The organism is Pseudomonas sp. GZD-209 (assembly GCF_049310485.1).
Classification (GTDB): domain Bacteria; phylum Pseudomonadota; class Gammaproteobacteria; order Pseudomonadales; family Pseudomonadaceae; genus Aquipseudomonas; species Aquipseudomonas sichuanensis.
On sequence record NZ_JBMOWQ010000011.1, the window covers coordinates 55,668 to 111,850 of the forward strand.

Below are 56,183 nucleotides of genomic sequence, written 5' to 3' on the forward strand. Positions count from 1 at the left end.
CCCGCTCCCACGATGATTCATGACGTAAGTGCTGTAGACTGCCCGCCACGATGCCCCCTCCTTCCGAGCCCGCGATGCACACAGAAACCGAACTCAAACTCCGCGCCAGCCCCGAGACCCTTGCCGCCCTGCGCGAGCACCCGCTGCTGAAAAAGCGCAACAAGTCCGGCTGGCAGACCCGCGAACTGCTCAATCAGTATTTCGACACCCCCGAGCGTGAACTGTCCGCCGCCCGGGTCGCCCTGCGCCTGCGCCGTGACGGCGAGGTAATCATCCAGACCCTCAAGTGCCGCGGCCAGAGCGTGGCCGGCCTGTCCGAGCGCAACGAGCACGAGTGGCAACTGGACAAGGTCAAGCTCGACCTGAAGAAGCTCGACGCCAGCTGCTGGCCCGAGCAACTGGCCGAGCTCGACAAAAAAACCATCAAACCGTTGTTCACCACCGACTTCACCCGCGAGTACGCGGAGATTTCCTGGGGCCGTGGCAAGGCCAAGGTGGTGATCGAGGCTGCGCTGGACCAAGGCTTCGTGATCGCCGGCAAACGCAAGGAAGCCATCTGCGAGCTGGAGCTCGAGCTGCGCGAAGGCGCGCCCGAAGCGCTGCTGGAGCTGGCCGCCGAACTGGCCGCCACGCTGCCACTGATGCCCTGTGACATCAGCAAGGCCGAACGCGGCTACCGCCTGCTCGACGAAGGCAGCTACGAGCTGGACCTGCCGAGCGCCGAGCTGGATGCCGAAATGCCGGTGGACGACGCCTTCGCCGCCCTCGCCTGGCAATTGCTGGGCAGCAGCCAGCGCCTGGCCGAGCAGTTCCGCTACACCGGCCACTGGCGCCTGCTGCAGGACTGGGTGCGCTGCCTGGCCGAACTGCGCGCACTCACTGGCAGCCTGGGTCAGGCCGCGCCGCGCGCTGCCACCCGCGAGCTGCGCGCCAGCCTCGACGCCCTGCTGGAAGACTGGCGCCCGCTGGTGCTGGCCGGCAACGAGGACGAAGACATCCGCCGCGCCGCGCCCGAGCAGTTCACCGAAGAGCTGGAAGACCCGCGCTGGGGCCAGTTCTCCCTGCAGACCGCGCGCTGGCTGAGCGCCCGTGCCTGGACCGTCGAGCGCAAAGGCCGTGGCGAACGCCAGGGCAAGGCGCAACTGGCCAGCTGGCTGCAGCACCTGCTCGGCGAGGAAGCCCGCGCCCTCAAGCTGCCGCTGTACGTACAGCGCCCGGAAGACCTGGCCGAGCAGCTGCCGCGCATCGAGTCGGTACAGGCCTGGATGCACCATGCCCGCCAGGTGCTCGACCTGCCCCAGCAGGACCGTCTGTACGGTGAGCTGAACAAACTGCATGAGCTGGCCGAGCAAGCGCTGGTCGATGAGCATAAGGACGAGCTGCTGGAAGCACGCATCGAGCAGGCCCGTGCCATCGAACAGAACCGCGCCTGGAAGTACCTGCTCAAGTCGCCCTCAGCGCGTTAAGGGCAGGCTGGTCGTGGACTTGATCTCGGACAAGGCCACGATCGAATTGACCTCCTGGATCCCCGGCACATTCGACAGCTTTTCGAAGAAGAACCGTTCGTAGGCTTCGATGTCCGGGGTGACAATACGCAGCAGGAAATCCACCGAGCCCATCAGCACGTAGCACTCCAGCACCTCGGGGAAGCCGCGGATCGCCTCGGTGAACTCGGCGAAGTTCGAGCGGCCGTGGGCATTGAGCTTCACCTCGGCGAATATCTGCGTATTCAGCCCCACCTTCTTGCGATCCAGCAGGGTCACCTGGCCGCGGATCACCCCCTCCTCTTTCAGACGCTGGATACGGCGCCAGCAGGGCGATTGCGACAGGCCAACGCGCTCGGCAACCTGCGCACTGGACAATGAAGCGTCCGCCTGCAGCACCTCGAGAATGCGCCGGTCATAGGCGTCCAGTTCGCTTTGCATGATTGATTCTCCAATACGCCATAAAACGAATCATCTAATTCGTAAAAACCGTTAATGGCCGAATCATAGCGAAAATATGCCCCGCCGAACGTGCAAGAATTTCTGCACTTTCGCGGAGACCCAGCATGAACGCACTCGAACGCCCCCTCACTTCGCCCCGCACCGACGCCTGGGCCGCCACGGCCGCGCACAGCACCGTGCACTACCACCTGCAGGCCGAAGCCGAGCCGGACACCTTGTGCCGGGTACTGAACCTGTTCGCACTGCAATTTCTTACCCCGCACAGCGTGCAGGTGAGCCAGTGCGACGACATGCTCGATGTGCAGATCGGTATCGGCGGCCTGAGCTGGCACCGCGCCGAAGTGATCGCGCAAAAGTTGCGCAACCTGGTCTGTGTCGCCGAAGTCAGCCTGCACAACCTGCCGCGCCTGGCGCACGTGGCAGTCAGCTGAAGGCCGCCGGCGGCAAGATCCGGAAATCCTTTGCCGCATCGCGGATGGGCCACCCGAGCTAGCCTTTCCAGGCCTTCGCTCACCTGGCCAGGACGCCACCATGCTCGCCAAGGATAGCCATGACCTCGACCTCAACCGCCTGCTCGACGCCCTGCTGGCCGAGCAGCGGATCACCGCCGGCGATGCCCTGCAAGCACTCGAACGGGCAAGGTCCCACCCCGCCGACCATCCCCTGGAACTGATTGCCGGCCTGGCCCTTCTAGACCCACTGCACCCAGGCCAGGCCCTCGGGCTGGATAGCCTCTGCCGCTGGCTGGCGCATCAGGCTGGCCAGCCGTTCCTGCACATCGACCCGCTACAGATCGACCTGGCACGCCTCGGCAACCTGGTCTCTGCGGCATTTGCCCAGCGCCACGGCATCCTTGCGGTGGCCATGGACGACAGCAGCATTACCGTGGCCAGCGCCCAGCCCTACCAGCGCGAGTGGGAAGCCGACCTGGCCCTGAGCCTTGGCAAGCAGGTGCGCCGGGTGCTGGCCAGCCCCAGGCAACTGCGCCAGCTGGCGACGACCTTCTATAACCTGGCCCACTCGGTGCACGGTGCCGGGCAGCAGCAATCGCCGCGCCTGGGCGAGCTGGAGCAACTGCTGGAGCTGGGCGCCAGCCATGCTCAAGCCAGTGCCGACGACGCCCACATCGTGCATATCGTCGACTGGATGCTGCAGTACGCCATCGAACAAGGCGCCAGCGATATCCACCTGGAGCCGCGCCAGGCGCAGGGCCACCTGCGCCTGCGCATCGACGGCCTGCTGCACGCGGTCTACGCCTTCCCGGCGGCGGTTGCGCTGGCCATGGTCAGCCGCCTGAAACACCTGGGGCGGATGAACGTGGCGGAGAAACGCCGGCCCCAGGATGGCCGGCTTAAAAGCCGTCTACCCGGTGGGGCGGACATCGAGTTGCGGCTCTCCACCCTACCCACGCCGTTCGGCGAGAAGCTGGTGCTGCGCCTGTTCGACCCCCGGCAACGGCATGACACCCTCGAGCGCCTGGGCTTGGGCGGCTCGCTGCTGGAACAGTGGCAGGCGCTGTTGCAACAGCGCCAGGGCATCCTGCTGGTCACCGGGCCCACCGGCTCGGGCAAAACCAGTACGCTGTATGCCAGCCTCAGACACCTGGCCACCCCCCAGGTAAACCTGTGCAGCATCGAGGACCCCATCGAACGCCTGGAGCCTGCCATCAACCAGCTGCAGGTCCAACCAGGCCTGGACCTGAACTTTGCCGACGGCGTGCGCGCCCTGCTGCGCCAGGACCCGGACATCATCATGATCGGTGAGATCCGTGACCCCGAGACCGCGCAGGTGGCCGTGCAAGCGGCGCTGACCGGGCACCTGGTGCTGTCCACCCTGCACACCAACGATGCCTGCGGTGCCATTACCCGCCTGCAGGAACTGGGTGTGGCCGACTACCTGATCAAGGCCACGCTGATCGGCGTGCTGGCCCAGCGCCTGGTGCGCACCCTGTGCCCGGCCTGCCGCGACAGCGCCCGGCAGGAGCAGCCCTGCCGCCAGTGCCGGGGCAGCGGTTTCCAGGGCCGCACAGGCTTGTTCGAGTTGCTCAGGGTCAGCGCCAGCCTGCGTGAACGGATCACCCCGGGCGCCGACCTGGCCGCCCTGCGCCGGCAGGCACAGGCCGATGGCCTGCGTGACCTGCAACGCTGCGGCCAGGACCGCGTCGAGCAGGGCCTGACCACCCTGGAGGAGGTGCTGCGGGTCTGTGGATAAGTGATAAATCCCCTGTGTGAACGGGAACTTGGCCTGGGCAGGCATGATCCAACGGGCATCTCAAACAGCCCTCAAAGACCGAGGTGATTCATCATGCGTTTCAAAACAGCCATCGCAGCCACTGTCCTGTTCGCGCTGCCCATTGGCTCCGCCATGGCCGACACGTTCTGGCGCAATATCATCTCCTCGGGTGCCACCACTGCCTCGACCTACCTGACCTTCAAGGACCACAAGCTGATCGTCGCCGCCCAGGATGACGCCGGCAGCTTCGTTGCCAGTGACGGTGCGATTCGCGGGCCGTTCCTGGAAGCTGCCATCAACCAGGTTCGCGCCGACAACCCGGGCGTGCAGGCCAGCGACATGGAACTGGCCAACGCAATCCTGGCCAAGAATGCGGTAGCCGAGTAATCCAGGGAGCTGCTTTGTAGCCCAATCGCCGGCAAGCCGGCTCCCACCCCGACCGCATCAGCCCAGGCCATGCGCAAACCTTGTGGGAGCTGGCTTGCCAGCGATGAGGCCAGTACAAGCAACACAAAATTGCTGCTTCCACAGGGCGGGGGCAATTTCAGCGATACGCCTCCACCGGCACACACGAACAGAACAGGTTCCGGTCCCCATACACGTTGTCGACTCGGTTCACCGCCGGCCAGTATTTATGCTGGCGTGCGTGAGCGCTGGGGGCGATGCCCTGCTCGATGCTGTAGGGCCGGTTCCACGGCGCCAGCACGTCGGCCAGGGTGTGCGGGGCATGCTTGAGCGGGTTGTCCTCGGCGGGCCAGTTGCCGTCCTGCACCTGCGCGATCTCGGCGCGGATCGCCAGCATCGCTTCGACAAAACGGTCCAGCTCGGCCTTCGACTCACTCTCGGTAGGTTCGACCATCAGCGTGCCCGGCACCGGGAACGACATGGTCGGGGCATGGAAGCCATAGTCCATCAGGCGCTTGGCCACATCCTCCTCGCTGATGCCGGTCAGCGCCTTGAGCGGGCGCAGGTCGAGGATGCACTCGTGGGCCACCCTCTGGTTGCGCCCGCTGTAGAGCACCGGGAAGGCATCGCGCAACTGACTGACCAGGTAGTTGGCCGACAGGATCGCCACCTCACTGGCATCGGCCAGCTGTGGCCCCATCATGGCGATGTACATCCAGCTGATCGGCAGAATGCTGGCGCTGCCCCACGGCGCGGCACTGACCGCCGTGTTGTTCGGGTCCAGCCCGGGCACCGGCACAACCGGGTGGCTGGCGACGAACGGCTTAAGGTGCGCACGGATGCCGATCGGCCCCATGCCCGGGCCACCGCCGCCATGGGGGATGCAGAAGGTCTTGTGCAAGTTCATGTGCGAGACGTCGGCACCGATGTCGGCCGGGCGCGCCAGCCCCACCTGGGCGTTGAGGTTGGCGCCATCCATGTACACCTGGCCGCCGTGCTGGTGAATCACCTCGCAGATCTCGCGGATGCCCTCCTCGTACACGCCATGGGTCGAGGGGTAGGTGATCATCAGGCAGGACAGCCGTTCGCCGGCGGCCTGGGCCTTGGCCTTGAGGTCGTCGAGGTCGACGTTGCCCTGCTCGTCGCACTCGACGATCACCACCTCCATGCCGGCCATCTGCGCCGACGCCGGGTTGGTGCCGTGGGCCGAGGACGGAATCAGGCACAGGGTGCGCTTGGGTTGGTGGCGGCTCTGGTGGTAGCGGGTGATCGCCATCAGCCCCGCGTACTCGCCCTGGGCGCCGGAGTTGGGCTGCATGCAGATGGCGTCGAAACCGGTGATGGCGCACAACCAGCTTTCCAGCTCGTCGATCATCGCCTTGTAACCCAGAACCTGGGCGGCCGGGGCGAACGGGTGCGGCAGGGCGAACTCGGGCCAGGTGATCGGGATCATCTCGCTGGTGGCGTTGAGCTTCATGGTGCAGGAGCCCAGCGGAATCATCGACTGGTTGAGCGCCAGGTCCTTGTTCTCCAGCTGCTTGAGGTAGCGCAGCATCTCGGTTTCGCTGTGGTGCAGGTTGAACACCGGGTGCTGCAGGATCGGCGTGCGCCGCACCAGGGCGCCGGGGATGCCCTCGGGCAGGGCTTGCTGGTCCAGGGTGGCGATGTCCAGGCCGTGGTCGACGCCAAGGAAGATGTCGAACAGCTTGAGCACCGTGGCTTCGTCGCAGGTTTCGTCCAGGCTCAGGCCCAGATGCCCACGGCCAAGGATGCGCAGGTTGATGCGGGCAGCCTCGGCGCTTTCGATGATCGCCGCCTGGGTGCCACCGACGTCCAGCGTGAGAGTGTCGAAGAAGTGCTGGTTGAGGCGCTTGATGCCTTTGCTTTGCAGCCCGGCGGCGAGAATGAAGGTCAGCCGGTGCACCCGCTGGGCGATGCGTTGCAGGCCCTCGGGGCCGTGGTAGACGGCGTAGCAGCTGGCAATGTTGGCCAGCAGCACCTGCGCGGTGCAGATGTTGGAGTTGGCCTTCTCGCGACGGATGTGCTGCTCGCGGGTTTGCAGGGCCATACGCAGCGCAGTATTGCCGCGGGCATCGCGGGACACCCCGATGATGCGCCCGGGCATGGCCCGCTTGTAGTCGTCACGACAGGCGAAATAGGCCGCGTGAGGGCCGCCGAAGCCCATGGGCACGCCAAACCGCTGGGTGGACCCAAGCACAACGTCGGCGCCCAGTTCGCCGGGCGGGGTGAGCACCACCAGGCTGAGGATATCCGCCGCGACGCAGGCCAGGGCCTGTTGGGCGTGCAACTGGTCGATCAGCGGGCGCAGGTCACGCACTTCGCCGTGGGTGTCGGGGTATTGCAGCAAAGCGCCGAACACCTGGTGGCTGGCGAGGTTATCCACAGAGTCGATGATCAGGTCGAAGCCGAAGCCTTCAGCGCGGGTCTTGAGCACCGACAGGGTTTGCGGATGGCAATGCTCGTCGGCGAAGAACGCGTTGCTCTTGCTGCGCGCCACGCGCTTGGCCAGGGCCATGGCCTCGGCGGCGGCAGTGGCCTCGTCCAGCAGCGAGGCGTTGGCCAGGGCCAGGCCGGTGAGGTCGATCACCATCTGCTGGTAGTTCAGCAGCGCTTCCAGGCGCCCCTGGGCGATCTCGGGCTGGTAGGGCGTGTAGGCGGTGTACCAACCCGGGTTCTCCAGCACGTTGCGCAGGATGACGGTGGGGGTGACGGTGGCGTGGTAGCCCATGCCGATCAGGCTGGTCCACAGCTGGTTCTGCGCGGCATAGCCGGCGAGCTTGGCCAGGGCGGCCTGTTCATCGAGGGCCGGCGGCAGGTCGAGCGGGCGGTTGAAGCGGATGCCGGGCGGCACGGTCTGCTCGATCAGTTCGCCGCGGCTGGCAAGGCCAAGGGCATCGAGCATGGCCTGCTGCTCCTGGGCATCGGGCCCCAGGTGGCGACTCAGGAATGAGTTGGATACTTGCAGTTGATGCAGGGACGGCGACTGGGACATGGCGACGATCTCTTCCTGGACCAGTTCTCATGGAGACTTACAAGTCTAGGAAGGGATCGGCGATGTTGCGGGAAAACTTGCGCTTGCAGTGCCAGGGCCATCGCGGGGCAAGCCCGCTCCCACGCCAGGTCGAGGACACCACCCAATCCTTGGGAGTATCCAGATTGTGGGAGCGGCGGTGCGCCGGTGCGACTTGCCCCGCGATAGGGCCCTCAGGCTTACTCGCCGATGGCAGCCTTGTAGCCCGCGGCATCCAGCAGTTTGTCCAGCTCGGACTTGTCGCTCGGCTTGAGCTTGAAGATCCACGATTCGTAGGGCTCTTCGTTGAGCAGCTCCGGGCTGTCGGCCAGCTCTTCGTTGACCGCGATCACTTCGCCACCGATCGGGGCGTAGATATCGGAGGCAGCTTTCACCGACTCGACCACGCCGGCAGCGTCGCCTGCGGCGAACACCTTGCCGACTTCGGCCAGCTCGACGAACACCACGTCACCCAGGGCTTGCTGGGCATGGTCACTGATACCAACGGTCACTGTGCCGTCGGCTTCCAGGCGGGCCCATTCATGGCTATCGGCAAAACGCAGGTCGGCGGGGATTTGGCTCATAGTCTTGTATTCCTCGATTGGGTCAGCGGTTGGCCCGCCGTTAAATTAGTCAGATCAGGATCTTGCCGTGGCGCACGAAGGTCGGTTTGACCACCCGCACCGGGTACCACTTGCCGCGGATCTCCACCTCGGCGCGTTCGCCAGTAGCAATGGGCACGCGGGCCAGGGCAATGGACTTGCTCAGCGTAGGAGAGAAACTACCACTGGTGATCTCCCCTTCGCCAATCCCGGATACACGGACCACCTGGTGGGCGCGCAGCACGCCGCGCTCTTCCAGCACCAGGCCGACCAGCTTTTCCTGCACACCTTGCTCGATTTCCGCCAGCAGGCCGGCCCGGCCGATGAATTCGCGGCTGGCCGGCTCCCAGGCAACACTCCAGCCCAGGTTGGAGGTCAGCGGGGTGTGGGCTTCGTCGATGTCCTGGCCATAGAGGTTCATGCCGGCCTCCAGGCGCAGGGTGTCGCGGGCACCCAGGCCGCTCGGGGCAATGCCGGCACCGACCAGGTCGTTGAAGAACGCCGGGGCCTGCGCGCCGGGCAGGATGATCTCCAGGCCGTCTTCGCCGGTGTAGCCGGTGCGGGCAATGAACCAGTCACCTTCGGCAACGCCTTCGAACGGGCGCAGCTCGCGGATCAGGGCCGCGCGTGCGGGGCTGAGCAGGGCTGCGACCTTCTCGCGGGCTTGCGGGCCCTGGATGGCGAGGATCGCCAGTTCCGGGCGCAGCTTGAAATTGATGGCGAAACCGACGCTGTGCGCCTGCAGCCAGGCCTGCACCTTGTCGCGGGTAGCCGCGTTGGCCACCAGGCGATAGCCGTCCTCGGTGCGGTAGGCGATCAGGTCGTCGATCACCCCACCGTCGGCGTTCAGCAGCGGGCTGTAGAGGGCCTTGCCGGGGGCGTCGAGGCGGGTCACGTCATTGGCCAGCAGATGTTGCAGCCAAGGGGTGGCGGCACAGCCATCGATGTCGATGACGGTCATGTGGGAGACATCGAAGACCCCGCAGTCACTGCGCACCTGATGGTGCTCCTCGACTTGCGAGCCGTAGTGCAGGGGCATGTCCCAACCGCCAAAATCGACCGTCTTGGCGCCGAGCGCCAGGTGCAGGTCATACAGAGGCGTACGCTGTCCCATGGGTTTCTCCTTCCGGGCGTGGCGAGGCGGCGGCAGTCGGCGATGTTCAGTCATCACCTGTTCTTGTAGGAGCCGCCGCTGCGAATGCCGCGCATTGTAGCCGCAAGCTGTCGGCCTGACACCTTTAGCGCGGTTGCCCCGGACGATGGGCCGAGCGGCGGATCAAACCGATGACCGGCAGCAGGCCGACCAGCACCAGGCTCAGCGCCGGCAACGAGGCGCGTGCCCATTCGCCTTCGCTGGTCATCTCGAACACCCGCACGGCCAGGGTGTCCCAGCCGAACGGGCGCATCAGCAGGGTGGCCGGCATTTCCTTGAGCACGTCGACGAACACCAGCAACGCAGCGCTCATGGCACCCGGCACCAGCAACGGCAGATACACCTTGAAAAACAATCTCGGCCCGGCGACCCCTAGGCTGCGGGAAGCCTCCGGCAGCGACGGGCGGATGCGCTCCAGGCTGCTTTCCAGCGGGCCGTAGGCGACGGCGATGAAGCGCACCAGGTAGGCCAGCAGCAACGCCGACAGGCTGCCCAGCAGCAGCGGTTTGCCCGCCCCGCCCAGCCATTGCGAAAACGGAATCACCAGTTGATTGTCGAGGTAACTGAACGCCAGCATGATCGACACCGCCAGCACCGAGCCCGGCAAGGCATAGCCCAGGTTCGCCAGGCCGACCCCGGCGCGGATGCCGGTGGTCGGCGCCTGGCGCCGGGCAAAGGCCAGCAGCAAGGCGGCGCAGACGGTGATCAACGCCGCCATGCCACCCAGGTAGAGGGTATGCAGCACCAGCCCGAGATAACGCTCGTCGAGGTCATGCCGGCCCCGCTGCCAGCACCACACCAGCAGTTGCAGCAGCGGGATGACGAAGGCGCAGGCGAACACCAGCAGGCACCAGCTGCTGGCGGCGAACGCCTTGATGCCCCGCAGGTGGTAGAGCGCCTGCCCCCGTGGCCGTTCGTTGCCGCTGCGGCTGGCACCGCGTGAACGCCGCTCGCCATACAGCACCAGCATCACGGCCAGCAGCAGCAGGCTGGCCAGTTGCGCCGCGCTGGACAGGCTGAAGAAGCCGTACCAGGTCTTGTAGATGGCGGTGGTGAAGGTGTCGAAGTTGAACACCGACACCGCGCCGAAATCGGCCAGTGTCTCCATCAGCGCCAGGGCGATACCCGCACCGATGGCCGGCCGCGCCATGGGCAATGCCACCCGCCAGAACGCCTGCAACGGCGACAGCCCCAGCACCCGCGCCGCCTCCATCAGGCCCTTGCCCTGGGCCATGAACGCGGTGCGCGCCAGCAGGTAGACGTAGGGGTAGAACACCAGCACCAGCACGGTGATCACCCCGCCAGTGGAGCGCACCCGGGGCAGGCGCATCGGCCCGAAGACTTCGCGCAGGGCACTCTGCACGGGGCCGGCGAAATCCAGCAGACCGACGAACACGAAGGCCAGGACATAGGCCGGGATGGCGAATGGCAGCATCAGCGCCCAATCCAGCCAGCGCCGCCCGGGGAACTCGCAGAGGCTGGTGAGCCAGGCCAGGCTCACGCCCACCACGGTCACGCCGACACCGACACCCAGCACCAGGGTCAAGGTGTTGCCCAGCAGGCGGCTCATCTGGGTGTCGAGCAGGTGCGACCAGATCTGCAGGTCGACCGTCTGCCAGGACAGCAGCAGGACGCTCAGCGGCAGCAGGACCAGCGCGGCGATGAGAAAGACCGGGGGGTACCAGCGGCGTTGGGGGGCGTGGGGCAAGGCGGGGATCTCTTCTGCAGTGACATAGCATCGGGGGGGGGGGGGGGGGGGGAAATGCGAAAAGGGGGACGGAAGTACGATGCGAGTGACGCAAGAAGCATCGCGGGACAATCCCGCTCCCACGGGTCACGTGGGAGCGGGCTTGCCCCGCGATGAATGCTCAAGAATAAGGCGTTGGACTCAGTTCCAGCCAGCCCGATCCATCAAGCGAATAGCCTCGGCCTGGCGCTTGCCGGCCACTTCCACCGGAATGCTGTCAGCCTTGAAGCTGCCCCAGGCCGCCACTTCTTCCGAAGGCTTCACCTTCGGGTTGGCCGGGAACTCCTGGTTGATGTCGGCGAACAGTTTCTGCGCTTCTTCGCCGGTCATCCACTCCACCAGCTTCTTCGCCGCTTCCGGGTGCGGTGCATGCTTGGTCAGGCCGATACCCGACAGGTTGACGTGCACGCCACGGTCGCCCTGGTTGGGCCAGAACAGCTTCACTGGCAGGTCAGGCTTCTCTTTGTGCAGGCGGCCGTAGTAGTAGGTGTTGACGATGCCCACGTCGCACTGGCCGGCGGCGATGGCATTGAGCAGTGCGGTGTCGTCGGAGAACACGTCGGTGGACAGGTTGTTGACCCAGCCTTTGACCAGCTTTTCAGTCTCAGCCTCGCCGTGGTTCTGGATCAGCGTGGCGGTCAGCGACTGGTTGTAGACCTTCTTCGCCGTACGCAGGCACAGGCGGCCTTCCCACTGCTTGTCGGCCAGGGCTTCGTAGGTGCTCAGCTCGGACGGTTTCACGCGCTCGGTGGAGTAGACGATGGTCCGCGCACGCAAGCTCAGGCCAGTCCAGTCGTGGGACGAGGCGCGGTATTGCGCGGGGATGTTCTTGTCGATGATGTCCGACTTGATCGGCTGCAGGATGCCCATCTGCTCGGCTTGCCAGAGGTTGCCGGCATCGACGGTGAGCAGCAGGTCGGCCACGCCGTTCTGGCCCTCGGCCTTGATGCGCTGCATCAGCGGCGCTTCCTTGTCGGTGATGAACTTGACCTTGACGCCGGTCTTGGCGGTGTAGGCGTCGAATACCGGCTTGATCAGCTCGTCGATGCGCGAGGAGTACACCACCACTTCGTCCGCCGCCTGGGCGGTGCCGCCGAACAGCGTGAGGGCCAGGGCGGCCAGTAGGGGTTTGCGGGGCAACATGGGGGGCACTCCTCGCTGATATGAGAGGTGCGAATGGTAGTGAATCCCATTTTCTGGCTCACCTGCCGAGCAGTTACCAGATGTTGCAAACAATCGCGGGGGGAAAACACCCCCCCAAAAATGGGGGGGGGGGAGGATTTTCCCTTGGCTTGAAAAGTTAGGGGGACGCCCCTCCCCCACGGGGTTTGGTGGGGATTGGGTTTCCCCCCGCGATTGAACCTCAGGCCCTGGCCAGCTCCGGCAGGTCCCCAGACAACCCCAGCGCCTGACGCACGAACATCGCCTTGGCCTCAGGCATCTGCTCCACCAGCTTCAAGCCGCTGTTACGCAACCAGCGCAACGGCAGCGGGTTGGCCTGGAACAATCGCTCGAAGCCCTCCATCGCCGCCATCAGCGCCAGGTTGTGCGGCATGCGCCGGCGCTCGTAGCGGCTCAATACCTTCACATCAGCCAGACGCTCGCCACGCTCGGTGGCGCGCACCAGCTCCTCGGCCAGCACCGCGGCATCGAGGAAGCCCAGGTTGACCCCCTGCCCCGCCAGCGGGTGAATGGTGTGGGCGGCATCGCCAATCAACGCCAGGCCCTCCTCCACATAACGCTTGGCATGGCGCTGGCGCAGCGGTACACACACCCGCGGGTCCGCTTCCAGCACCGCGCCCAGACGCCCCTCGAAAGCCCGCTCCAGCGCAGTGCAGAACGCCGCGTCGTCCATCGCCATGGCCTGCTCGGCCTGCTCCGGAGTGGTCGACCAGACGATCGAGCACCAGTCCTGCTTGCCATCACGATCGAGCGGCAGGAAGGCCAGCGGGCCTTCGTCGGTGAAACGCTGCCAGGCCGTGGTGCGGTGCGCTTCGCTGCAACGCACGCTGGTGACGATGGCGTGGTGCAGGTAATCCCACTCACGGGTTTCGCAACCGGCCAGGCGGCGCACCGCCGAATTGGCGCCGTCGGCGGCGATCACCAGCGGCGCTCGCAGTGTGCGGCCATCGGCGAGGGTCAGCAGCCACTCGTCACCGGAGCGGCGCAGCTGTTCCAGGCGAGCGTTGGCCAGCAGGCCGACGTCGCTGTCGTGCAGGCGCTCCAGCAGGCCATCCTGGATGACCCGGTTCTCGACAATGTGGCCGAGCACCTGAGCATGCACGCTGGCCGCCGAGAAGTGGATCTGCCCGGTGCCACTGCCATCCCAGACATGCATGTCCGAGTACGGCGAGACCCGCCGCCGGGCGATGCCGTCCCAGGCGCCAAGGCGCTCAAGGATGCGCTGGCTGGCCGCCGACAGCGCACTGACCCGCGGCTCGAACGGCGCCTCGGCATCGAAAGGCTTGACCGACAGCGGGCCGCCATCGAGCAGGAGGATTTCCAGGCCACTGTGGCGCAGGGCCAGGGCCAGGGCGCTGCCGACCATACCGGCACCGACAATCAACAGATCTGCGCGCATTTCCATGCCTTACGCCTGCCTCGCTTGCGGCTTGAGCCGCACATATAGGGTTTTGTCGACCCGCGCCACCAGCTCGCCGGCGCCATCGCGGATCTCCACCTGCAACCTGGGCAGGTATTTCTTGCCGCTGGCGGTCTGCTGGCGAATCTCGTCCAGCAGCGCGTCGTCGACGTGGAATTCGGCGTACACCGGGCCCTTGCCCGGCGAGATGAAATCGATGCTGGCGGCCTTGTCCCAGACGATGTATTCACGCCCCAGCTGCTCGATCAGCAGCAGCATGTAGAACGGGTCGACCATCGAGTACAGGCTGCCGCCGAACTGGGTACCGACGTAGTTGCGGTTCCACCGCGTCAGTTTCATGCGCACCTTGACGCTGCGCATGTCCGGGCTGATGGCCTGGACACGGATGCCGGCGCCCAGGTAGGGCGGGTAGCAGTTGAGCAGCCAGCGCAGCAGGCGGGCCTTGCGCGCGAGCTTGCGGGGATCGCTCATGGGCGGCCCCGCGGGTCAGGGCGGGTGCCGAGGCCCATGGCCTGGCGGGCGAACCAGCTTTTTGCCGGTGGCAACAGGTCGAGGCCCAGCAGGCCGAGGTTGCGCCCGGTGGTGATCAGTGGCTGGTTGCTGCCGAACACGCGGGTGACCTGGTCGGAGAAGCCGATGGTCAGCGCCTGGTCGAGCCGCTGGCGCTGCTGGTAGGCCTGCAAGGTGGCCAGGTCGCCGGGTTGTTGCGGGCCGGCCAGCAGCGCGTCGGCCAGCGACTGCACGTCACGCAGCGACAGGTTGAAGCCCTGGCCGGCAATCGGGTGCAGGCTGTGGGCGGCGTTGCCGAGCACCACCAGGTGCGGACGCACCTGCTCCTGGGCCTCGACCAGCGCCAGCGGGTACAGGTGCCTTGCGCCCACCTGACGCAAGGCGCCGAGACGGTAGCCGAAGGCGTCCTGCAGTTCACGCAGGAAGCTGCGCTCGTCAAGCTCGGCCAGGCGTCGGGCATCCATGCCCTGGCGGGTCCAGACCAGCGCACAGCGGTTTTCCGGCAACGGCAGCAACGCCATCGGGCCTTGCTCGGTAAAGCGCTCGAACGCCTGGCCGCGGTGGGCCTCGCCCGGGGTGATGTTGGCGATCAGCGCGCTCTGATCATAGGGCGTGCTGCGCACGTGGATGCCCAACTGTTCACGCAAGCCAGAGCGGCCGCCGTCGGCCAGCACTGCCAAGTCGCACTCCAGCGAAGTGTCGTCGTCCAGTTGCAGGCGGTAGCCGCCGGCGACGGCCTGCATCGCCTTGACCTCGGCCGGGCAGCGCCAGCTCACCACCTCATTGTCGATGGCTTGCCACAGGCACTGGCCGAGCCAGGCGTTCTCGACCACGTAACCCAGCGCTGGCACGCCCTCTTCGAGCGCATCCAGGCGGGTGGCGCCAAAGCGGCCACGGTCGGACACCTGGATCTGGCTGATCGGCTCGGCGCGGCGGCTGATGGCCTGCCACAAGCCCAACTGCTCGTAGATCTGCCGGGTGCCGTAGGACAGCGCCGAGGAGCGCGCGTCGTAGCTGGGTTGGAAGCTGTCGCCCGGGGCGAACGGCTCGATCAGCAGGATTTTCCAGCCGCGGGCCTTGGCCCCGGCCTGGAGCGTGAGTGCAAGGCTGGCGCCAACCAGCCCGCCACCGATGATCGCCAGGTTGACCCGGCTCATGCCACAGCCTTGCGGGCATCGAGCATCAGCGCTTCGATCTCGGCGATGGTTCTCGGTACGCCCGAGGTGAGGATTTCACAACCTTGCCTGGTGACTACCACGTCGTCTTCGATCCTTACGCCGATGCCGCGCCATTTCTTCGCGACGTTCTGGTTGTCGGCGGCAATGTAGATGCCCGGCTCGACGGTCAGGGCCATGCCCGGTTCGAGCACGCGCCACTGGCCACCGACCTTGTATTCGCCCACGTCGTGCACATCCATGCCCAGCCAGTGCCCGGCACGGTGCATGTAGAAGGCGCGGTAGGCCTCGCTGTCGATCAGGGCCTGTACCTCGCCCTTGAGCAGGCCCAGCTCCACCAGGCCCTCGGTGATCACCCGCACGGTGGCCTCGTGGGCATGGTTCCAGTGCTTGCCGGGGGCGATCACCGCGAAGGCCGCGGCCTGGGCCGCGAGCACCAGTTCGTAGATCGCCTTCTGCTCCGGCGAAAAACGCCCGCTGACCGGGAAGGTGCGGGTGATGTCGCTGGCGTAGCAGTCGATCTCGCAACCGGCGTCGATCAGCACCAGGTCACCGTCCTTGAGCGGCGCGTCGTTCTGCTGGTAATGCAGGATGCAGCTGTTGCGCCCGGCCGCGACGATCGAGCCGTAGGCCGGCATCTTCGCCCCACCTTTGCGGAACTCGTAGTCCAGCTCGGCTTCCAGGCTGTATTCGTGCAGCCCGGCGCGGCAGGCCTGCATGGCCCGTACATGGGCCCGCGCCGAGATCGCCGCGGCCTCGCGCATGACTTTCACTTCCGCCGCCGATTTATACAGGCGCATGTCGTGCAGCAGATGATCCAGGGCAACGAATTCGTTCGGTGGCTGCGCGCCCAGGCGGGCCTTGGAGCGGATCACGTTGATCCAGTCCATCAGCCGGCGGTCGAACTCGGGGTTGCTGCCCATGGCGCTGTAGACCCGCTCGCGGCCTTCGATCAGGCCAGGCAGGATCTCGTCGATATCGGTGATGGGGAAGGCATCGTCGGCACCGAAGTCGCGCATCGCGCCGTCCTGGCCGGCGCGCAAGCCATCCCACAGCTCGCGCTCAGGGTTGCGTTCACGGCAGAACAGCACGTACTCGCCATGCTCGCGGCCGGGAATCAGGGCAATCACCGCCTCGGGCTCGGGGAAGCCGCTGAGGTACTGGAAGTCGCTGTCCTGGCGATAGACGTGCTCGACGTCGCGGTTGCGGATGGCAACGGCGGCGGCGGGCAGGATGGCGATGCTGTTGGGGACCATCTGCGCCATCAGCGCCTTGCGCCGACGGGCGTACTCCGCCTTGGGTATGTGGCTCATGGGCAAACGACCCCGAATCGATCAGTGCAGCGATGGCTTGGGCGCGGGCGCGGCCGGTGCGGCCAGCTCGGTGTACAGCAGCAGCGGCGCGACACGCAGGTACTCCATGACTTCCATGTAGTCGCTCTCGCCGTCCTCGGACTCTTCCAGCGCTTCCTGGACTTGCGAGATGGCTACCAGGTCCTGGAGCACTTCCTTGGCATCGGTGGACAGGTCCTTGCCGCCGGCGTTCAAACCGAAACCGGCGATGAAGCCCTGGCACCACTGGCCCAACGCGGTGGCGCGGTCGCTCAGTGCGGCATCGTCGGAAGGCAGCAGCAGCACGATGGCGACGTCTTCGCCGGTCAGCTCGGCCTTGACCATCTCCTGCAGGCCGATCAGGGCATTGCGAACCGTGTCGCCGGGTTCGGTTTCCAGCAGTTGGGCGGCGTCGGCCAGCCAGGCATCGGCATCGAAGCCGGCACCGGCGCAGCTGCGGCCGATCAGCAGGCCATGCAGCTCGGCCGGGGTGACAGGGTGGCCATTGCTGGACAGCAGCATGGCGAAGGCGATGTAGGGCGATTGGGTATTGGGCATGGGCAGCTAGGCGCCAGACGGCGCAATGACTAGAATGAAGGCCTTGTATCCTAGCACCGGCAGGCGCGCCAAGACCATCAGCACTGGCCGCGTGGCGACTGTGCGGGCATGATCGCAAGGTGAGTCGACGATGGAGCGAATCGAGTGCAACCCATGCAAGAGAACGACCTGCAAGCGCTGATGAGCCGGTTCGAGTCGCTGATCGAGCGGGTCGAGCAACTAAAACGGCAAAACGCACTCTTAGTAGCGCAGGAAAAAACCTGGCGCGAGGAGCGCGCCCACCTCATCGAAAAGAACGAGATCGCCAAGCGCAAGATCGAATCGATGATCCTGCGCCTCAAGGCCCTGGAGCAAGACTCATGAGTTCAAGCAATAGCGTCACCGTCCAGATCCTCGACAAGGAATACTCGATCATCTGCCCGCCCGAGGAGCGCAACAACCTGGTCGGCGCCGCCCGTTACCTCGACGGCAAGATGCGCGAGATCCGCAGCAGCGGCAAAGTGATCGGCGCCGACCGCATCGCGGTCATGGCTGCCCTGAACATCACCCACGAGCTGCTGCACCGCCAGGACCGACCGGAAGCGGCCAGCAGTGGCGGCACCACCCGTGAGCAGGTGCGCGACCTGCTGGAACGGGTCGATCAGGCGCTGTCCGACGATCCGGTTAGCAAAAACGATTGAGATTGGTATACTGGCGCCACTCCCTGGGGGATGCGCCAGTCGGTTATGTCCCTGAGCCGATACGCACAACCACGGGGGTTGCACGCTGGGGCCGGTGTGCATGTCCGCCCGACGGAAAGCCTTAACGCCCCCTGCAATCTCCACCTTGAACTTTCGGGTTCAAGGGCTACACCGATAGCGGTCTTGTCGGGGAGCCTGCATTCAGAACTGCCCGCCTCCAACGGCGGGCTTTTCGTTTCTTCAGGGATCGCCCGTGCCATGACCGACACCGCGCCGCTCACCCGCCCCCAGCTTCGCCGCCTGCTGCGCAATGCGCGCCGCGCCCTCACACCCGCCCAGCAAAGCCAGGCCGCCCTTGGCCTGTACCGCCAGCTGGCGCAGGATCCGTTGTTCCGCCGCGCCCGCCACATTGCCCTGTACCTGCCCAACGACGGCGAGATCGACCCGCGCCTGCTGTTGCGCGAGGCGCACAAGCGCGGCAAGCGCGTCTACCTGCCGGTGCTGCACGCCTGGCCACGCACGCGCATGGTGTTTCAGCGCTTCGAGCAGGGCGAGAAACTAAGGCCTAATCGCTTCCGGATCTCGGAGCCGATGATCGAGCGCAAGCGCCAACGACCCGTCTGGGCGCTGGACCTGATCCTGCTGCCGCTGGTCGGTTTCGATGAAATGGGGGGGCGATTGGGTATGGGTGGTGGTTTCTATGACCGCAGCCTGGCCTATCTGGGGCGGCGCAAGGCTTGGAAAAAACCGCTGCTGCTGGGGCTGGCGCACGAATGCCAGAAGGTCGAACGCCTCACTCAGGCCAGCTGGGATGTACCGCTGCGGGGGACGGTCTCGGACCGTGACAGGTACCTGGCGCCGAGGTGATCAGGCTCGAAAATGTGGATCAGCGCTGCTGTTGCGCCGGGTCGACCGGCATCTGCTGGCTGGCGGCGTCCAGCTTGCGTTCCCACAGACCTTGCGCATAACCGGTAGTCACCACGCCCAGGCCGAAAATGAAGGCGAGGATCCAGAGCAGGTCCGGTTTACGTTGTTTCATCGAATGCCCCCCTAGGCAAACTGTGCGTGCTCGGCGCCTTTATGGGTGGCGGCCGGAGCGTCTGTCTTTAAAATCGGCGCATTTTCCGCCAACGTGAGCCCACACGCAAACGTTGACGCCAACCGGCTGTCGGTTTGATGCAACGAGTTATTTCAAACCCTTTCAGGAGCAGTATCCATGGCCTATTGGCTGATGAAATCCGAGCCCGACGAGCTCTCCATCGAAGGCTTGGCAAGGCTCGGCAGCGCCCGCTGGGATGGGGTACGCAACTACCAGGCGCGCAACTTTCTGCGGGCCATGAGCGTCGGTGACGAGTTTTTCTTCTATCACTCCAGCTGCCCGCAACCCGGCGTGGCCGGTATTGCCCGGATCAGCGCCGCCGCCTACCCGGACCCGACCGCGCTGGACCCTGCCAGCCACTATCACGACCCCAAGGCCAGCGCCGACAAGAACCCCTGGAGCGCCGTGGACGTAGAGCATGTGCAGACCTTCCGCCAGGTACTCGGCCTGGGCCTGCTCAAACAGCAGGCCGCCCTCGAAGAACTGCCGCTGGTGCAGAAGGGCAGCCGCCTGTCGGTGATGCCGGTGACCGCGGCCCAGTGGGCGGCGATCATCGCCCTGGGCCGTTGATCACTGCACGATCAGGTTGTTGAACAGCAGGTCCTCGACGATCGGCTTGCCCTCTTCGGCTTCCATCACCTGCTGCACTTGCTTGAGCGCGTCCTGGCGCAGTTTTTCCTTGGCTTCGACGTTGCTCATGTTGTCCACACCCTGCTGGGTGAACAGCGCCACCAGCTGGTTGCGGATCAGCGGCTCGTGGTGCTTGACCGCCGCGGCGGCGGCATCGCCGGTCACGCGCAGGGCAACGTCGGCCTTGAACACACGCAGCTTGGGGCTGCCGTCGAGGGCATAGTTGCCGACGAAGGGCGGGCTGAGGCTGATATAGCTCACCTTGGGCGCCCCTTCCTTGGCCTCCTCGGCCATCGCCGCGGCTGGCAGCATCAGGGCCAGCACCATCAAGATCCACGCTTTCACCAATTACGCTCCTCAATACAGTTGGCGCCAGCTTACCCAGCGCGCCGGGCAAACCCAAGCCCGGGCTTATGCCGGCACATCAGGGCGGGCCATGCTCGTTGACCCGCCAAACGGCCCTCCTACACTTATCGGCCACCACACGCAAAGGAATAGCCCTGATGAAAGCCTTGTTGTGCAAAGCCCTGGGCCCGGCGCGGGACCTTGTTCTGGAAGAGGTCGCCAGCCCCGCGCCGAAGAAGAACGAGATCCTGCTCGAGGTGCATGCCGCCGGGGTCAACTTTCCCGACACCCTGATCATCGAAGGCAAGTACCAGTTCCAGCCGCCCCTGCCGTTCTCGCCCGGTGGTGAGGCGGCCGGCGTGGTCGCAGCGGTCGGCGAGAAGGCCGGCGCGTTCAAGGTCGGTGACCGGGTCATGGCCCTGACCGGCTGGGGTGCCTTCGCCGAGCAGGTGGCGGTGCCGTTCTACAACGTGTTGCCGATCCCCGCGAGCATGGACTTCACCACCGCCGCCGCCTTCGGCATGACCTACGGCACCTCGATGCACGCGCTGACCCAGCGCGGCCAGCTCAAGGCCGGCGAGACCCTGTTGGTGCTGGGCGCCTCCGGGGGCGTGGGCCTGGCGGCGGTGGAAATCGGCAAGGCCCTGGGTGCTCGGGTGATCGCTGCCGCCAGCAGCGCCGACAAGCTGGCGGTGGCCAAGGCAGCCGGGGCCGATGAACTGATCGACTACAGCCAGGCCAGCCTGAAGGACGAGATCAAGCGCCTGACCGGCGGCCAGGGGGTGGACGTGGTCTACGACCCGGTGGGCGGCGCGCTGTTCGACCAGGCCGTGCGCGGCTTGGCATGGAACGGGCGGCTGCTGGTGGTGGGCTTTGCCAGCGGCACGATCCCGCAGCTGCCGGTGAACCTGGCGCTGCTCAAGGGCGCGGCAGTGATCGGGGTGTTCTGGGGAGCGTTCGCCCAGCGCCAGCCGGAGGACAACGCGGCCAACTTCCGCCAGCTGTTTGCCTGGCATGCCGAGGGTAAGCTGAAGCCGTTGGTATCGCAGACCTATGCATTGGCTGAAGGGGGGGCGGCGATCGAGCGGCTGGCGCAGCGCCAGGCGGTGGGCAAGTTGGTGATGGTGGCCCGATAGACCTCATCGCGGGGCAGCTCGATCTCGGCCCTTGGCGTGGGAGCGGGCTTGCCCCGCGATCAGACCTCACGCAGGTTATGGCAGCGCCTGAACCGCGCCTCCAGGTTGCGATCCGGCATCTGGTGGCTGCGCAGGGCATTGAGCGTCTGCTCCACATATTCGCGCGTGGTGCCATAGCGCCCGGTGGCGCTGGCGAGGATCTGGCTGAACAGGGTGTCTGGCAGGTTACCCGCGTAGCACGGCAGGTGCCTTTCCAGCACAAAACCCAGGGCCTGCACCTTGCTGCCGTCACCCAGGCGGCAACTGAGCCAGTGCGGGCGATAGGCCGGATAAGGCATCTCGCGTTGCCACAGGGCCATCAGCGAATCGTCCAGGTTGCTCTCGTCCAGGCGGTAGGCGAAACCGCTGCACGAACCGCCACGATCAAGGCCGAACACCAGCCCAGGGCATTCCGGGGTGCCGCGATGTTCGTGAGACCAGAGGTAAAGGCCACGGTGATAACCATGCACCCGCGCCCGCTGGCGCTCGACCGAATTGCACTCAGGGCGCCAGATTAACGAGCCATAGGCGAACAGCCACACCGGGCCACCCGTGTGCTGGGCCATTGTTTGCTGCATCGAGTGCTGCAGTTGTTCGCGGGTCAATTGCTGCCCGAAATCGAGTGACGGGGGATATGAGATTTGCCAGGACAAACTTTCAAGTGTCGACATGAGCTGCCGCCATTATTCCCTGTGAACTACCGAAAAGCGGTGTGCGCTGCCTGTACCCATGCCTTCGCGGGGCAAGCCCGCTCCCACGAGGGCTTTGCGCTCAGGCCTGATGACAAGCTAAGACAAAACGTACCAGGCACTCAAGCCTGAATGCGAAGTTTCATTCTATCTTCCGCCGAACGGAAACAGATATTGCGAGTATAGCGAAAGTTATTTTCTGCAACGGCAAGAGTTACCGCTATATATCCGACTTTAAATAGGTTGGTTATTAAACATGGCACGCCCTTGCGGCGTGCCGTGCTCTTTCAACCGCGCGGCGCGTAGGCGAACACGTCGGCGCGCATGCGATGCGGGTCCATGCCGGCTTCTACCAGGGCATCGAGGGTGGCGTAGACCATGTTCGGTGAGCCACTGGCGTACACATGCACCTGGTTGAGATCGCCGATGTCTTCGCAGACCGCTTCGTGCAACAGGCCGCAACGCCCTTCCCAACCGCACAGGTCGCTGACCACCTTGTGCAGGAACAGGTTGGGCAGGCGCTCCCACTCGGCCCAGTGCTCGATCTGGTAGAAGTCCTCGGGCCGCCGCACGCCCCAGTACAGGTGCACCGGGTGCTTGAAGCCCTGGGCGCGGCAGTGCTCGACCAGGCTGTGCATCTGGCCCATGCCGGTACCGGCGGCAATCAGCACCAACGGGCCATCGGGCAGTTCGGCCAGATGCGCATCACCGAAGGGCAGCTCGATGCGCGCCAGGCCATTGCGTCGCAACTGCTCGATCAACTGCACGGCGCTGCTTTCGCGAGCCAGCACATGCAGCTCCAGCTCACGCCCGCCATGGGGCGCAGAGGCCAGCGAGAAAGCGGCCTTGTCCGCCCCTTCACGCTCGATCATCAGGTATTGCCCTGCGTGGTAACGCGGCGGCTTGCCAGCGGGTGCGCGCAGGCGCACGCGCCAGACATCGCCACCGACGTCGACGCACTCGCTGACGGTGCAGGCCAGTTTGCGCACCGGCAGCTCGCCCAGGGCCAGCACACCGTCCCACAGCAAGACACAGTCCTCCAGCGGCTCGGCGATGCAGGTGAACAGCTCACCGTGATCGCGAATGACGCCTTCCTGGCGGATACGCCCTTCCACCAACAGCGCGGCGCAGACATGGCAGTTGCCGTTACGGCAGCTGTTCGGGCAGTCGTAGCCCAGGCGCCGCGCCGCATCCAGAATCCTTTCGCCCGGTTCCACCGCCAGCACCGCGCCGGACGGCTGCAAGGTTACCTGCATCAATCTATTCCCAACTGATCCCACAGCTCATCGATACGGCGGGTGACGGCCTCGTCCTTGACGATGACCCGGCCCCATTCGCGTGTAGTCTCGCCCGGCCATTTGTGCGTGGCATCCAGGCCCATCTTCGACCCCAGCCCCGATACCGGCGACGCGAAGTCGAGGTAATCGATGGGGGTGTTGTCGATCATCACCGTATCACGCTTGGGGTCCATGCGCGTGGTGATGGCCCAGATCACATCGTTCCAGTCGCGGGCGTTGATATCGTCGTCGGTGACGATAACGAACTTGGTGTACATGAACTGTCGCAGGAACGACCAGACACCCAGCATTACGCGCTTGGCGTGGCCTGGGTACTGCTTTTTCATGGTCACCACCGCCATGCGGTACGAGCAGCCTTCGGGCGGCAGGTAGAAGTCGACGATCTCGGGGAACTGCTTCTGCAGAATCGGCACGAACACTTCGTTCAGCGCCACGCCGAGGATCGCCGGCTCATCAGGCGGGCGGCCGGTGTAGGTGCTGTGGTAGATCGGCTTTTGCCGATGGGTGATGCGCTCGACGGTGAACACCGGGAAGCTGTCCACCTCGTTGTAGTAACCGGTGTGGTCGCCGTACGGCCCTTCCGGGGCCATTTCGCCCGGGTGGATCACACCTTCAAGGATGATCTCGGCGGTGGCCGGCACCTGCAGGTCACTGCCACGGCATTTCACCAGCTCGGTGCGGTTACCGCGCAGCAGGCCGGCGAAGGCGTATTCGGACAGGGTGTCCGGGACCGGGGTCACGGCACCGAGGATAGTCGCCGGGTCCGCCCCCAGGGCCACGGCCACCGGGAAGGGTTGGCCAGGGTGCTTCTCGCACCACTCGCGGTAGTCGAGGGCACCGCCGCGGTGGCTCAGCCAGCGCATGATGACCTTGTTGCGGCCGATCACCTGCTGGCGATAGATACCCAGGTTCTGCCGGTCCTTGTTCGGGCCGCGGGTGACGGTCAGGCCCCAGGTGATCAGTGGCGCCACGTCGCCCGGCCAGCAGTGCTGGATCGGCAGTTGCCCGAGGTCGACGTCATCGCCCTCGACCACCACCTCCTGGCACACCGCGTCCTTGACCACCTTCGGCGCCATCGACACGACCTTCTTGAAGATCGGCAGTTTCGACCAGGCGTCCTTCAAGCCCTTCGGCGGCTCGGGCTCCTTGAGGAACGCCAGCAGCTTGCCGATTTCGCGCAGCTCGCTGACCGACTCGGCGCCCATGCCCATGGCCACGCGCTCGGGGGTGCCGAACAGGTTGCCCAGTACCGGGATGTCGAAACCGGTGGGTTTTTCGAACAGCAATGCCGGGCCCTTGGCGCGCAGGGTGCGGTCGCAGACTTCGGTCATTTCCAGGACAGGGGAGATGGGAACCTGGATGCGCTTGAGTTCACCGCGCTGTTCCAGGCCACGGATGAAGTCGCGCAAATCGCGATACTGCATGCAAGGGCCTCGTGTGGGGGCATGTCGGTCGGGGGGCAGAGTGTAGCGCCGTTGAAGGGGTAAAGGCCAAAAATGACTTGGGGCCGCTGCGCGACCCTTCGCGGGTGAACCCGCTCCCAAACAGATCGCACGGACCCTGTGGGAGCGGGTTTACCCGCGAAGGGCTGCACAGCAGCCCCAGTTGCAGCCAGACGCGAAGCTTACTTGCGCTTCATCGACAGGAAGAACTCGTCGTTGGTCTTGGTCTGCTTGAGCTTGTCGACCAGGAACTCGATGGCGGCGATTTCGTCCATCGGGTGCAGCAGCTTGCGCAGGATCCACATGCGCTGCAGTTCGTCGTCGGCGGTCAGCAACTCTTCGCGGCGGGTGCCGGACTTGTTGATGTTGATGGCCGGGAACACACGCTTCTCGGCGATACGGCGGTCCAGTGGCAGCTCCATGTTGCCGGTACCCTTGAACTCTTCGTAGATCACTTCGTCCATCTTCGAGCCGGTCTCGACCAGCGCGGTGGCGATGATGGTCAGCGAGCCGCCCTCTTCGATGTTACGCGCGGCACCGAAGAAGCGCTTCGGCTTCTCCAGGGCGTGGGCATCGACACCACCGGTCAGTACCTTGCCGGAGCTCGGAATCACGGTGTTGTAGGCACGGGCCAGACGGGTGATGGAGTCGAGCAGGATGACCACATCCTTCTTGTGCTCGACCAGGCGCTTGGCCTTCTCGATGACCATTTCGGCAACCTGCACGTGGCGGGTTGGTGGCTCGTCGAAGGTGGAGGCGACCACTTCGCCGCGCACGGTGCGCTGCATCTCGGTCACTTCTTCCGGGCGCTCGTCGATCAGCAGGACGATCAGGTGGCACTCGGGGTTGTTGCGGGTGATGTTGGCCGCGATGTTCTGCAGCATGATCGTCTTACCGGCTTTTGGCGGCGCGACGATCAGGCCACGCTGGCCTTTGCCGATTGGAGCGCACAGGTCGATGACGCGACCGGTGAGGTCTTCGGTGGAGCCGTTGCCGGCTTCCATCTTCAGACGCTTGTTCGGGAACAGCGGCGTCAGGTTTTCGAACAGGATCTTGTTCTTCGCGTTTTCCGGGCGATCGAAGTTGATCGTGTCGACCTTCAACAGGGCGAAGTAACGCTCCCCTTCCTTCGGTGGGCGGATCTTGCCAACGATGGTGTCGCCGGTGCGCAGGTTGAAGCGACGGATCTGGCTGGGCGAAACGTAGATATCGTCGGGGCCGGCCAGGTAAGAGGCATCGGCGGAACGCAGGAAACCGAAACCATCCTGGAGAATCTCCAGCACGCCGTCACCCGAGATCTCTTCGCCGCTTTTCGCGTGCTTCTTCAACAGGGCGAAAATCACGTCCTGTTTGCGCGAACGGGCCATGTTTTCGATGCCCATCTGTTCGGCCATTTCCAAAAGATCGGTAATCGGCTTTTGCTTGAGTTCAGTCAGGTTCATAAGGGGAGTGACGTAATCATGTAAGAAGGGAGAGAGTTAAGCTTTGGCTTAATGAGGCCGCGCCGCTAGATGGCGACAGGATCGCGTACTGATTCGAATTGGGATGCTTCGGCGACGGCGTGCAGAGGGCACTGAAAGAAGCAGTGCGAGGCCGAATGTAACACTTGCTTTTTTCGACGTCTAGTGGTTTTGACCACACATATCGACAGGTTTTTATCTGGGCTGGCGCCATCGCGGGGCAAGCCCGTTCCCACGCGGAGCAACTGCGGCAGATAAAAAAAGCCCCGCATTTGCGGGGCTTTTCACATCACAGGTTGGCGTCGATGAACGCCTGCAGCTGCGATTTGGAGAGGGCGCCGACCTTGGTAGCCTCGACGTTGCCGTTCTTGAACAGCATCAGCGTCGGGATGCCGCGCACGCCGTGCTTGGCGGGGGTTTCCTGGTTTTCGTCGATGTTCAGCTTGGCGACGACCAGCTTGCCTGCGTAGTCTTCGGCGATGGCGTCCAGTACCGGAGCGATCATCTTGCATGGGCCGCACCATTCAGCCCAGTAGTCGACCAGCACCGCGCCTTCAGCCTTCAGTACATCGGCTTCGAAGCTGGCGTCGGTGACGTGTTTGATTTTGTCGCTCATGGAAATCTCCAAGGTCGTAAGCAATAAAAAACGTTGCCCATCATAGCGGCACCGGCTGGCTACAGGAAGCCACGGACGATTGACTGTATCTATAGTTGTGCAAGACCCCACGAATCGAAACTGTCATATCACCGTCATAACATCGCTATCACATTGCCATGCATCAAAGCCTTGCAGTGCTGCGCGTTGGCGGATGGCCACGATCGTGGCACGATTGCCAGGTTAACGACCGAGAACCCCCAGACCATGCCGCATACCACCGCGAAGAACCTGTCTCTGATCGCCGCCATCGACCTGGGCTCCAACAGCTTCCATATGGTCGTGGCCAAGGCCCATCACACGGAAATCCGCATTCTTGAGCGGCTCGGGGAGAAGGTTCAGCTCGCTGCCGGCATCGACGAAGAGCGCAAGCTCAGCGAAGAAGCCATGCAACGGGGCCTGGAGTGCCTCAAGCGCTTCGCCCAACTGATCAACGGCATGCCCGCCGGTGCAGTGCGCATCGTCGGCACCAACGCCCTGCGCGAAGCGCGTAACCGCAATGAATTCATCCTGCGCGCCGAAGCCATTCTCGGCCACCCGGTCGAGGTCATCTCCGGCCGTGAAGAAGCGCGCCTGATCTACCTGGGGGTTTCCCACACCCTCGCCGACACCCCCGGCAAGCGCCTGGTTGCCGACATCGGCGGCGGCAGCACCGAATTCATCATCGGCCAGCGCTTCGAGCCACTGCTGCGCGAAAGCCTGCAGATGGGCTGCGTCAGCTTCACCCAGCGCTACTTCCGCGATGGCAAGGTCACCCCGGCGCGCTATGCCCAGGCCTACACCGCCGCACGCCTGGAGCTGATGAGCATCGAGAACGCCCTGCACCGCCTGACCTGGGACGAGGCCATCGGCTCGTCCGGTACCATCCGGGCCATCGGCGCGGCGATCAAGGCCGGCGGCCTGGGCAACGGCGAGGTCAACGCCGAGGGCCTGGCCTGGGTCAAGCGCAAACTGTTCAAGCTCGGCGAAACCGACAAGATCGACTTCGAAGGGGTCAAGCCCGACCGCCGGGCGATCTTCCCTGCCGGCCTGGCAATCCTGGAGGCCATCTTCGACGCCCTGGAACTGGCACGCATGGACCACTGCGACGGCGCCCTGCGTGAAGGCGTGCTGTTCGACCTGCTGGGCCGCCACCACCATGAAGACGTGCGCGAACGCACCCTGAACTCGCTGATGGAGCGCTACCACGTCGACCAGGGCCAGGCCGCGCGCGTCGAGCGCAAGGCCTTGCACGCCTTCGACCAGGTGGCCAAGGCATGGGACCTTGAAGAGGGTAACTGGCGCGATCTGCTGGGCTGGGCAGCGAAAGTGCACGAAGTGGGGCTGGACATCGCCCACTATCACTACCACAAGCACGGCGCCTACCTGATCGAGCATTCCGACCTGTCGGGCTTCTCCCGCGAGGACCAGCAGATGATGGCCCTGCTGGTGCGTGGCCACCGCCGCAACATCCCCAAGGACAAGTTCGCCGAGTTCGGCGACGAAGGCGTCAAGCTGATTCGCCTGTGCGTGCTGCTGCGCTTCGCCATCCTGTTCCACCACATCCGCGGCACCCAGCAGATGCCAAAGGTGGAACTGCAAGCCGCTGATGACAGCCTGGAAGTGGTGTTCCCTGACGGCTGGCTGGAGCAGAACCAGCTTACCCAGGCCGACTTCGCCAACGAGGCGGAGTGGCTGACTCGGGTTGGGTTCGTGCTCAGCGTGCGCTGAAAGCCAGATTTTGCAGGGGCCTGTGGGAGCAACTGTCTCGTGTTGTCAGTGCTGGCCTCATCGCTGGCAAGCCAGCTCCCACAGTTACGACGCTTGCCACGATCCATGTGGGAGCGGCTTTAGCCGCGAACACCGGCGTAGCCGGTGCCATCCACCGCGTCGCCTGCTTCGCGGCTAAAGCCGCTCCCACAGGGGAAGCGGCTCGCCATCACACCTAGCGTACGTTCAGCACCGGGTTGCTCAGCCGCTCCAGCAACGTCGCCTGGGCACTGCGCGGGTTCTGGTTGCCGGTCGGCGAGCTGCGCACGTAGCGCCCGTCCGGCTGCAGGGTCCAGGCCTGGGTGTTGTCGGTCAGGTAGCCTTCCAGTTCCTTCTTCACCCGCAGCAGCAATTTCTTGCCTTCCACCGGGAAGCAGGTCTCCACACGCTTGTCGAGGTTGCGCTCCATCCAGTCGGCACTGGACAGGTAGATCTGCTCCTCGCCGCCATTGAGGAAGTAGAACACCCGCGTGTGCTCGAGGAAGCGGCCGATGATCGAGCGCACGTGGATGTTGTGCGACACCCCCGGGATGCCCGGGCGCAGGCAGCACATGCCACGCACCACCAGGTCGATGCGCACGCCCGACTGGCTGGCCTTGTACAGCGCCTTGATGATCTTGGCATCGGTCAGCGAGTTGAACTTGGCGATGATGTGCGCAGGCTTCCCGTCCAGGGCGAACTGGGTCTCCCGGGCGATCATGTCGAGCATGCCCTTCTTCAGGGTGAACGGCGCATGCAGCAGCTTCTTCATGCGCAGGGTCTTGCCCATGCCGATCAGCTGGCTGAACAGTTTGCCGACGTCCTCGGTGAGGGCGTCGTCGGAGGTCAGCAGGCTGTAGTCGGTGTACAGGCGAGCGTTGCCGGCGTGGTAGTTGCCGGTACCCAGGTGCGCATAACGCACGATCTCACCCTGCTCGCGGCGCAGGATCAGCATCATCTTGGCGTGGGTCTTGAAGCCCACCACCCCGTAGATCACCACCGCCCCGGCGGCCTGCAAGCGGCTGGCCATCTGCAGGTTGGACTCTTCGTCGAAGCGTGCGCGCAGCTCGATCACCGCAGTGACCTCCTTGCCGTTACGCGCCGCGTCCACCAGAGCGTCGACAATTTCCGAGTTGGCGCCCGAACGGTACAGGGTCTGGCGCACGGCAAGCACGTGCGGGTCCTTGGCGGCCTGGCGCAGCAGGTCGATCACCGGGGTGAAGGACTCGAACGGGTGCATCAGCAGGATGTCCTGCTTGCCGATCACGCTGAAGATGTTGTCGGCATTCACCAGCAGCTTGGGGATCGCCGGGGTGAACGGCGTGTACTGCAGCTCCGGGTGGCTGTCGAGGCCGGTGATGCTGAACAGACGGGTCAGGTTGACCGGGCCGTTGACCTGGTACAGCTCGCTCTCGCTCAGGCTGAACTGCTTGAGCAGGTAGTCGGACAGGTGTTTCGGGCAGGTGTCGGCCACCTCGAGGCGTACCGCGTCGCCGTAACGGCGCGAGAACAGCTCGCCGCGCAGGGCGCGGGCCAGGTCGTCGACCTCTTCGGAGTCCAGCGCCAGGTCGGCGTTACGGGTCAGGCGGAACTGGTAGCAGCCCTTGACCTTCATGCCCTGGAACAGGTCATCGGCGTGGGCGTGGATCATCGACGACAGGAACACATAGTTGTCGCCAGCGCCGCCGACCTCTTCCGGCACACGGATCACCCGCGGCAGCAGGCGCGGCGCCGGGATGATCGCCAGGCCCGAGTCGCGGCCGAAGGCATCGACGCCTTCGAGCTCGACGATGAAGTTCAGGCTCTTGTTCACCAGCAGCGGGAACGGGTGGGTCGGGTCGAGGCCGATCGGGGTGATGATCGGCGCGATCTCGTCGCGGAAGTAGCGGCGCACCCAGGCCTTGAGCTTGGTCGTCCAGTAACGCCGGCGGATGAAGCGGATCTGGTGTTTTTCCAGCTCCGGCAGCAGCACGTCGTTGAGGATCGCGTACTGGCGCTCCACCTCGAAATGCACCAACTCGCTGATCCGCGCCAGCGCCTGGTGCGGCTGCAGGCCATCGGCCCCCGCCTGCTCACGGGCGAAGTTGATCTGCTTCTTCAGGCCCGCCACGCGGATCTCGAAGAACTCGTCCAGGTTGCTGGAGAAGATCAGCAGGAACTTCAGCCGCTCAAGCAGCGGGTACGACTCATCCAGCGCCTGCTCCAGCACGCGGATGTTGAACTGCAGCTGGGAAAGCTCGCGATGAATGTACAGGCTGCTGTCGTCCAGGCTCGGCACGGCGATTGCCGGGGCCGGCGCCGGCGCAGGGGCCACGGCTTCGACCACAGGCGCAGGCTCGGCCTCTGCTGCCGGCGGCAGGTCGGGCGGGGTCTGCACCATCTCTTCGGGCACGGCCTGGGCATCCTTGATCGCGACAGGTGTGAGCACTTCGTTATTCATCTGAGGTTCCTGTGAGGGCGTTATTGCCCTCTCAACATTTGAGCGGCACGCACGGCGAAATACGTCAGGATGCCATCGGCACCTGCACGTTTGAAGGCGGTAAGGGATTCGAGGATCACGGCTTCGCTGAGCCAGCCGTTCTGGATCGCGGCCATGTGCATGGCGTACTCGCCACTGACCTGGTAGGCGAAGGTCGGCACCTTGAACTCGGCTTTCACCCGCTGGACGATGTCCAGGTACGGCATGCCCGGCTTGACCATGACCATGTCGGCGCCTTCGGCCAGGTCCAGGGCCACTTCGTGCAGGGCTTCGTTGCTGTTGGCCGGGTCCATCTGGTAGGACGCTTTATTGGCCTTGCCCAGGTTCAGCGCCGAGCCGACCGCGTCGCGGAACGGGCCGTAGTAGGCACTGGCGTACTTGGCCGAGTAGGCCATGATGCGCACGTTGACGTGGCCGGCCAGTTCCAGGGCCTCGCGGATTGCACCGAGGCGGCCGTCCATCATGTCGGACGGAGCGACGACCTGGGCGCCGGCGTCGGCGTGGGACAGGGCCTGGCGCACCAGGGCATCGACGGTGATGTCGTTCTGAACGTAACCCTCTTCATCGAGGATGCCGTCCTGGCCGTGGGTGGTGAACGGGTCCAGCGCCACGTCGGTGATCACCCCCAGCTCCGGGAAGCGCGCGCGCAGGGCGCGGGTGGCACGCTGGGCGATACCGTCCGGGTTCCAGGCTTCGGCGCCATCGAGGGATTTCTTCTCGGTCGGCGTTACCGGGAACAGCGCCAGCGCCGGAATGCCCAGTTCCACCCAGCCCTGTGCGGCTTCGAGCAGCAGGTCGATCGACAGGCGTTCGACGCCCGGCATCGAGGGTACTTCTTCACGGCGGTTTTCGCCGTCCAGGACGAATACCGGCAGGATCAGGTCATCGACGGTCAGGGTGTTCTCGCGAACCAGACGACGGGAAAAGTCGTCCCGGCGGTTGCGACGCAGGCGGGTGGCAGGAAACAGACGGTTGGCGGGGGTAAAGCTCACGGCAGACTCCTGAGCCCGCGCAGGCGGGCGAGCGCGACAGTTATAAGCGGCCATTATGACGCCTGTGTTACACCCAAGGGCAACCCTGCGACTTGTGGCCGCAGCCATTGTCCTTGTAGGAAATGTTCACGTCGAGACACATTTGGACACTTTCCCGAACGAGCACGAAGGGGTAGGCTGCGCGTTCATTTCGCCAGCACGTCAGAAAATGCTTCAACAATTCCTGAACGATTTCGGCTATTTCGCCCTGTTTCTCGGCACGTTCTTCGAAGGCGAGACCATTCTCGTGCTCGCAGGTTTTCTGGCGTTCCGCGAATACATGGACATCAAGCTGGTGGTGCTGGTGGCGTTCTGCGGCAGCTATGCCGGCGATCAGCTGTGGTACTTCATGGGCCGCCGCCACGGGCGCAAGATCCTCGCCCGCAAGCCGCGCTGGCAGGCCATGGGTGACCGGGCGCTGGAGCATATCCGCCGCCACCCCGACCTCTGGGTCCTGAGTTTCCGCTTCGTCTACGGCCTGCGCACGGTGATGCCGGTGGCCATCGGCCTGTCCGGCTACCCGCCACGCCGCTACCTGCTGCTCAATGGTATTGGCGCCGCCGTCTGGGCCCTCGCGCTGGGGCTTGCCGCCTACCACTTCGGCGCCATCCTCGAAGGCATGCTGGGCAGTATCAAGAAGTACGAGCTATGGGTGCTCGGCGCCCTGCTGGGCCTGGGCTTGCTGCTCTGGCTGCGCCGGCGCTTCCGTACCCAGCGCGCCGAGCGCCGCGCGGCGGCAGAAGGCCAGCAAGCACAAGCTGAGCAAGCTGTAAGCCAGGAGCAGCCCCCAGGCCAGGGGCGTGACCAGCACTAACCCCGAAGCGCCGGCCAGATACAGTGCCGGCGCATTCAGCAGCAGCCGCAGCAGCTCCATGCGCCCTGCCCAAGGCCGGTCCTCCAGCGCCGCGCCCAACGCGAACAAGCCGAACGCCATCACCGCCCAGCCCAGCAACAGCGCGGAGAACGGCACCCGCGCGGCCACGTCCATCAAGTAGCTGCCCAGCGCCACGTAGACCGCGAACTGCACAACCACGTACAGCTGCTGCATACCGTGCAGCGCGATGGCGAACTTGCGAAAGCGCGCCAGGTCCTGCTTGGGGTGCGGATCGGCAGCCGCCACATCCGCCGGGCGCCAACCGGTTGGCATGAACCAGATGCGCAGCTTGTCCCACAGGCGGCCGGTGCGCCGGGCATCCGCCCACAGCTGCGCATAGAACTGCAAGTTGGCCCACAGCGGGTTCCAGCTGGCCAGCGGCGTGGTCACGCCGAAGATCACCGGCTCATCGTCGTCCTCCTCCTGGAAGGTGCCGAACAGTCGGTCCCAGAAGATGAACACTCCGCCGTAGTTGCAATCCAAGTAGCGAGGATTCTGCGCATGGTGGACACGATGGTTGGACGGCGTGATCAGCACCCATTCGAGCCAGCCCAGCTTGGGCACATGGCGGGTATGCACCCAGAACTGATACAGCAGGTTCAGCGACGCCACGGTGATGAACACCACCGGCGGCACGCCGAGCAGCGCCAGTGGCAGGTAGAAGATCCACGAAAAGATGAAGCCGCTGCTGGTCTGGCGCAGCGCCGTGGTGAGGTTGTATTCCTCGCTCTGGTGATGCACCGAATGCGCAGCCCACAGCACGTTGCGCTCGTGGCCCAGGCGGTGCAGCCAGTAATAGCAGAAGTCGTAGAGCACGAAAGCACCCACCCACACCCACCAGGCCTCGGCCGGCAGGCGCAGCAGCGCCAGATGTTCCCAGGCCAGGGCATAGGTGAGCAGCCCGACGCCCTTGGTCAGCAGGCCGGTGCTGGTCGACAGCACGCCGGTGCTCAGGCTGTTGATCGAATCGGCCAGTCGATAGTTGCGCTGGCCGCGCACGCGGTCGGCGACCAGCTCTACGGCGATCAGCGCAATGAACATCGGCACAGCCAGCAGAATCAGGTCCATCGGCGGCAGTCTCCAGGGGTGTCGCAAGAGATTAGGCCGCGCCTGCCTGAACCCCTATGGCCACATCTGCCAAACTAGAGGACATTTAGCGCCTCGACACTGGAGTAATGAGCATGACCAAGAAAGTAGCGGTGATCCTTTCCGGCTGTGGCGTCTATGACGGCGCCGAAATCCACGAGAGCGTGATCACCTTGCTGCGCCTCGACCAGCGCGGCGCCCAGGTGCAGTGCTTCGCACCGAACATTGCGCAGATGCATGTGATCGATCACCTGACCGGGGAAGAGATGCCCGAGTCGCGCAACGTGCTGGTCGAGTCGGCACGCATCGCCCGGGGCGAGGTGAAAGACATTCGCGAGGCCAAGGTCGAGGACTTCGATGCGCTGATCGTACCCGGCGGTTTCGGCGCCGCGAAGAACCTCTCCAACTTCGCCGTCGAAGGCGCCAATTGCAGCGTTAACCCCGACGTGCTGGCCCTGGCCGAAGCCTTCGCCGATGCCTGCAAACCGGTCGGCCTGATGTGCATCTCGCCAGCCCTGGCCGCCAAGATCTACGGGCCGGGCGTGGTCTGCACCATCGGTAACGACACCGGCACCAGCGCGGCCGTGGTGAAGATGGGCGGCACCCACCAGGAGTGCGATGTGCATGACATCGTCGAAGACACCCAGCGCAAGCTGGTGACCACCCCGGCCTACATGCTGGCCAAGTCCATCAGCGAAGCCGCCGGCGGGATCTACAAGCTGGTGGATCGGGTGCTGGAGCTGACCCACGAAGGTGACAAGTAAAACCCGCAGTAAATAGAAAGGGCCGCAAGCGGCCCTTTTCTGTGGCCAATCGCGGGGCAAGCCCGCTCCCACGCCTGCACCACCACCAGCAGCGTGGGAGCGGGCTTGCCCCGCGATGGAGTGCGAAGCGCTCCTATACCCGATATCAAATAGTGTCAAAGACGCCGCGAATCCAGGTTTTGCTGCCGCGTTGCGCGCAGATCGCGGGGCAAGCCCGCTCCCACAACGATGGATGACCATACTTTTCGTACAGAGCCTAGTGAACAGGGCCGAAGTCGAAGGGTTGGTTCGAGAAGCCTTCCCACGAGCGACCGTCCCATAAATGCGCTTGCTTGATTACAACATCTTCAAGATGGCCTCAAAACGCGACTGACCTACGATGCTCAGCCGTTGCCACCACCTTGCCGCGCTTGAGCACCATCAACCGTGTCGGCAGGTCGAGAATGACATCGGCCACAGCACGACAATCGACCAGCACCAGGTCGGCATCATTGCCCACCGCCAAACCGTGGTGTTTCAACCCCAAGGCTTTGGCAGGGTTTGTCGTGAGCATCGACAACACGGTGGCCTGATCATCCGCGCCGCCCAGGTGGCACGCAGGAATGGCCAGCTGTGCAATGTGCAACAGGTCGCCAGTGCCATAGGGTGTGAATGCGTTTCGGATGTTGTTGGTGGCCAGGCAAACCGTGACACCGCCGTCGCGCAGCGCACGCACAGGTGTCAGGGTGCGCCTTACATTGTGACTGTCACCCCGAGCTCCCAGGTGCAGGTCGGTGGCGGGCAGGCACATCACGCTGATGTCGGCCTCACGCAGCAACGCGATGACCTGTGCCTGCCGCGCTGGCGGGACGGCGGCCAGGCTGGTCAGGTGCCCAACGCAGACCCGCCCTTGGTAGCCTTCGGCAATGGTTCGACGTGCCACGTACTCGATGGTCATGTGCTCGGCGTCATCGGCGAAGTCCTGGTGCAAGTCGATGTCTTTGCCATAGCGCTTGGCCAAGTCAAAGACGAAATCAATGTGCTCCAACGGCGACACGTCGTTGTAGGGAATGCCGCCCACCACATCAGCCCCCATCTCCATTGCCTGGGCCATCATGGCCTGCATGCCTGGCAGCTTGAGAATGCCTTCTTGCGGAAAGGCCACGACCTGGATGTCGATCACCTCACGGAACTGCTCGCGCAACTCCAGCACCACTTCGAGCCCGGTGAAGCCTTGGGCGGGGTCGAACTCGGCATGGGCGCGCACATGCGTGGTACCGGCTTGTACCAATGCGCGCAGCACCTGGATCGAACGTTCGCGGATATCCTCACGGGTCAGTGTGGGCTTCAGCTCGGCGGTGACGGCGATCGCTTCCTTCAAGGTGCCGGAGCGATTGGCCTTGCGCTGCATGACGTTAGCTTTTTCCAGGTGCAGGTGGCCTTCGACAAACCCAGCAACAAGTACATTGCCGTCGCCTTGGATTTCGCGCTCCGCCGTGGTGGCGATGTGTGGCGCGATCTCGGCGATTTTGCCTGCTTGCACAGCCACATCTACCCGTGGCTGGGCGTCGTCAATGCGTACATTTCGAAAGATAAGGTCCATCAACTTCAGTCCTCATAAAGAGTGCTGTAGCGCTGCGAAGGCCGGGCTCAGTTATTCGAGCAACCATTGCCCATCACGCGGTACTCAAGCACATGCTTATTGCCTTGGGAGTCTTCGTACGTCATGCGAGCGGGCACTACCTGACAGACATCGGGGACCTCGCTCATGGAAATGACGCGTGCAATATCGAGGTGCTGGGAGTAGCTGTACTGTTCAACCGGCGTCTGCTCGACCTGTTGCTCAACGTCAGCAGCCATCGCCACGTTGCACAGCGCGCCGAGTATCAATGCGAACAACGCTTTCAATTTTGATCACCTTCAGGTTGTGGCTGGGCCGCGAGGTTGCGGCCCAGCCCATGTGTTGCAGCCAAATCAGAACGGTTTGGTGGGCAGGTATTTGCCATCCAGGGTGATCACAGCGCGTGAGCCGCCCTCGGGGTCTTCGACTTTCTTGATGTCCAGCTTGAAATTGATGGCACTGATGATGCCGTCGCCGAACTTTTCATGAACCAGCGCCTTCAAGGTGGTGCCGTACACCTGCAACATCTCGTAAAAGCGGTAGATGGTCGGGTCGGTCGGGATACCATTTTGAATGCTGCCGCGCAGTGGCACGGTCTGCAGCAGTGCGATGCCGTCCGCGTCGAGGCCGAGCTTGTCACCCACCACCTGGGCGGCGCTCGCCGGCAACGGGTGCTGGCCCAGCAGTGCTGCGGTGACGAACGCTTCGGACAGACCGGTGCCTTCGGTGATCTGCGAGAACGAGAGGTCTTTGCGGGCTTTGGCCAGAAGGATGACTTCGCTCAGGGCAAGGCGGGCGTTCTGGCTGATTTGCGATTGGATCATGGTGTTTCTCCTTGGTTGAAAGATGTTCAGGCAACGCGCTTGGGTTGATGGGAAACGGCGTGCACTTCGGGGTTGTGGGCGAGGGATACGAATGTGCCGGTGCTGCCATCGAAGGCTTCGATCAGCCCGCTTTCGATGTCGTAGATCCAGCCATGCAAGGTCACGCGGCCCTCTTCCAGGGCCAGGCGCACCGAGGGGTGGGTCTGGATGTTGGCAAGCTGGGCGATCACGTTTTCGCGCACCATGGCTTCGACCTTGGCCTGCGGGCCGAAATGGTTGCGGGCTTCGTTAACCACTCGGGCGGAATCGGCGTAGCGCAGCCAGCCGGCCACTGCGGGCATGTGGTCCAGGCATTTGCAGGTGGCGATGGCCGTCATGGCGCCGCAATCGGAGTGGCCGCAGATGACGATGTCGGAAACCTGCAAGGCCGCCACGGCATATTCGACCGAAGCCGATACGCCTCCAGGCTCGGGCCCGTAGGACGGCACGATGTTGCCTGCATTGCGAATGACGAAAAGGTCCCCGGGTTCGCGCTGGGTGACCAGCTCCGGCACCAGGCGGCTGTCGGAGCATGAAATGAACAGAGCACGTGGGCTCTGCTGGCTGGCCAGATCCTTGAACAGTTTGACGCGCTCGGGATAGGCGTCTTTCTGGAACTTCAGAAACCCGTCGATGATGTCTTTCATGGCTGACTCCTTGAGTGACGCGATGTGTTGAAGCAAAGGTTACGCAGCACCTTCAATAAGGTAAAAGTCTGATTTATGATCAGGTGGATCAGATAATCTTATAGGTGCACCCATGCTTGCCCGGCACATCCAGTACTTCATCGCAGTGGCAAACCACCTCAGTTTCACGCGCGCCGCAGCGGCCTTGCATGTGTCTCAACCGGCCTTGTCGCAGCAGGTCCGCCAACTGGAAGAGAGCCTCGGCACTCCGTTGTTCGATCGTTCCGGTCGGACCACGCGATTGACCGATGCCGGCGAGGTGTACCTGCGCTATGCCAAGCGAGCCGCGCAGGAGCTGCAGGAGGCAAAACGAGCCATTGATGACCTCGGCGATCTGAGCCGCGGATCACTTCGGGTGGGGGTAACACCGACATTCACCAGCTACCTCGTTGGCCCGCTGGTTGAGGCGTTCCATAGCCGGTACCCGAACATCACGCTGGTGCTGCGAGAGATCGCTCAAGAGGCGCTGGAAGAACTTTTGTTGGCCGACGAGGTTGATGTGGGCATTGCGTTCGACAACGGCCATCATCTGGACCTTGAGGCACAGGCGCTGCTGGTCGAAACCCTCGCGCTGGTGGTCGGCAAGCATCATCCTCTCGCCACCACGGGCAGTATTGGCCTGGAGGGGTTGAACTCAGAATCGTTGATACTCTTGAGCGCCGAATTCGCCACGCGTGAGCAGATCGACAGCTACTGCCGCCAGCACAACATTCGCCCTCACGTACAAGTGGAAGCCAATACCATCAGTGCGCTTATCGAGGTGGTCAGCAGGACCACGCTCGCGACCTTGTTGCCGGCCAACATCGCCCTGGCTCACGAGCAGTTGGTTGCTATCGAGTTGGACCAGCAGCGCTTGCAACGCACTGCTGTTCTGATGCAACGGAAAGGGGTTTACCAAACGGCTGCAGCGAGGGCCTTCGTTGAACTGGCGATGAAAGTGGCCAAGCAGCTTGAGGAGCCAGGTTGCTCCGATCGGCTGATTTAGAAGGGAGCCAAAATCATTAGGCCAGTTCAACCCAGTGCCTAGTGTCCTGTCTCGGAAATAAGCTGTTCACTTTTGGCGGCGTCTTGGGCGCCCGGCCGGCGTTGCCACTCCTCGCCATAGCCCTGCTATGACTCGTTGCGGCGCCTTGGCCGGACACCCAAGCCACTCGCCAAAAGAGAACGTATTTCCGAGACAGGACACTAGTTCGCGGGCAAGAGGATCACAAAGTTCTTTTTCATGTCTTCCAGCACGGTCCATTTGCCCTTGGCGCCCGGTTCGATAATGAAGGTGTCGCCAGCGGCCAGTGTGATGGGCGCGCAACCCTCAAGCTCGATGACGCAGCATCCACTCAGGACATGGCAGAACTCCCAAACTTTGTAGTCGATGCGCCACGCTCCGGTGCTGGCTTGCCATTCTCCGGAAATGCGACCTTGCTGTTCATCGTGATAGTACTTGGACGTCAGCGTATGAGGGGTGCCTTCCAAGACCTCTTCAAAAAAAGGAAGGTCGCGCACCGGTTGGATATCCAGTTCGCGGAACACGGTCAGTTTATTGTTCATGGCTTTTCTCGAGCACGTTGTGGGTAGGGCGATACATCAAATAGGCTTCACCGGTTACGCCCAGCATCGGGTGCGGAACGATCTGGCAGGCTTTAACAATTTGAAAACCGTGACGCTCGTAGAAGCGGCGTGCACCGTGGTTTTCTGCATAATCGATCAGGCATAGCCCATCCAGGCCAGAGTCCTCAGCGCGCTGCTGGGCGTGGCGAAGAAACTCGACACCCAGCCCCTGGCTGCGCCAGGCCTCATCCAGGGCCAGGCTGGATATGTACAAGGTGTCGGGTATTTCCATGTCGGAGTAAGGCGCGAGGACCGGGTCTGTCTCGACAGGCCTGTCAGGGGTCTCGCGCAAGACATAGCTATGCATCATGCCGATGACGCGCCCTTCGAAAGTGGCCATCAGGCAGTTCTTGTAGGAAAAGTCGCCCTGCTCCCTGGCATAGCGAGACGCACCGACACTCAGCAACGCTTCTCCGGGTGCGGCAAGCTTGCTCCATATGTAATCGGCCATGCCCTCCGATGTCAGTTGAAAGAAGCGCGCAATATCATGCGCGTCCGAGGCTTGGGCGGGTCTGAAGTCGATAGACATGAACAGTGTTCCCATGGGATCGGGTGGTTAGCTTTCAAGGATTACGCCCTTGGCATGGTGGCAGGGTAGGCAGGTTGAACGGTTCCCATCATGCTCTGGGCGAACACCGTCAGCACGGCGTGCGACGCTGCACCATGCTCAAAGGCACGTGGCCGTCCAATGGCTCAGGCCTGGGGAGTCGATCGTGCAGCTGCCGGAGGTAGTTAGACGAGAAGCGGAGCGACCTGTACTTCAATGGCGGGATGGCTGGAATCAGAGCAGGGTTGCCTGCGTAGGGAATCGTATTTCACGAAAGGCAACTACCGACCCGAAGCTGCCGGTGTGGCTGGCAGTGATTCTGTAGGAGCGGGCCTGCCCCGCGAAGAGGCCGGCCCATGAAAAGGAGTAGCCTGGCACGGACTACGCCCGTGTTCGCGGGTCAAGCCCGCTCCCACAAAGACTACTGTTAGGCTCACCGGCAGCTTTGGGTCGCAAGCTGCCATTCGAACCATTCAGACCTGGTCTAGCCTGGTTGGCGTAAGGTGAATTGGGCGGGGAATCGCATAAGCGACACTAATCGGTAATGAGCAGTATTGATTAAACTAATGACCCGCTGAAATGCACACTGCCGTCTTTCAAACGGGAGTAACCCTATGTCAGGTGAAAAATCGATCTCAGCGCTGCTCCGCGGCATGAGCCCAATCCTCAATGAAGGCGACTTTGTGTTCTGCACAGTGGCGGACGCTTCCGCGCTCCAGGGTACCGATGTGCTGGGTACATTCCGCGAAAAAGAAGGCCTCACTGCAATCATTGAGCGCAAACGCGCTGATGCACTGGGCCTTGAGTACAGTTTTGTCGCAGCTTGGATCACGCTCACCATCCACTCCGCTCTTGATGCGGTGGGTTTGACGGCCGCATTCGCGACCGCGCTCGGCAAGGCTGGCATCAGTTGCAACGTGATCGCAGCCTTCTACCATGACCACATTTTCGTAGCCAAGGATGATGCCGCTAAAGCCATGGATGTCCTCCAAGCCCTATCTCGCACAGGCGAATCCAGTTAGCCCCCAGCCATGATGCTTGCGGTTTACCTGTTGGCATTGGCTGCCTGGTTTCTCACTTTCCCTGCCAAGCCATTGCGCATACGCCTGAAAGTGCCATAGGCTGCCACCTCATCAATCAATGCCACTGACGCTGGATAAACGATGATCGAACTACAAGGATGTACAGCGTTTTCCGGACTGGAATGCCAGCCCGTTGGGCCCTCTGACGCAGAAATGATCTGCGCCCATCGCCAGGACATGTTTCTTGAGGCAGGCGGGGATCCTGAACAACTACGGGTCATGACCCAGCACTTTCGCCCATGGCTGGAAGAGCGACTCGGTGACGGTCGGTATTACGGGTTCAAACTCCTGGATGGCGAGCAACCGGTCGCAGCCATTGGCCTGATGAGCATCGATTGGCCGCCCCATCCATCCCACCCAACCCTGGACAAGCGTGGCTATGTGTTGAATGTGTACGTCCAGCCGGCCTACCGCCGCCGAGGCCTGGCATCGGCCTTGATGCAAGCTGCCGACGCCGAGTTCGCTCGCCGAGGCATCAGCTTCGCAGTCCTGCACGCCACCGAGACGGGCAAACCGGTCTATGAGCAGATCGGTTGGGCTGGCACATCGGAAATGGCCAAAGCCATTACTGGGTAGTGACTGCCCTCGACCCAAAGCCGCCCTTGGCGGTACCTGCACCTGTCACAACAGCTCGGGGAAGGCAGCGCCAAGCAGGCCGGGGTCCTTCAGGATCGATGCACTGCTGGCGATATCCGGGGCCAGCCAACGGTCCTGGGCATAGGCCGGGACCCGTTCGCGCAGCAACCGCCAGGCAACATGGGTACCTGCGCCAAAGCGCTGCTCCTTGAGGAACTCGAATGCCTGGGCCGCCAACAGGTATTCGATGGCCAGGATCTGCGTACAGTTCTCCAGGGCGCGGTGCAACTTCAACCCGGCATTGGTGCCCATGCTCAGATGATCCTCCTGCAGGCCGGAGGTGACGTAGTTGTCGATGACGGCCGGCTGTGCCAGCTGACGGTTTTCGGCACAGAGTGATGCGGCCACGTACTGGACAATCATCATGCCCGAGTTCACACCCGGTTGACTGACCAGGAAGGCCGGCAAGCCGCTGACCAACGGGTTGATCAGCCGATCGAGACGACGCTCGGCAATCGCCCCGATCTCAGCCACCGCGATGGCCAGCAAGTCGGCCGCCATGGCCACGGACTGGCCGTGGGGATTGGCCTGGGAAACCACCCGATAGGACTCGGGTGTACCCAGCAACATCGGGTTGTCGGTGGTGGAGTTGAGTTCGGTTTCGATCTGCCTTGCGGCGTGTTCCAACTGATCGCGCGCAGCGCCATGAACCTGCGGGATCGAGCGAATGCTCAAGGCGTCCTGGGTGCGAATGCCATGGCTGCTGGCAATGATTTCGCTACCCTCGAGCAGGCGTCGCAAATTGCGGCCCACGCGCTGCATCCCGGGGTGGGGTTTGAGCGCGATGATTTCAGGGTCGAAGGCATCGAGTTGGCCGCGCAGGGCTTCGAAACTCATGGCGCCGATAACGTCCGCCCACTGGCTCAAACGCGTGGCGTCATCCAGAGACAAGCAGCTCAGGCCGGTCATGCACGGGGTACCGTTGACCAGGCACAGACCATCCTTGGCACCCAGTTTGACCGGCGCCAGGCCGACTTCGGCCAAGGCCTGCTGCGCCGGCACGATCTGGCCGCGATAGCTGACCTGGCCGACGCCCAGCAAGCTGATGCTGATATGGGCCATGTGGGTCAGGTACCCCACCGACCCCTGCTTCGGCACCTGCGGGGTAATGTGCTGATTGAGCAGGGTCAGCAGCGCCTCGACCACCTTGCGCTGAAGGCCGGAGCGGCCCTGGCAGAAGTTGATGATCGCCGCGCACATGATCGCCCGGGTCTGTTCGTCCGACAGCGCGCTACCCACGCCACAGGCATGGCTGAGCAAGGTGTTGTGCGACAGCTGGCTGAGTTGTTCGTCCTGCAACGAGACATTGCACAAGGCGCCAAGCCCGGTGTTGACGCCATAGGCGCGGTCACCGCTGGAAACGATGCGCTGGACAATCGCCTGGGCGTTGTCGATCCGCGCCCAGGCCGATGGGGCCAGCTCAAGCTGCGCTCCATGCCGGGCCACGGCCACCACGTCCTGCCAGCGAACGGGCGCCTCGGCGATGATGATCTTTTCGGCAAACGACATACACGCGGTTCCTTAAAGCGAAGCTACGCGACGCTGCACGAAACGATCTACGTATTCGTCCGCAGGCTGGTAGAGGATTTCTTTCGGCGTGCCGACCTGGATCAGGCGACCGTCCTTGAGAATGGCAATTCGGTTGCCGATGCGCACCGCTTCGTCCAGGTCATGCGTGATGAAGACGATGGTCTTGTGCAGGGTCTTTTGCAGTTCCAGCAACTGGTCCTGCATTTCGGCGCGAATCAGCGGGTCGAGCGCACTGAAGGCTTCGTCCATCAGGATGATGTCGGTGTCGGCAGCCAGCGCACGCGCCAGGCCCACGCGCTGGCGCATGCCGCCCGACAACTGGTGCGGGTACGAGCGTTCGTAACCTTTGAGGCCCACGGTGTTGATCCAGTGCAGGGCGCGCTCTGTGCACAGGGCTTTGCTCTCGCCACGGACTTTCAGGCCGTAGGCGACGTTGTCCAGCACGGTGCGGTGCGGCAACAGGCCGAAGCTCTGGAACACCATGCTGATCTTGCGCCGACGGAATTCGCGCAGGGCCTGCATGTCGTATTGCAGAATGTCCTCGCCATCGACCAGGATCTGGCCGCTGGTGGGGTCGATCAGGCGGTTGAAGTGACGCACCAGGGTCGACTTGCCCGAGCCCGACAGCCCCATGATCACGAAGATCTCACCGCTGCCGATGGACAACGACAGATCGTTGACCCCGACCACGCAACCGGTATCGGCCAGCACCTGCTCTTTGCTCTTGTTCTGGCGGATCAGTTTCAGGGCATCTTCGGCACGCGCACCGAAGATCTTGAAGACCTGTTTGACTTCGATCTTGTTCATCGTCTGCTTGGCGCTCATTTGCCCACCCCATGCCGTGGCCGGCCATAGGCCTGAGTAATGCGGTCGATCACAACCGCTAGGATCACAATGGCCAGGCCCGCTTCGAGGCCGCGGCCCACATTGAGGGTCTGGATGCCGACCAGGACGTCTTCACCCAAGCCACGGGCACCGATCATCGAGGCGATGACCACCATCGACAGGGCCATCATGGTGGTCTGGTTGATGCCGGCCATGATGCTCGGCAGCGCCAGTGGCAACTGCACGCCGAACAGTTGTTGCAAGCGATTGGCACCGAACGCATTGATCGCCTCCATGACCTCGCCATCCACCTGGCGAATGCCCAGGTCGGTCAGGCGAATCAGCGGCGGGGCGGCATAGATGACGGTGGCAAAGATCGCCGGCACCTTGCCCAGGCCGAACAGCATCAATACCGGGATCAGGTACACGAAGCTGGGCATGGTTTGCATGATGTCGAGCAGCGGCATCAACACCGCCCGCAGGCGATCGTTGCGCGCCGACAGGATACCCAGCGGAATGCCGACCAGGACCGAGATCAGCGTTGCTACCAGCATCAGCGCCAGGGTCTGCATCAGCTTGTCCCAGAGGCCGACCGCACCGACCAGGAACAGCAAGCCGACGATCACAACAGTGGGTACGATTCTACGGGTGGCGTGCCAGGCAATAGCGCCGACGACGGCCAGCATCAGCCACCAGGGTGTTGCGCGCAGCAGGCCTTCGAGGTTGACGATGGCCCACAGCAGGGTGTCGGAAATGTGCCGGAACACGTCACCGTAGTTGGTGACCAGCGCGTCGACCCAGCCATTGACCCAGTCGGCAATGGAAAACGTGAAGTTTTTGGGAAACATGGATTTATCTCGAGCAAGTGCTTGAAGCGGACTGCTATGTGGCATGCCCGGCAGGCGCCGGACCGGCCCACACCCTCAGAGTGCCGCGTCTACCTTTTTGGCTGCGTCTTCGCTGACCCAGCTGTGCCAAACGTCGGGGTGCTCCTTGAGGAACGACTTGGCCAGTTCCGCCGACTCGATACGGTCTCTGGTCATGCGCGCCAGGTTCTGGTTGAGCAGATCGATCGGCAGATTGACCTTTTCCAGCACAGCCACCAGTTCCGGCGCCTGTTCGTGGAAGGTCTTCGACACGCCCACCTTGATGGTCACGGATTTATCCACGCCTGGTTTTTCGTCCAGCTTGACCAGGTCGGCCTGGCCCATCAGCGGGGTGGGCGACCAGTAGTAGAAGAGGATCGGCTCGCCACGCTTGTAGCTCGATAGCACGGCGGCATCCAGTGCCGGGCCGGTGCCCGGGCGGAAGTTGGTGTAGGTGTTTTCCAGGCCATAGCTCTTGAGCATTTGGCTGTTGTCCAGCTCGCAGGTCCAGCCGGCCGGGCAGTTGTAGAAACGCCCCTTGTCCGGTTCTTCCGGATCCTTGAATACCTGGGCGTATTGCCCCAGATCGGCGATGCTCTTGAGGTTCGGTGCCTTGGCTTCGAGTTTGCGCTTGGCATCGCCTTCGATCACATAACGCGGCACATACCAGCCTTCGACCGCGCCAACCACCGGCGAGCCGACGCCGACGACCTTGCCGGCGGCCGCAGCCTTGTTCCAGACCTCGCTGCGCCCTACCCACTCCTCGGCGAACACCTGGATATCGTTGCTGCTCAGGGCGTTTTCCATGGAGATGGAGTTACCCGGCAGGCTGTCGGTGTCACAGCCATAGCCATTTTTCAGCACGAACTGCATCACCTCGGTGAGCAGCATCCCGCTTTCCCAGTTCAAACCGGCGAATTTCACCGGCTTGCCGGACTCGCACCAACCGGCCGCCTGGCTGGCGCCAGCGCACGCCAGGAGCCCTAAAGAAAGTGTCGTGGTCAGCAGAGCCTTTGTAATTGTCATTGTGACGCTCCCAAACAAGATGATCACTGCGCAGGAGAAATATTTCACAACCTCAAAAAAGGATAAAATAATAACTCCTGATGCATCACCAAGGAAAAACCTATGAAGTTCACACTCAGGCAGCTTCGCTACGCGCTCGCAGCGGCCAAGCACGGAAACCTGACCACTGCCGCCATGGAGCTTCATGTTTCACAACCTTCCATCTCGGCGGCCATCACCGAACTGGAGGAGGTGCTGGGTCAAGCCATCTTCATACGCCAACGTGGCCTCGGGATATCGCTGACCCCATTCGGTCGTACCGTCATGGTCCAGGCCCGTCGCGTGCTGGCAGAGGCTCAGACCTTTGCCGAGATCAATGCCAATGCTGGCGAGTGTGTCGGCGAACTGGTGGTCGGCTGTTTTGAAGATCTGGCCCCCTATTGCCTGCCACAAATCGTGCGACGGATGCAGGAGTCCTGCCCGAGGGTCACGGTCGATATGCGCGATGGCAGCTTCGATTATGTTGGCAAGCGGCTCAGTGAGGGCGCGATAGAACTGGCCATCACCTATGACCTGGGTTTACCGCCGAACACTCATTGCACGCAGCTGTGCCAGCTGACCGCCCAGGTGCTGCTGTCGGCCGATCATCCGTTGGCCAAGCAGTCGCGCGTTAGTCTCAAAGCGCTAGCCGAATACACCCTGGTAGTCACCGATCAGGTTCACAGTTGGCAGCATGTGCTGGATCTGTTCAGCTTTTACGACCTCTCCCCCGCCGTTGTGCACCGTGTGCGCACCTTCGAGTTGCAGCGCAGCCTCGTCGCCAATGGCTTTGGCGTGGCGCTGATCTATACCCGGCCATTCGGTGACCGTAGTTATGATGGTCAAGCGCTGGTCTGTCGGCCGACTCAGGAGAAACTGCCAACCCATAGCATCGTGCTGGCGCATGATCAGCGCTATCCACTGACGCCTTCGGCCGAGGCGTTCAAGGAGCTGGCGGTGGCATGGTTCGCGGAGCGACCGTCGTTTGCATCCGAATGAACAAGATGCACCGCGCCCTTCTTCGTTCTTGTCGGCACACAATCAGCCACATATGATACTAAGTCTCATTTGCACAAACCTGTGACAACTCATGGCATCCGTCGACACCGCTCAGCTGACTGCTCTCTACGAACAGCAACACCGCTGGTTGCGTAGCTGGCTGTATCGGCAACTGAGTTGCCCCCACCGCGCCGCTGACATGATGCAGGACACCTTCATGCGTCTGCTGGCCAGCAGCGAGGCGCTCGAAGTCCGCCAGCCTCGGCCGTTCCTGGCCAAGGTGGCACGCAGTGTCCTGTCCAACCACTTCCGTCGCGCACGCCTGGAAAAAGCCTATCTGGATGCGCTGCAGATGGAAGACCAGAGCGTACTGCCGGATCTGGCGACCCAATTGATTATTTTCGAGACCCTGGTTCGACTCGACGAAGCGCTCTGCGAACTGGATGTCGCCGTCAAGCAAGCCTTTCTCTGGTCGCAACTGGATGGGCTCAGCCACGGCGACATTGCCGAGCGGTTGGGCATTTCGATCGCCACGGTCAAGCGTCACATCATCAAGGCAGGTGCGAAATGCATGCTGGTGACGGAATCCCTCTGATGACTGCCAGCACAAAGGCGGTTGCGCGAGAACCATCGCTTACACCGAAAATGTGTGAGGAGGCCATGGAATGGTGGCTCGATAGGCAGGAGGCCAATCTCGATTCAGCTGCACAGGCCGCGTTCATGGCATGGCGCAATGAACACCCCTTGCATGAGCTGGCCTGGGAAAAAGCCTTGGCGCTGGGCGAGCAACTCGACTCATTACGCAGCCGAGGCGACCCCGGCCTTGCCCGACGGGCCTTGTTGCTTCCCGCTCAGGAAGGGTTGAGCAGAAGACGGGCAATCAAGGGCCTGGCCTTGCTGCTGAGCGCAAGCGCTGGTGCATGGATGGCCCGGGACAGCGAAATGGTGTCGCGCTTCAACGCCGATTACACCACGGGTGTCGGTGAGCAGCGACGTGTCGCACTGACCTCAGAATTGTCATTTGAACTCAATACCCGCAGTGCGATGAATGCTCGCCAGGCAGATCAAGGTTGGCGCCTTCGATTGCTCAGCGGCGAGGTCCTGATCGACACGGCTTCGAACCAGACGCTGTTCATCGATACCGCACAGATTCGGGCCCAGGCGTCCTCGGCGCGTTTCACCGTACGCCAGTTTGACAATGGCTCAACGCAATTGGCGGTCTATCGGGGCTCGCTTCAAGCAAGCCCGACACAAGCCAGCACCTGGTCTGCCCTGCAAGCCGGCCAGATGGCACGTTTTGGGCCGCTCGGCATGCTCGACCAGAGTGCACTGCAAGCCAACGCGCCGGCCTGGGCCGAAGGCATGATAGTCGCCAACGGCCAACCGCTGCAGGCGTTCCTCGCTGAACTGGGTCGGTATCGTCATGGCCATCTTGGCTGCGACCCTGCCCTGGCCAACCTGCGGGTATGGGGCACCTACCCGCTGGCAGACAGCGATCAAATCATCGATGCCGTCGCCCACACACTGAAACTGGATGTGCAGCGTTTCACTCGCCTGTGGGTCAACTTGCGCCCCCTGCCGGCAACCGTTTGAAAAATTGTCGTCCGCGATGAGCCGTTTTGATTTCTGGCGAGACTCATAGGCCATACATCAAGATCATCGGGGACATCACATGCACCACCGCAGCATTTCGTCATCCCACACAACCACGCTCCTGACTGCCCTCGGCTGCGCTGCAGCGGTCATGGCCGGCGCTGCATCACCCGTGTGGGCCGCCGTCGACAGCAACGTGCAGCACTACGACATCCCTCCAGCACCTTTGGGTACTGCACTCAATCGCCTGGGCCAGCAAGCTCACTTGTTGTTGTCGTTCCCCAACGACTTGATAGCCGGCCAAAGCAGCCAGGGGCTGCGCGGCGACTACACCGTCGACGAGGCCCTACAGGCGCTGCTTGCAGGCAGCCAGCTGGTTGCTGTTCGCCAGCCGGATGGGCGATACGTCATAGAGCGGGCGCAGGTTTCAGGCGCCCTGGAGCTGCAGAGCATTTCGATTTCCGGCAAGGCACCGGGCTCGACCACCGAGGGTACCGGGCTCTACACCACCTACTCGTCCAGCAGCTCGACGCGCCTGAACCTCACGCCCCAGGAAACACCGCAAACGCTGACCGTCATGACCCGCCAGCGCCTGGATGACCAGCGCCTGACCAACCTCAGCGACACCCTCGATGCCACCCCCGGCATCATCGTGTTGCGCGACGGCCAAGGCGCAGAATCAGACGGCTATTTCTCGCGCGGCTTCGAGATTCAGAACTTCGAAATCGACGGTGTGCCCACCGTCAAACGCATGGACAACTACACCCAGAGCATGGCCATGTATGACCGCGTGGAAGTGGTCCGCGGGGCGACCGGCCTGATTAGCGGCCTGGGCAGCCCTTCAGCGACCATCAACCTGATCCGCAAGCGCCCCACTGCCGAGGCCCAGGCCAGCATCACTGCCGAAGCCGGCACCTGGGATCGCTATGGCACAGGTTTCGATGTATCCGGCCCGCTGACTGAAACCGGCAACGTGCGCGGTCGCCTGGTCGCCGACTTCAAGACCGAGCAGTCCTGGATCGACCGTTACAAGCAGGACTCGCAACTGATCTACGGCATCACCGAATTCGACCTGACTGAAGACACCCTGCTGACCATGGGCTTCAGTTACCAGCGCACCGACGTCGACTCGCCCATGCGCTCCGGCCTGCCCACCCGCTTCACCGACGGCTCGCGCGCCAAGCTCAAGCGCTCGCTCAATTCGGCGCAGTCCTGGTCCTACAACGACCATGAACAGACCAGCTTTTTCACCTCGATCGAACAGCAGTTCGCCAGTGGCTGGAGCGCCAAGGTCGAGCTCACCCACACCGAGAACAAGTTCGACGAGGTCTTCAACTACGTCAACGGCGGCCTCAACCCGGACGGCAGTGGCACCACCCAGTTGCCGGTGCGCTTCTCTGGCATCCCGCGACAGAACAACATCGATGCCTACCTGACCGGCCCGTTCAGCCTGCTGGGCCGCGAACACGAAGTGATCGCTGGCGTGACCTTGTCCCACTACTACGAAAACGTGCCCAGTTACGGCGGCTGGAAATACGACTATTCGGGCTCGCCCGCTGGCGCAATCGACAACCTGCTGAACTGGAATGGCGACTCGCTGAAACCGCCGTTCAATGTCACCGGCAAATCCACCACCGACGAAACCCAGTACGCCGCCTACCTGGCCACACGCCTGCACGCCACCGATGACTTGAGCATCCTGTTGGGCAGCCGCGTGGTCGACTGGCATCGCGATATCGAAGACAAACCTTATGGTGCCGCGCACACCAAGACAGAGGAAGCGGAAACCGGCGTCTACATTCCGTATGCCGGCGTGGTGTACGACGTCAACGACACATGGTCGCTGTATGCCAGCTATACGAAAATCTTCAACCCGCAATCCTCCTGGGTTCGCGACATCGACAACAAGCCGCTGGATCCGATGGAAGGCACTGGCTTCGAAGTCGGCATCAAGGGCAGCCACTTCGACGGCAAGCTGAACTCCAGCGTCGCGCTGTTCAAGATCGAGCAGGACAACCTGGCGATCTGGATCGACACCCCGGGCGGCAACACCTACAAATCCGAACAAGGCACCACCACCAAAGGTGTCGAATTCACCCTGGACGGCGAACTTGCCGAGGGCTGGCAGGCCTCCGCTGGTTATGCCTACGCGGTCAGCACCGACGCTGACGATCAGCGCATCGTGACCACCTTGCCGCGCCACAGCCTCAAGACCTTCACCAGCTATCGCCTGCCGGGGATTCTGGACAAGGTCACCCTTGGCGGCGGTGTGAACTGGCAGAGCAAAACCGGTGCCGACCTGCACACCTTCACCCAGGGCAGCTACGCCGTTACCAACCTTTTGGCGCGCTACGACTTCAATCAGCACCTGAGTGCATCTATCAACCTGAACAACGTATTCGACCGCGAATACCTCAGCTATGCCGGCGACCACGGCATGTACGGTGCGCCTCGCAACATCATGACGGGTATCAAATACAACTTCTGATGCGTGTACGCGTCGGTTGGATCGGGGCCATCGGTTTCAATCCAGTTCAACAACTGCAAAAACCAAGGGGCGTTTGCATGGCTGGAAACGATATGCCCCATAGCGGCCGGTGAGGTCGGCAGACAACTTGTTGGATCAGGTTTCGCGGTAGTCTTTGATACTAGGCTCTGTACGAAAAGCTTTGTGGGAGCGGGCTTGCCCCGCGATGGAGCGCGAAGCGCTCCTGTACCCGATATCAAATAGTGTCAAAGACGCCGCGAACTCAGGCTTTGCTGCCGCGTCGCGGCAGATCGCGGGGCAAGCCCGCTCCCACAACGTTGAATGACCACACTTTTCGTACAAAACCTAATGCTCCCAGTGACCACCATGGGTCAAAAGCGGTCGTCCGCGACCGGCTGCTAACGCCCCATAGCTGCCCTTCATGGAGTGCAGTTAACGGCTTAAAGCCGGAGTTCATGGCCTGAAGCACTGCATAGCCAACGGCTGCTTTTGGCAGAGAGCCGCAAGTCGCGAGGGGCGGCTCTCGATCTTGAGTGCGCAAGCAGTGAGATTTCGCGGTTCGCCTGTGGCGAGACTGAGAGATTGCCTGCGGCGTCACCGAATGGATTGCCGGATCTGCCCCCCCTGTCCAATAGCAAGTGACATGCCGGTATTGAGCGGTGCATACCTGACTGATAGCATCTAGCCATCAACCTCAATGCTCTTTCGGGAAGGGATCCATGTCAAAGAAAGCACTTGCTGCAGCGCTGGGCGTTATGGGGATGTTGACCGGCATGCAGAATGCGGTGGCTGAAGACAACCTGTTCAAAAAATATGCTTATGACACGCCGATTGCCAAATATACCGAGGCAGCAGGCTACTACGACTGTTCAACTGATATAGGCGCTACTGCACGATGCCTGGACGATGTGGATTTTCTGGATCAGAAGTTCACAGCCGCCCTGCTTTTCAGTGGTGACAAACTGATGATGGTTTCGCTGTTTGCACCCTATGATCGTGACCTGTTCGGTCGCGCCATTGGCGCTCTTGCAAAGACATTTACTCTGGTGTCGCTCGCTGACGGGAAATCCGTGCTGGATATCATTGAGTTCGCGGGTAAAGCAAAAAACAAGGATGAATACACAGCCAAGCTCACGAACTACGAGAATGTTGCGTTGGCCGCCAATGAGTTGACCTACTCCTTTGTTGAAGGGATCACCCCCGACAAGGGGGCCGCCAACGTCCATAGTTTGATGAAATCAGCACCTGCCAACATTAGGGGCGCTGATTTGATCGTCTCTGGCGAGGGTGACGAGTCCAGCATCATCATTAAGTTTTCTTTTCCGAAACTGGACGAAAACAAGCTTGTTCAACAAGCCAAGAAGCCAGTCGAGTCGTTCTGACCGCGTGCTTTCATTTGTGTTGAGCCCCGCGATAGCGGGGCTTTGGGTTTTCGGAGGGCTGTGTCCTGACACCAGCATTTCGAGTGACCAAGGCAGCTGAATCGCCTCGGTTTTGATAAAGGCGAATGACCGCTATTGGCCGTTAGCCGCCCTTAACGAGCGGCAGCCATGGGGCGTGGGCAGCCATCTGCGACTGACCGCTAACGACCCATAGCAGCCGCTGAAAGGTAACTGGCTTCGTGAGCGCGACGCGCACTTCGTGGGAGCGGGTTCACCCGCGAAGCAGGCGCCGCGATGGATGGCACCGGCTGTGCCGGTGTTCGCGGCGGTTCGACGCCTCGATGAACCCGCTCCCACAAAGATTGCTGATGGACTCAGCGTCCGTTATGGGTCGAATGCGGTCGTCCGCGACCAGCTGCCATCGACCTATTGCTGTCACTGGGTTGGTTCGCTGGCGCACAGCTCAGACCGCCAGCCTGGCCAGGGGCGTTACTTGACCTTCACCACGTCATCCGGTTTCCAGGTCTGGTCGTAGAAGGCGTCTTCGCTGCCGTACAAGCGCAGTGCAACCAGGAAGTTGCGGCCTGGGATTGTCTGGATGAATGCCGCATCGGCAACATCGGCCGGTTTTTCGGGACCGAACCAGATTTCGATGGAGCCATCCTGCTGCTTGGGGATGTCGTAGTAACCATTGGTGGATGGCAACAGCTGTTTCGTCTCGGGCATTGTGCCGTCAGTGATGTTGTAGGCGGTCACCGCCCAGAACAGCGCAGCGGGTGGATTCGCCGGCAGGCGCAGCTTGTAGGTACCACCGCCCTCGAGGAACTTGCCATCCTTGTCACGCCCTGTGAACGGGTACTTCGAACCAGCCCCCGTCGTATGCATCACCATCGCCGGTGCCGAGGAATAGGCGAACTGGAAGAAGTTGGCGCGCTGGTTTACGTCCAGGTAGCTTTCTTGCATCCAGTCATTGGTGCCGCCGGCCCAGGTGTTCTCATACTGACGGTCCTGATAGTAAAGGTTGCGTTTGTCTTCGCGCCCCAGTTGGCGGTTGGCGAGGATCATTTTCGGTGCGGTTTCCACCGCCTTCTTCAGTAGTTCTTGCTGCTTGTCCGTAGGCTTGAACGGCGCGCCCTTGATGATGCCGATGGACGCCAGCACGCCGCGCAGTTCGGGATCAATGGCTTCGACCGGCTCATAGTCGACGAAGGCCTTGAGCTTGGCCCAGTAGTTGTTGTCCACCGGGTACATCATGTTCAGCGCCTTGCCACTGGCGTCGGGGAACTCCATGGGCTTCACGTCTTTCTCCACCGTGAACAGCGGATAGACGCGGGTCAGTTCGGCGTTCTTGACCGCCGGTGCGGGGTCCGGCTTGCCTTCGCCTTTGGCCATGATCGTGCGGAAGAACAGGAAAACGTTGTAGGTTCGCGACTTGACCGCGAAGTAGCCACCAGGCACCGGCCCGTTGTAGTCCGGCGGCAGCAGCAGGTACAGACCGCCACGCGCACGGTCTGGTCCCACTGCACCCACGTCGGTAAGTGTTCTCTGGAAGAAATCGGTAAACATGCCAATGACATTCGCCGGCGCCTTCACCACCAACGGCCCCGTCTGTTTGAGATCCAGATAGCTCATGGAATAGATCACGTCGGCGTTGGGCGTGGGCACCATGGTCCGTGCGTCCATGCGTTGCTTCCAGATCGGCAGCACGTTGTAGCCGGCGCCGAATGCTTGCTCAGAGCCATCCTTCATGCCGATGGTGTTGAGCGCCGGCAGCATCGTCATGTAGGCGAAGACCGCGCGCTGGTAATACAGCTCATCACGAAGGCTCTCGGCCTCCTTGGGATCAAGCCAATTGCCGTTGTTGATCTGCTTGATCAGCGGCGAAGCCGGCGCCTGGTCGGCCGCCTGCACCATCGGCAGGGCCGTCAGCGAAGCAGCCAGTGCAGAAAGCGCGAACATACGTTGCATCGAACCCATGACAGTAATCTCCAGAACAAGGCGGCGACGCCCGATACGTCGTCACCGACGGGCCTATTTATCGGTTCAGTGGCTTACTTGATCTTCTTGATCACCGGCGGTTGCCAAGTGCCATCGAGGATCGACTCTTTGCCCCAGTAAGCGCGGATGTACAAGGAGACCGGCTCCTTCGGTGAAGGCAGCCAGTTGCTCTCCTTGCCCTTGCCGGGTGAGGTGGGGGCGATATAAAGCGTGAGCGAGCCGTCGGCGTTGCGCTTGAGGTCCTTGTTCTTGGTGCCCAGGGAATAGCGGTTGAGCTGGTTGCTGCTGAACAGGTGTTTTTCGTTGTACAGCGTCAGCGACCAGAAACCGTTCACCGGCGGCTCCTGGCCGGCGGCAAAGTTCACTTCATAACTGTGCGCGCCGTTGAGCGGGGCGCCGGTATTATCGAAGTCGGTATAGAAGTACTGGGTTTCGTTCGGGCGGTTGTCGAACATGTTCGACTTGGCGGTACCGGTACGGTTGAAGTAGTCGATGCCGAACTGGGCGTTGTTGGTGGAACGGTTCCACCCGTTACCCGCCGGGCGCCCGTTGTGCTTCCACTCGAAGAACGGCTTGATGATGTCCTTCTCACTTTCCACTGCGGTCTGCACCAGCAGCTTCTTGAGCGCCGGATCCTTGGCTGCACTCTCCATGAGCAAGCGGAACTGACCGTAGAGCGCCTCCTCACCCGGCAGCGGCGGCACCATGTCCAGTACTTTGGGCAGTTGGTCGAAGAACTTCTCGGGAATCACCCATCTGGTTTCCCCGCCACTGGCTTTGGCAGCGTTCGGATTGGGAATGTCCGGGGTGTTCTTCCAGTCGATGCTCTTCATCTTCCCGTCGAAATCCTTCAACGGGTAGAACGCAACCTGATTGAGTTTCTCTTGGATCGCGGCCCGATCTGCGGCAGTGTCATCCAGGAAGATGCGCGGAATGGCGTTGGCCAACGCAGTGGGGCTGCGGATGATCGATTCCACCCCTTCGGGTTTTTCGCCTTTCCAGTTCGGCCCCACCAACAGGTAGAAGCCCGGTTTGCTGCCATAAGGCTTGCCCAGTTCGCCCACCTGGTCGGTGCGTTGGTCATAGATCGAATAGACCCAGAAGCGCTCCCCGAAATCCGGTACCTGGGCAATCACCGGTTGGTCATCAAGGGAGAAGAAGCCCAGCCCATACACCACGTCCTGGTTCGGGCAGGTGACGAAGGTTTCGGCCGGGGTGATGTAGTCATGCAGCATGCCCAGCTGGCCTTGCGGCGCCACTGGCAGGATGCCGCCCAACAGGCCAGGATGCGGTGCCCTGGTGATGGTGTCGTTGCGGTTGAGCATGTTCACCATCGGCCATCCCCAGATGTAGGCCATACGCGCTATCGCCTTTGCGTACTCTGGGTGTATCAGTACCCCAGTGGCTGGTTGGGTGATTGGCGATGCAGGGGTGGGCGCCTGCTCGGCAGCATGAAGCACTGGCGCGCCCTGGGAAATGAACAAGACAGCGGCGCAAAGCAATTTCATCGAATGAGGCATCGTCGACATCCTTGCGTTGGGAATTTGCTAAGGAAGCGAACTTGCGAACTACGGTGGGCAGTCGTTAAACGCACACGCTCAACATTCCGGCTCCGTGACTTTGGCAGTCTAGAACGCATCGGCGGCTACGCAACGAAGCGTTTTCGATAGCCAGGGGCGATACCTGGCGGTCCTGACGAGCGGCTACCCGCT

General features: G+C 62.8%; 52 protein-coding genes, 1 other RNA gene and 1 pseudogene. 21 read left to right on the forward strand and 33 right to left on the reverse strand.

Annotated features, from left to right (window positions below):
- The first annotated feature begins 74 nt into the window (after positions 1-74).
- A complete protein-coding gene (locus tag ACO6VM_RS01960; protein WP_401057495.1) occupies positions 75-1,466 on the forward strand; it encodes an inorganic triphosphatase in 1,392 nt (463 codons plus the stop codon).
- On the opposite strand, the gene ACO6VM_RS01965 is transcribed toward ACO6VM_RS01960, so the two are convergent.
- Positions 1,455-1,925 (reverse strand): Lrp/AsnC family transcriptional regulator, encoded by a 471-nt coding sequence (locus ACO6VM_RS01965; protein WP_110992159.1) that lies wholly within the window; start codon positions 1,923-1,925, stop codon positions 1,455-1,457. The genes ACO6VM_RS01960 and ACO6VM_RS01965 overlap by 12 nt on opposite strands.
- 125 nt (positions 1,926-2,050) lie before the next feature.
- Here ACO6VM_RS01965 and ACO6VM_RS01970 point away from each other — a divergent pair, with 125 nt between their 5' ends.
- From ACO6VM_RS01970 to ACO6VM_RS01980, 3 genes are all read left to right on the forward strand, one after another.
- Positions 2,051-2,377, forward strand: a complete 327-nt coding sequence (locus ACO6VM_RS01970) for a hypothetical protein (protein WP_401057494.1) — start codon at positions 2,051-2,053, stop codon at positions 2,375-2,377.
- A 100-nt stretch (positions 2,378-2,477) separates the two neighbouring features.
- Positions 2,478-4,157: a GspE/PulE family protein gene (locus ACO6VM_RS01975; protein WP_401057493.1), complete on the forward strand. Its 1,680-nt coding sequence runs from the start codon at positions 2,478-2,480 to the stop codon at positions 4,155-4,157.
- A gap of 93 nt (positions 4,158-4,250) precedes the next feature.
- Positions 4,251-4,565 carry a DUF2388 domain-containing protein gene (locus ACO6VM_RS01980; protein ID WP_110992156.1) on the forward strand — a complete coding sequence of 105 codons (315 nt, stop codon included), beginning with the start codon at positions 4,251-4,253 and terminating at the stop codon, positions 4,563-4,565.
- 157 nt (positions 4,566-4,722) lie between these two features.
- Here the strand turns inward: ACO6VM_RS01980 and gcvP are convergent, their stop codons facing one another.
- The 10 genes from gcvP to ACO6VM_RS02030 form a co-directional block, all read right to left on the reverse strand.
- Positions 4,723-7,596, reverse strand: coding sequence for an aminomethyl-transferring glycine dehydrogenase (gcvP, locus tag ACO6VM_RS01985; RefSeq protein WP_401057492.1), 2,874 nt, complete (start codon positions 7,594-7,596; stop codon positions 4,723-4,725).
- 218 nt (positions 7,597-7,814) lie between these two features.
- The gene (gcvH, locus tag ACO6VM_RS01990) at positions 7,815-8,198 is read right to left on the reverse strand and encodes a glycine cleavage system protein GcvH (protein WP_153785600.1); all 384 of its coding nucleotides are present in this window, start codon (positions 8,196-8,198) and stop codon (positions 7,815-7,817) included.
- Positions 8,199-8,247: 49 nt separating this feature from the next.
- A complete protein-coding gene (gene gcvT / locus ACO6VM_RS01995; protein ID WP_401057491.1) occupies positions 8,248-9,330 on the reverse strand; it encodes a glycine cleavage system aminomethyltransferase GcvT in 1,083 nt (360 codons plus the stop codon).
- Positions 9,331-9,454: 124 nt separating this feature from the next.
- Positions 9,455-11,077 (reverse strand): ABC transporter permease, encoded by a 1,623-nt coding sequence (locus tag ACO6VM_RS02000; protein ID WP_401057490.1) that lies wholly within the window; start codon positions 11,075-11,077, stop codon positions 9,455-9,457.
- Between the two features lie 180 nt (positions 11,078-11,257).
- On the reverse strand, positions 11,258-12,259 hold the full coding sequence (locus ACO6VM_RS02005) for an extracellular solute-binding protein (RefSeq protein ID WP_125462178.1): 1,002 nt from the start codon (positions 12,257-12,259) through the stop codon (positions 11,258-11,260).
- Positions 12,260-12,479: 220 nt separating this feature from the next.
- Positions 12,480-13,697, reverse strand: a complete 1,218-nt coding sequence (locus ACO6VM_RS02010) for a 2-octaprenyl-3-methyl-6-methoxy-1,4-benzoquinol hydroxylase (RefSeq protein WP_422402706.1) — start codon at positions 13,695-13,697, stop codon at positions 12,480-12,482.
- Between the two features lie 9 nt (positions 13,698-13,706).
- The gene (locus tag ACO6VM_RS02015) at positions 13,707-14,189 is read right to left on the reverse strand and encodes a DUF4442 domain-containing protein (protein WP_110992150.1); all 483 of its coding nucleotides are present in this window, start codon (positions 14,187-14,189) and stop codon (positions 13,707-13,709) included.
- Complete coding sequence (ubiH, locus tag ACO6VM_RS02020; RefSeq protein WP_401057489.1) at positions 14,186-15,385, reverse strand: 2-octaprenyl-6-methoxyphenyl hydroxylase; 1,200 nt, start codon at positions 15,383-15,385, stop codon at positions 14,186-14,188. Before ubiH ends, ACO6VM_RS02015 begins: the two co-directional genes overlap by 4 nt.
- A complete protein-coding gene (pepP, locus tag ACO6VM_RS02025) occupies positions 15,382-16,716 on the reverse strand; it encodes a Xaa-Pro aminopeptidase (RefSeq protein ID WP_125462174.1) in 1,335 nt (444 codons plus the stop codon). Before pepP ends, ubiH begins: the two co-directional genes overlap by 4 nt.
- 21 nt (positions 16,717-16,737) lie before the next feature.
- A complete protein-coding gene (locus ACO6VM_RS02030) occupies positions 16,738-17,292 on the reverse strand; it encodes a YecA family protein (protein ID WP_401057488.1) in 555 nt (184 codons plus the stop codon).
- 153 nt (positions 17,293-17,445) lie between these two features.
- On the opposite strand from ACO6VM_RS02030, the gene ACO6VM_RS02035 reads away from it, so the two are divergent.
- The 4 genes from ACO6VM_RS02035 to ACO6VM_RS02050 all read left to right on the forward strand — a co-directional run bounded on the left by ACO6VM_RS02035 (position 17,446) and on the right by ACO6VM_RS02050 (position 18,839).
- Positions 17,446-17,655, forward strand: coding sequence for a TIGR02449 family protein (locus ACO6VM_RS02035; RefSeq protein WP_110992146.1), 210 nt, complete (start codon positions 17,446-17,448; stop codon positions 17,653-17,655).
- Positions 17,652-17,972 (forward strand): cell division protein ZapA, encoded by a 321-nt coding sequence (locus tag ACO6VM_RS02040; protein WP_347149021.1) that lies wholly within the window; start codon positions 17,652-17,654, stop codon positions 17,970-17,972. The genes ACO6VM_RS02035 and ACO6VM_RS02040 overlap by 4 nt, the downstream gene beginning before the upstream one ends.
- 17 nt (positions 17,973-17,989) lie before the next feature.
- Positions 17,990-18,169: non-coding RNA, 6S RNA (ssrS, locus tag ACO6VM_RS02045), on the forward strand.
- 61 nt (positions 18,170-18,230) lie between these two features.
- On the forward strand, positions 18,231-18,839 hold the full coding sequence (locus ACO6VM_RS02050) for a 5-formyltetrahydrofolate cyclo-ligase (protein ID WP_401057487.1): 609 nt from the start codon (positions 18,231-18,233) through the stop codon (positions 18,837-18,839).
- Positions 18,840-18,858: 19 nt separating this feature from the next.
- Here ACO6VM_RS02050 and ACO6VM_RS02055 read toward each other — a convergent pair whose 3' ends face one another.
- Positions 18,859-19,011 (reverse strand): hypothetical protein, encoded by a 153-nt coding sequence (locus tag ACO6VM_RS02055; protein WP_167409789.1) that lies wholly within the window; start codon positions 19,009-19,011, stop codon positions 18,859-18,861.
- Between the two features lie 177 nt (positions 19,012-19,188).
- On the opposite strand from ACO6VM_RS02055, the gene ACO6VM_RS02060 reads away from it, so the two are divergent.
- Positions 19,189-19,641, forward strand: a complete 453-nt coding sequence (locus ACO6VM_RS02060; protein ID WP_401057486.1) for an EVE domain-containing protein — start codon at positions 19,189-19,191, stop codon at positions 19,639-19,641.
- Here the strand turns inward: ACO6VM_RS02060 and ACO6VM_RS02065 are convergent, their stop codons facing one another.
- Positions 19,642-20,046 (reverse strand): flagellar basal body-associated protein FliL, encoded by a 405-nt coding sequence (locus ACO6VM_RS02065; RefSeq protein ID WP_125462169.1) that lies wholly within the window; start codon positions 20,044-20,046, stop codon positions 19,642-19,644.
- A gap of 158 nt (positions 20,047-20,204) precedes the next feature.
- Here ACO6VM_RS02065 and ACO6VM_RS02070 point away from each other — a divergent pair, with 158 nt between their 5' ends.
- Positions 20,205-21,182 (forward strand): NADPH:quinone oxidoreductase family protein, encoded by a 978-nt coding sequence (locus ACO6VM_RS02070; protein ID WP_401057485.1) that lies wholly within the window; start codon positions 20,205-20,207, stop codon positions 21,180-21,182.
- Between the two features lie 59 nt (positions 21,183-21,241).
- Here the strand turns inward: ACO6VM_RS02070 and ACO6VM_RS02075 are convergent, their stop codons facing one another.
- The 5 genes from ACO6VM_RS02075 to trxA form a co-directional block, all read right to left on the reverse strand.
- On the reverse strand, positions 21,242-21,892 hold the full coding sequence (locus ACO6VM_RS02075; protein ID WP_125462167.1) for a gamma-glutamylcyclotransferase: 651 nt from the start codon (positions 21,890-21,892) through the stop codon (positions 21,242-21,244).
- Between the two features lie 305 nt (positions 21,893-22,197).
- The gene (locus tag ACO6VM_RS02080) at positions 22,198-23,166 is read right to left on the reverse strand and encodes a CDP-6-deoxy-delta-3,4-glucoseen reductase (protein WP_125462166.1); all 969 of its coding nucleotides are present in this window, start codon (positions 23,164-23,166) and stop codon (positions 22,198-22,200) included.
- Positions 23,166-24,632 (reverse strand): 4-hydroxy-3-polyprenylbenzoate decarboxylase, encoded by a 1,467-nt coding sequence (gene ubiD / locus ACO6VM_RS02085; RefSeq protein ID WP_110995705.1) that lies wholly within the window; start codon positions 24,630-24,632, stop codon positions 23,166-23,168. The genes ACO6VM_RS02080 and ubiD overlap by 1 nt, the downstream gene beginning before the upstream one ends.
- Positions 24,633-24,832: 200 nt before the next feature.
- Complete coding sequence (rho, locus tag ACO6VM_RS02090) at positions 24,833-26,092, reverse strand: transcription termination factor Rho (protein ID WP_011536308.1); 1,260 nt, start codon at positions 26,090-26,092, stop codon at positions 24,833-24,835.
- 307 nt (positions 26,093-26,399) lie between these two features.
- Entirely contained in the window at positions 26,400-26,726 is a 327-nt protein-coding gene (gene trxA, locus ACO6VM_RS02095; RefSeq protein ID WP_011536309.1) for a thioredoxin TrxA, read from the reverse strand.
- 246 nt (positions 26,727-26,972) lie between these two features.
- Between trxA and ppx the strand changes: the two genes are divergently transcribed.
- On the forward strand, positions 26,973-28,475 hold the full coding sequence (gene ppx / locus ACO6VM_RS02100; RefSeq protein ID WP_390966411.1) for an exopolyphosphatase: 1,503 nt from the start codon (positions 26,973-26,975) through the stop codon (positions 28,473-28,475).
- 214 nt (positions 28,476-28,689) lie between these two features.
- Here the strand turns inward: ppx and ppk1 are convergent, their stop codons facing one another.
- Positions 28,690-30,933 (reverse strand): polyphosphate kinase 1, encoded by a 2,244-nt coding sequence (ppk1, locus tag ACO6VM_RS02105; RefSeq protein WP_401057484.1) that lies wholly within the window; start codon positions 30,931-30,933, stop codon positions 28,690-28,692.
- Positions 30,934-30,953: 20 nt separating this feature from the next.
- On the reverse strand, positions 30,954-31,964 hold the full coding sequence (gene hemB, locus ACO6VM_RS02110) for a porphobilinogen synthase (protein ID WP_110995709.1): 1,011 nt from the start codon (positions 31,962-31,964) through the stop codon (positions 30,954-30,956).
- 208 nt (positions 31,965-32,172) lie between these two features.
- Here hemB and ACO6VM_RS02115 point away from each other — a divergent pair, with 208 nt between their 5' ends.
- Positions 32,173-32,817, forward strand: coding sequence for a DedA family protein (locus tag ACO6VM_RS02115; protein ID WP_401057483.1), 645 nt, complete (start codon positions 32,173-32,175; stop codon positions 32,815-32,817).
- Between the two features lie 501 nt (positions 32,818-33,318).
- On the opposite strand, the pseudogene ACO6VM_RS02120 reads toward ACO6VM_RS02115, so the two are convergent.
- Positions 33,319-33,945: pseudogene (locus ACO6VM_RS02120) on the reverse strand (sterol desaturase family protein); the annotation flags it as partial.
- A 113-nt stretch (positions 33,946-34,058) separates the two neighbouring features.
- Between ACO6VM_RS02120 and elbB the strand changes: the two are divergent.
- Entirely contained in the window at positions 34,059-34,727 is a 669-nt protein-coding gene (elbB, locus tag ACO6VM_RS02125; protein ID WP_390966417.1) for an isoprenoid biosynthesis glyoxalase ElbB, read from the forward strand.
- A 358-nt stretch (positions 34,728-35,085) separates the two neighbouring features.
- Here the strand turns inward: elbB and ACO6VM_RS02130 are convergent, their stop codons facing one another.
- The 4 genes from ACO6VM_RS02130 to ACO6VM_RS02145 all read right to left on the reverse strand — a co-directional run bounded on the left by ACO6VM_RS02130 (position 35,086) and on the right by ACO6VM_RS02145 (position 37,837).
- Positions 35,086-36,309, reverse strand: a complete 1,224-nt coding sequence (locus ACO6VM_RS02130; RefSeq protein WP_422402680.1) for an amidohydrolase family protein — start codon at positions 36,307-36,309, stop codon at positions 35,086-35,088.
- A gap of 47 nt (positions 36,310-36,356) precedes the next feature.
- Positions 36,357-36,614, reverse strand: a complete 258-nt coding sequence (locus ACO6VM_RS02135) for a DUF2790 domain-containing protein (RefSeq protein ID WP_390967880.1) — start codon at positions 36,612-36,614, stop codon at positions 36,357-36,359.
- Positions 36,615-36,680: 66 nt separating this feature from the next.
- The gene (gene cynS / locus ACO6VM_RS02140) at positions 36,681-37,151 is read right to left on the reverse strand and encodes a cyanase (protein WP_110993677.1); all 471 of its coding nucleotides are present in this window, start codon (positions 37,149-37,151) and stop codon (positions 36,681-36,683) included.
- A gap of 26 nt (positions 37,152-37,177) precedes the next feature.
- Positions 37,178-37,837 (reverse strand): carbonic anhydrase, encoded by a 660-nt coding sequence (locus tag ACO6VM_RS02145; RefSeq protein WP_125463601.1) that lies wholly within the window; start codon positions 37,835-37,837, stop codon positions 37,178-37,180.
- A 112-nt stretch (positions 37,838-37,949) separates the two neighbouring features.
- Between ACO6VM_RS02145 and cynR the strand changes: the two genes are divergently transcribed.
- Positions 37,950-38,861, forward strand: a complete 912-nt coding sequence (cynR, locus tag ACO6VM_RS02150) for a transcriptional regulator CynR (protein WP_401057085.1) — start codon at positions 37,950-37,952, stop codon at positions 38,859-38,861.
- Between the two features lie 200 nt (positions 38,862-39,061).
- Here cynR and ACO6VM_RS02155 read toward each other — a convergent pair whose 3' ends face one another.
- Together ACO6VM_RS02155 and ACO6VM_RS02160 are read right to left on the reverse strand one after the other, a co-directional pair.
- Entirely contained in the window at positions 39,062-39,421 is a 360-nt protein-coding gene (locus ACO6VM_RS02155; protein ID WP_125463599.1) for a cupin domain-containing protein, read from the reverse strand.
- The gene (locus ACO6VM_RS02160) at positions 39,411-40,010 is read right to left on the reverse strand and encodes a GNAT family N-acetyltransferase (protein ID WP_401057084.1); all 600 of its coding nucleotides are present in this window, start codon (positions 40,008-40,010) and stop codon (positions 39,411-39,413) included. Before ACO6VM_RS02160 ends, ACO6VM_RS02155 begins: the two co-directional genes overlap by 11 nt.
- A gap of 632 nt (positions 40,011-40,642) precedes the next feature.
- Here ACO6VM_RS02160 and ACO6VM_RS02165 point away from each other — a divergent pair.
- Both ACO6VM_RS02165 and ACO6VM_RS02170 read left to right on the forward strand, forming a co-directional pair.
- The gene (locus ACO6VM_RS02165) at positions 40,643-41,050 is read left to right on the forward strand and encodes an ACT domain-containing protein (protein WP_422402681.1); all 408 of its coding nucleotides are present in this window, start codon (positions 40,643-40,645) and stop codon (positions 41,048-41,050) included.
- Positions 41,051-41,191: 141 nt separating this feature from the next.
- Positions 41,192-41,686, forward strand: a complete 495-nt coding sequence (locus ACO6VM_RS02170) for a GNAT family N-acetyltransferase (RefSeq protein ID WP_401057082.1) — start codon at positions 41,192-41,194, stop codon at positions 41,684-41,686.
- Between the two features lie 45 nt (positions 41,687-41,731).
- Here the strand turns inward: ACO6VM_RS02170 and hutH are convergent, their stop codons facing one another.
- The 4 genes from hutH to ACO6VM_RS02190 all read right to left on the reverse strand — a co-directional run bounded on the left by hutH (position 41,732) and on the right by ACO6VM_RS02190 (position 45,993).
- On the reverse strand, positions 41,732-43,255 hold the full coding sequence (gene hutH, locus ACO6VM_RS02175) for a histidine ammonia-lyase (protein WP_422402682.1): 1,524 nt from the start codon (positions 43,253-43,255) through the stop codon (positions 41,732-41,734).
- Between the two features lie 12 nt (positions 43,256-43,267).
- Positions 43,268-44,101, reverse strand: coding sequence for a quaternary amine ABC transporter ATP-binding protein (locus ACO6VM_RS02180; protein WP_125858216.1), 834 nt, complete (start codon positions 44,099-44,101; stop codon positions 43,268-43,270).
- The gene (locus ACO6VM_RS02185; RefSeq protein ID WP_401057080.1) at positions 44,098-44,949 is read right to left on the reverse strand and encodes an ABC transporter permease; all 852 of its coding nucleotides are present in this window, start codon (positions 44,947-44,949) and stop codon (positions 44,098-44,100) included. Before ACO6VM_RS02185 ends, ACO6VM_RS02180 begins: the two co-directional genes overlap by 4 nt.
- 75 nt (positions 44,950-45,024) lie before the next feature.
- Positions 45,025-45,993, reverse strand: a complete 969-nt coding sequence (locus ACO6VM_RS02190) for an ABC transporter substrate-binding protein (protein WP_401057079.1) — start codon at positions 45,991-45,993, stop codon at positions 45,025-45,027.
- Positions 45,994-46,095: 102 nt separating this feature from the next.
- Between ACO6VM_RS02190 and ACO6VM_RS02195 the strand changes: the two genes are divergently transcribed.
- The 5 genes from ACO6VM_RS02195 (at position 46,096) to ACO6VM_RS02215 (ending at position 52,473) form a co-directional block, all read left to right on the forward strand.
- A complete protein-coding gene (locus tag ACO6VM_RS02195; RefSeq protein WP_232884588.1) occupies positions 46,096-47,010 on the forward strand; it encodes a LysR family transcriptional regulator in 915 nt (304 codons plus the stop codon).
- Positions 47,011-47,101: 91 nt separating this feature from the next.
- Complete coding sequence (locus ACO6VM_RS02200) at positions 47,102-47,605, forward strand: sigma-70 family RNA polymerase sigma factor (protein ID WP_401057078.1); 504 nt, start codon at positions 47,102-47,104, stop codon at positions 47,603-47,605.
- Positions 47,605-48,603, forward strand: a complete 999-nt coding sequence (locus tag ACO6VM_RS02205) for a FecR domain-containing protein (protein ID WP_422402683.1) — start codon at positions 47,605-47,607, stop codon at positions 48,601-48,603. Before ACO6VM_RS02200 ends, ACO6VM_RS02205 begins: the two co-directional genes overlap by 1 nt.
- A 151-nt stretch (positions 48,604-48,754) precedes the next feature.
- A complete protein-coding gene (locus tag ACO6VM_RS02210; protein ID WP_422402684.1) occupies positions 48,755-51,091 on the forward strand; it encodes a TonB-dependent siderophore receptor in 2,337 nt (778 codons plus the stop codon).
- A gap of 719 nt (positions 51,092-51,810) precedes the next feature.
- The gene (locus tag ACO6VM_RS02215; protein WP_422402685.1) at positions 51,811-52,473 is read left to right on the forward strand and encodes a hypothetical protein; all 663 of its coding nucleotides are present in this window, start codon (positions 51,811-51,813) and stop codon (positions 52,471-52,473) included.
- A gap of 489 nt (positions 52,474-52,962) precedes the next feature.
- On the opposite strand, the gene ACO6VM_RS02220 is transcribed toward ACO6VM_RS02215, so the two are convergent.
- Together ACO6VM_RS02220 and ACO6VM_RS02225 are read right to left on the reverse strand one after the other, a co-directional pair.
- On the reverse strand, positions 52,963-54,450 hold the full coding sequence (locus ACO6VM_RS02220; protein WP_401057074.1) for a DUF1254 domain-containing protein: 1,488 nt from the start codon (positions 54,448-54,450) through the stop codon (positions 52,963-52,965).
- 74 nt (positions 54,451-54,524) lie between these two features.
- Positions 54,525-55,829, reverse strand: coding sequence for a DUF1254 domain-containing protein (locus tag ACO6VM_RS02225; protein WP_401057073.1), 1,305 nt, complete (start codon positions 55,827-55,829; stop codon positions 54,525-54,527).
- Between the last annotated feature and the right edge of the window lie 354 nt (positions 55,830-56,183).

Coding starts and splice junctions, on each gene's coding strand:
- ACO6VM_RS02080 (WP_125462166.1), bottom strand. CDS start 23,166: ATGCAGGTAACCTTGCAGCCGTCCGGCGCGGTGCTGGCGGTGGAACCG.
- cynR (WP_401057085.1), top strand. CDS start 37,950: ATGCTTGCCCGGCACATCCAGTACTTCATCGCAGTGGCAAACCACCTC.
- ACO6VM_RS02205 (WP_422402683.1), top strand. CDS start 47,605: ATGACTGCCAGCACAAAGGCGGTTGCGCGAGAACCATCGCTTACACCG.
- ubiH (WP_401057489.1), bottom strand. CDS start 15,385: ATGAGCCGGGTCAACCTGGCGATCATCGGTGGCGGGCTGGTTGGCGCC.
- ACO6VM_RS02010 (WP_422402706.1), bottom strand. CDS start 13,697: ATGCGCGCAGATCTGTTGATTGTCGGTGCCGGTATGGTCGGCAGCGCC.
- ACO6VM_RS02160 (WP_401057084.1), bottom strand. CDS start 40,010: ATGTCTATCGACTTCAGACCCGCCCAAGCCTCGGACGCGCATGATATT.
- trxA (WP_011536309.1), bottom strand. CDS start 26,726: ATGAGCGACAAAATCAAACACGTCACCGACGCCAGCTTCGAAGCCGAT.
- pepP (WP_125462174.1), bottom strand. CDS start 16,716: ATGAGCCACATACCCAAGGCGGAGTACGCCCGTCGGCGCAAGGCGCTG.
- ACO6VM_RS02190 (WP_401057079.1), bottom strand. CDS start 45,993: ATGACAATTACAAAGGCTCTGCTGACCACGACACTTTCTTTAGGGCTC.
- ACO6VM_RS01960 (WP_401057495.1), top strand. CDS start 75: ATGCACACAGAAACCGAACTCAAACTCCGCGCCAGCCCCGAGACCCTT.
- ACO6VM_RS02220 (WP_401057074.1), bottom strand. CDS start 54,450: ATGGGTTCGATGCAACGTATGTTCGCGCTTTCTGCACTGGCTGCTTCG.
- ACO6VM_RS02040 (WP_347149021.1), top strand. CDS start 17,652: ATGAGTTCAAGCAATAGCGTCACCGTCCAGATCCTCGACAAGGAATAC.
- gcvH (WP_153785600.1), bottom strand. CDS start 8,198: ATGAGCCAAATCCCCGCCGACCTGCGTTTTGCCGATAGCCATGAATGG.
- ACO6VM_RS01980 (WP_110992156.1), top strand. CDS start 4,251: ATGCGTTTCAAAACAGCCATCGCAGCCACTGTCCTGTTCGCGCTGCCC.
- ACO6VM_RS02200 (WP_401057078.1), top strand. CDS start 47,102: ATGGCATCCGTCGACACCGCTCAGCTGACTGCTCTCTACGAACAGCAA.
- ACO6VM_RS02165 (WP_422402681.1), top strand. CDS start 40,643: ATGTCAGGTGAAAAATCGATCTCAGCGCTGCTCCGCGGCATGAGCCCA.
- ACO6VM_RS01970 (WP_401057494.1), top strand. CDS start 2,051: ATGAACGCACTCGAACGCCCCCTCACTTCGCCCCGCACCGACGCCTGG.
- ACO6VM_RS02195 (WP_232884588.1), top strand. CDS start 46,096: ATGAAGTTCACACTCAGGCAGCTTCGCTACGCGCTCGCAGCGGCCAAG.
- ACO6VM_RS02225 (WP_401057073.1), bottom strand. CDS start 55,829: ATGGCCTACATCTGGGGATGGCCGATGGTGAACATGCTCAACCGCAAC.
- ACO6VM_RS02210 (WP_422402684.1), top strand. CDS start 48,755: ATGGCCGGCGCTGCATCACCCGTGTGGGCCGCCGTCGACAGCAACGTG.
- hutH (WP_422402682.1), bottom strand. CDS start 43,255: ATGTCGTTTGCCGAAAAGATCATCATCGCCGAGGCGCCCGTTCGCTGG.
- ACO6VM_RS02015 (WP_110992150.1), bottom strand. CDS start 14,189: ATGAGCGATCCCCGCAAGCTCGCGCGCAAGGCCCGCCTGCTGCGCTGG.
- ACO6VM_RS02145 (WP_125463601.1), bottom strand. CDS start 37,837: ATGAAAGACATCATCGACGGGTTTCTGAAGTTCCAGAAAGACGCCTAT.
- ppk1 (WP_401057484.1), bottom strand. CDS start 30,933: ATGAATAACGAAGTGCTCACACCTGTCGCGATCAAGGATGCCCAGGCC.
- gcvT (WP_401057491.1), bottom strand. CDS start 9,330: ATGGGACAGCGTACGCCTCTGTATGACCTGCACCTGGCGCTCGGCGCC.
- ACO6VM_RS02070 (WP_401057485.1), top strand. CDS start 20,205: ATGAAAGCCTTGTTGTGCAAAGCCCTGGGCCCGGCGCGGGACCTTGTT.
- ACO6VM_RS02075 (WP_125462167.1), bottom strand. CDS start 21,892: ATGTCGACACTTGAAAGTTTGTCCTGGCAAATCTCATATCCCCCGTCA.
- ACO6VM_RS02115 (WP_401057483.1), top strand. CDS start 32,173: ATGCTTCAACAATTCCTGAACGATTTCGGCTATTTCGCCCTGTTTCTC.
- ubiD (WP_110995705.1), bottom strand. CDS start 24,632: ATGCAGTATCGCGATTTGCGCGACTTCATCCGTGGCCTGGAACAGCGC.
- ACO6VM_RS01975 (WP_401057493.1), top strand. CDS start 2,478: ATGCTCGCCAAGGATAGCCATGACCTCGACCTCAACCGCCTGCTCGAC.
- ACO6VM_RS02215 (WP_422402685.1), top strand. CDS start 51,811: ATGTCAAAGAAAGCACTTGCTGCAGCGCTGGGCGTTATGGGGATGTTG.
- ACO6VM_RS02055 (WP_167409789.1), bottom strand. CDS start 19,011: ATGAAACAACGTAAACCGGACCTGCTCTGGATCCTCGCCTTCATTTTC.
- ACO6VM_RS02060 (WP_401057486.1), top strand. CDS start 19,189: ATGGCCTATTGGCTGATGAAATCCGAGCCCGACGAGCTCTCCATCGAA.
- ACO6VM_RS02005 (WP_125462178.1), bottom strand. CDS start 12,259: ATGTTGCCCCGCAAACCCCTACTGGCCGCCCTGGCCCTCACGCTGTTC.
- ACO6VM_RS02170 (WP_401057082.1), top strand. CDS start 41,192: ATGATCGAACTACAAGGATGTACAGCGTTTTCCGGACTGGAATGCCAG.
- ACO6VM_RS02050 (WP_401057487.1), top strand. CDS start 18,231: ATGACCGACACCGCGCCGCTCACCCGCCCCCAGCTTCGCCGCCTGCTG.
- gcvP (WP_401057492.1), bottom strand. CDS start 7,596: ATGTCCCAGTCGCCGTCCCTGCATCAACTGCAAGTATCCAACTCATTC.
- ACO6VM_RS02030 (WP_401057488.1), bottom strand. CDS start 17,292: ATGCCCAATACCCAATCGCCCTACATCGCCTTCGCCATGCTGCTGTCC.
- ACO6VM_RS02035 (WP_110992146.1), top strand. CDS start 17,446: ATGCAAGAGAACGACCTGCAAGCGCTGATGAGCCGGTTCGAGTCGCTG.
- elbB (WP_390966417.1), top strand. CDS start 34,059: ATGACCAAGAAAGTAGCGGTGATCCTTTCCGGCTGTGGCGTCTATGAC.
- ACO6VM_RS01965 (WP_110992159.1), bottom strand. CDS start 1,925: ATGCAAAGCGAACTGGACGCCTATGACCGGCGCATTCTCGAGGTGCTG.
- rho (WP_011536308.1), bottom strand. CDS start 26,092: ATGAACCTGACTGAACTCAAGCAAAAGCCGATTACCGATCTTTTGGAA.
- ACO6VM_RS02185 (WP_401057080.1), bottom strand. CDS start 44,949: ATGTTTCCCAAAAACTTCACGTTTTCCATTGCCGACTGGGTCAATGGC.
- ppx (WP_390966411.1), top strand. CDS start 26,973: ATGCCGCATACCACCGCGAAGAACCTGTCTCTGATCGCCGCCATCGAC.
- ACO6VM_RS02180 (WP_125858216.1), bottom strand. CDS start 44,101: ATGAGCGCCAAGCAGACGATGAACAAGATCGAAGTCAAACAGGTCTTC.
- ACO6VM_RS02130 (WP_422402680.1), bottom strand. CDS start 36,309: ATGGACCTTATCTTTCGAAATGTACGCATTGACGACGCCCAGCCACGG.
- ACO6VM_RS02155 (WP_125463599.1), bottom strand. CDS start 39,421: ATGAACAATAAACTGACCGTGTTCCGCGAACTGGATATCCAACCGGTG.
- cynS (WP_110993677.1), bottom strand. CDS start 37,151: ATGATCCAATCGCAAATCAGCCAGAACGCCCGCCTTGCCCTGAGCGAA.